The sequence below is a fragment of the Bradyrhizobium sp. HKCCYLRH3097 genome (assembly GCF_051167875.1).
Classification (GTDB): Bacteria; Pseudomonadota; Alphaproteobacteria; order Rhizobiales; family Xanthobacteraceae; genus Bradyrhizobium.
This window is the reverse complement of sequence record NZ_JBNPTX010000009.1, coordinates 229200-283942: the sequence shown is the minus strand read 5'-3', so window position 1 is coordinate 283942 and position 54743 is coordinate 229200. Positions and strand designations below refer to the sequence as shown.

48 protein-coding genes, 1 tRNA gene and 1 pseudogene (1 of these 50 only partly in view) are annotated in these 54743 nt (G+C 65.5%); 23 read left to right on the top strand and 27 right to left on the bottom strand.

From position 1 onward, the window contains the following. The 3 genes from ACQR0U_RS22470 to ACQR0U_RS22460 all read right to left on the bottom strand — a co-directional run. Positions 1 to 842, bottom strand: an 842-nt coding sequence (locus ACQR0U_RS22470; RefSeq protein WP_434872254.1) for a hypothetical protein, incomplete at its 3' end; no start/stop codon positions are given. A gap of 490 nt (positions 843 to 1332) precedes the next feature. Then, positions 1333 to 2691 carry a cytochrome c3 family protein gene (locus ACQR0U_RS22465; RefSeq protein ID WP_434843821.1) on the bottom strand — a complete coding sequence of 453 codons (1359 nt, stop codon included), beginning with the start codon at positions 2689 to 2691 and terminating at the stop codon, positions 1333 to 1335. Positions 2692 to 2703: 12 nt separating this feature from the next. Beyond that, positions 2704 to 3582 (bottom strand): pyridine nucleotide-disulfide oxidoreductase, encoded by an 879-nt coding sequence (locus ACQR0U_RS22460; RefSeq protein WP_316165079.1) that lies wholly within the window; start codon positions 3580 to 3582, stop codon positions 2704 to 2706. Positions 3583 to 3940: 358 nt separating this feature from the next. On the opposite strand from ACQR0U_RS22460, the gene ACQR0U_RS22455 reads away from it, so the two are divergent. From ACQR0U_RS22455 to ACQR0U_RS22420, 8 genes are all read left to right on the top strand, one after another. Then, positions 3941 to 5242, top strand: a complete 1302-nt coding sequence (locus ACQR0U_RS22455) for an NAD(P)-binding domain-containing protein (RefSeq protein ID WP_316186337.1) — start codon at positions 3941 to 3943, stop codon at positions 5240 to 5242. 85 nt (positions 5243 to 5327) lie between these two features. Beyond that, the gene (locus tag ACQR0U_RS22450) at positions 5328 to 6731 is read left to right on the top strand and encodes an ankyrin repeat domain-containing protein (RefSeq protein WP_434842246.1); all 1404 of its coding nucleotides are present in this window, start codon (positions 5328 to 5330) and stop codon (positions 6729 to 6731) included. Positions 6732 to 7030: 299 nt separating this feature from the next. Then, positions 7031 to 9019: a heme lyase CcmF/NrfE family subunit gene (locus ACQR0U_RS22445; RefSeq protein WP_315717736.1), complete on the top strand. Its 1989-nt coding sequence runs from the start codon at positions 7031 to 7033 to the stop codon at positions 9017 to 9019. Between the two features lie 8 nt (positions 9020 to 9027). Next, on the top strand, positions 9028 to 9564 hold the full coding sequence (locus tag ACQR0U_RS22440; RefSeq protein ID WP_434843822.1) for a DsbE family thiol:disulfide interchange protein: 537 nt from the start codon (positions 9028 to 9030) through the stop codon (positions 9562 to 9564). Continuing rightward, entirely contained in the window at positions 9561 to 10073 is a 513-nt protein-coding gene (locus ACQR0U_RS22435) for a cytochrome c-type biogenesis protein (RefSeq protein WP_434843823.1), read from the top strand. The genes ACQR0U_RS22440 and ACQR0U_RS22435 overlap by 4 nt, the downstream gene beginning before the upstream one ends. Further along, positions 10070 to 11389, top strand: a complete 1320-nt coding sequence (gene ccmI / locus ACQR0U_RS22430; RefSeq protein WP_316165074.1) for a c-type cytochrome biogenesis protein CcmI — start codon at positions 10070 to 10072, stop codon at positions 11387 to 11389. The genes ACQR0U_RS22435 and ccmI overlap by 4 nt, the downstream gene beginning before the upstream one ends. 63 nt (positions 11390 to 11452) lie before the next feature. Beyond that, entirely contained in the window at positions 11453 to 12106 is a 654-nt protein-coding gene (locus tag ACQR0U_RS22425) for a response regulator transcription factor (RefSeq protein ID WP_315717732.1), read from the top strand. Positions 12107 to 12110: 4 nt separating this feature from the next. Further along, positions 12111 to 13484 (top strand): HAMP domain-containing sensor histidine kinase, encoded by a 1374-nt coding sequence (locus tag ACQR0U_RS22420; RefSeq protein ID WP_316170824.1) that lies wholly within the window; start codon positions 12111 to 12113, stop codon positions 13482 to 13484. Positions 13485 to 13664: 180 nt separating this feature from the next. On the opposite strand, the gene ACQR0U_RS22415 is transcribed toward ACQR0U_RS22420, so the two are convergent. Beyond that, positions 13665 to 14156, bottom strand: coding sequence for a c-type cytochrome (locus tag ACQR0U_RS22415; RefSeq protein WP_316175944.1), 492 nt, complete (start codon positions 14154 to 14156; stop codon positions 13665 to 13667). Positions 14157 to 14249: 93 nt separating this feature from the next. Here ACQR0U_RS22415 and ACQR0U_RS22410 point away from each other — a divergent pair, with 93 nt between their 5' ends. Further along, the gene (locus ACQR0U_RS22410; protein ID WP_316165071.1) at positions 14250 to 15422 is read left to right on the top strand and encodes an FIST N-terminal domain-containing protein; all 1173 of its coding nucleotides are present in this window, start codon (positions 14250 to 14252) and stop codon (positions 15420 to 15422) included. Beyond that, on the top strand, positions 15419 to 16771 hold the full coding sequence (locus ACQR0U_RS22405) for a hybrid sensor histidine kinase/response regulator (RefSeq protein WP_434843824.1): 1353 nt from the start codon (positions 15419 to 15421) through the stop codon (positions 16769 to 16771). The genes ACQR0U_RS22410 and ACQR0U_RS22405 overlap by 4 nt, the downstream gene beginning before the upstream one ends. On the opposite strand, the gene ACQR0U_RS22400 is transcribed toward ACQR0U_RS22405, so the two are convergent. The 6 genes from ACQR0U_RS22400 to ACQR0U_RS22375 form a co-directional block, all read right to left on the bottom strand. Then, a complete protein-coding gene (locus ACQR0U_RS22400; protein ID WP_316165069.1) occupies positions 16725 to 17459 on the bottom strand; it encodes a response regulator transcription factor in 735 nt (244 codons plus the stop codon). The genes ACQR0U_RS22405 and ACQR0U_RS22400 overlap by 47 nt on opposite strands. Before the next feature lie 207 nt (positions 17460 to 17666). Next, entirely contained in the window at positions 17667 to 18356 is a 690-nt protein-coding gene (locus ACQR0U_RS22395; RefSeq protein ID WP_434843825.1) for a response regulator, read from the bottom strand. Between the two features lie 69 nt (positions 18357 to 18425). Continuing rightward, positions 18426 to 19637, bottom strand: coding sequence for a c-type cytochrome (locus ACQR0U_RS22390; RefSeq protein ID WP_434843826.1), 1212 nt, complete (start codon positions 19635 to 19637; stop codon positions 18426 to 18428). 142 nt (positions 19638 to 19779) lie between these two features. After that, complete coding sequence (locus tag ACQR0U_RS22385) at positions 19780 to 21471, bottom strand: PQQ-dependent methanol/ethanol family dehydrogenase (protein WP_434843895.1); 1692 nt, start codon at positions 21469 to 21471, stop codon at positions 19780 to 19782. Positions 21472 to 22596: 1125 nt separating this feature from the next. Then, a tRNA-Leu gene (locus tag ACQR0U_RS22380) sits at positions 22597 to 22681 on the bottom strand. A 136-nt stretch (positions 22682 to 22817) separates the two neighbouring features. Then, a complete protein-coding gene (locus tag ACQR0U_RS22375; protein WP_409997775.1) occupies positions 22818 to 23111 on the bottom strand; it encodes a FliM/FliN family flagellar motor switch protein in 294 nt (97 codons plus the stop codon). A 20-nt stretch (positions 23112 to 23131) separates the two neighbouring features. Between ACQR0U_RS22375 and lipB the strand changes: the two genes are divergently transcribed. Further along, positions 23132 to 23854 carry a lipoyl(octanoyl) transferase LipB gene (gene lipB / locus ACQR0U_RS22370; RefSeq protein ID WP_315754767.1) on the top strand — a complete coding sequence of 241 codons (723 nt, stop codon included), beginning with the start codon at positions 23132 to 23134 and terminating at the stop codon, positions 23852 to 23854. 2 nt (positions 23855 to 23856) lie between these two features. Here the strand turns inward: lipB and ACQR0U_RS22365 are convergent, their stop codons facing one another. Then, a complete protein-coding gene (locus ACQR0U_RS22365; protein WP_315717716.1) occupies positions 23857 to 24285 on the bottom strand; it encodes a tautomerase family protein in 429 nt (142 codons plus the stop codon). Positions 24286 to 24393: 108 nt separating this feature from the next. Here ACQR0U_RS22365 and ACQR0U_RS22360 point away from each other — a divergent pair, with 108 nt between their 5' ends. Then, entirely contained in the window at positions 24394 to 25251 is an 858-nt protein-coding gene (locus ACQR0U_RS22360) for a LysR family transcriptional regulator (protein ID WP_315717715.1), read from the top strand. 59 nt (positions 25252 to 25310) lie between these two features. Continuing rightward, positions 25311 to 26357, top strand: a complete 1047-nt coding sequence (locus ACQR0U_RS22355; RefSeq protein WP_434843827.1) for an AraC family transcriptional regulator — start codon at positions 25311 to 25313, stop codon at positions 26355 to 26357. A 16-nt stretch (positions 26358 to 26373) separates the two neighbouring features. Here ACQR0U_RS22355 and ACQR0U_RS22350 read toward each other — a convergent pair whose 3' ends face one another. From ACQR0U_RS22350 to ACQR0U_RS22340, 3 genes are read right to left on the bottom strand one after another with little or no spacing between them, the layout of a single operon-like run. Next, a complete protein-coding gene (locus ACQR0U_RS22350; RefSeq protein ID WP_434843828.1) occupies positions 26374 to 27810 on the bottom strand; it encodes a TIGR01777 family oxidoreductase in 1437 nt (478 codons plus the stop codon). Further along, positions 27807 to 28466, bottom strand: coding sequence for a DUF4166 domain-containing protein (locus ACQR0U_RS22345; RefSeq protein WP_316165058.1), 660 nt, complete (start codon positions 28464 to 28466; stop codon positions 27807 to 27809). The genes ACQR0U_RS22350 and ACQR0U_RS22345 overlap by 4 nt, the downstream gene beginning before the upstream one ends. A 16-nt stretch (positions 28467 to 28482) precedes the next feature. Then, the gene (locus tag ACQR0U_RS22340) at positions 28483 to 29043 is read right to left on the bottom strand and encodes a GbsR/MarR family transcriptional regulator (RefSeq protein ID WP_315717711.1); all 561 of its coding nucleotides are present in this window, start codon (positions 29041 to 29043) and stop codon (positions 28483 to 28485) included. Positions 29044 to 29191: 148 nt separating this feature from the next. On the opposite strand from ACQR0U_RS22340, the gene ACQR0U_RS22335 reads away from it, so the two are divergent. Continuing rightward, positions 29192 to 30001 (top strand): class I SAM-dependent methyltransferase, encoded by an 810-nt coding sequence (locus ACQR0U_RS22335; protein WP_315717710.1) that lies wholly within the window; start codon positions 29192 to 29194, stop codon positions 29999 to 30001. A 24-nt stretch (positions 30002 to 30025) separates the two neighbouring features. On the opposite strand, the gene ACQR0U_RS22330 is transcribed toward ACQR0U_RS22335, so the two are convergent. From ACQR0U_RS22330 to ACQR0U_RS22310, 5 genes are all read right to left on the bottom strand, one after another. Beyond that, the gene (locus ACQR0U_RS22330; RefSeq protein ID WP_315717709.1) at positions 30026 to 30328 is read right to left on the bottom strand and encodes an acylphosphatase; all 303 of its coding nucleotides are present in this window, start codon (positions 30326 to 30328) and stop codon (positions 30026 to 30028) included. Further along, positions 30325 to 31191, bottom strand: coding sequence for an isocitrate lyase/PEP mutase family protein (locus tag ACQR0U_RS22325; RefSeq protein WP_434843829.1), 867 nt, complete (start codon positions 31189 to 31191; stop codon positions 30325 to 30327). Before ACQR0U_RS22325 ends, ACQR0U_RS22330 begins: the two co-directional genes overlap by 4 nt. Positions 31192 to 31372: 181 nt before the next feature. Further along, positions 31373 to 33388, bottom strand: coding sequence for an acetyl/propionyl/methylcrotonyl-CoA carboxylase subunit alpha (locus tag ACQR0U_RS22320; protein ID WP_315827872.1), 2016 nt, complete (start codon positions 33386 to 33388; stop codon positions 31373 to 31375). Between the two features lie 156 nt (positions 33389 to 33544). Continuing rightward, complete coding sequence (locus ACQR0U_RS22315) at positions 33545 to 33772, bottom strand: hypothetical protein (RefSeq protein ID WP_315754780.1); 228 nt, start codon at positions 33770 to 33772, stop codon at positions 33545 to 33547. 68 nt (positions 33773 to 33840) lie between these two features. Beyond that, positions 33841 to 34968: a zinc-binding metallopeptidase family protein gene (locus tag ACQR0U_RS22310; protein WP_315754782.1), complete on the bottom strand. Its 1128-nt coding sequence runs from the start codon at positions 34966 to 34968 to the stop codon at positions 33841 to 33843. A 217-nt stretch (positions 34969 to 35185) separates the two neighbouring features. Here ACQR0U_RS22310 and ACQR0U_RS22305 point away from each other — a divergent pair, with 217 nt between their 5' ends. From ACQR0U_RS22305 to ACQR0U_RS22295, 3 genes are all read left to right on the top strand, one after another. Then, on the top strand, positions 35186 to 37651 hold the full coding sequence (locus ACQR0U_RS22305; RefSeq protein ID WP_315717704.1) for a PAS domain-containing hybrid sensor histidine kinase/response regulator: 2466 nt from the start codon (positions 35186 to 35188) through the stop codon (positions 37649 to 37651). A 122-nt stretch (positions 37652 to 37773) separates the two neighbouring features. Next, a complete protein-coding gene (locus ACQR0U_RS22300) occupies positions 37774 to 39054 on the top strand; it encodes an MFS transporter (protein ID WP_434872253.1) in 1281 nt (426 codons plus the stop codon). A 22-nt stretch (positions 39055 to 39076) separates the two neighbouring features. After that, the gene (locus tag ACQR0U_RS22295; protein WP_434872252.1) at positions 39077 to 40327 is read left to right on the top strand and encodes an arsenic transporter; all 1251 of its coding nucleotides are present in this window, start codon (positions 39077 to 39079) and stop codon (positions 40325 to 40327) included. Between the two features lie 47 nt (positions 40328 to 40374). Here ACQR0U_RS22295 and ACQR0U_RS22290 read toward each other — a convergent pair whose 3' ends face one another. Further along, positions 40375 to 41499, bottom strand: coding sequence for an FAD-dependent oxidoreductase (locus ACQR0U_RS22290; protein WP_434872257.1), 1125 nt, complete (start codon positions 41497 to 41499; stop codon positions 40375 to 40377). A 72-nt stretch (positions 41500 to 41571) separates the two neighbouring features. Here ACQR0U_RS22290 and ACQR0U_RS22285 point away from each other — a divergent pair, with 72 nt between their 5' ends. Beyond that, positions 41572 to 42252, top strand: a complete 681-nt coding sequence (locus ACQR0U_RS22285) for a TetR/AcrR family transcriptional regulator (protein ID WP_316165047.1) — start codon at positions 41572 to 41574, stop codon at positions 42250 to 42252. A 184-nt stretch (positions 42253 to 42436) separates the two neighbouring features. On the opposite strand, the gene ACQR0U_RS22280 is transcribed toward ACQR0U_RS22285, so the two are convergent. Beyond that, on the bottom strand, positions 42437 to 42931 hold the full coding sequence (locus ACQR0U_RS22280) for a ferritin-like domain-containing protein (protein ID WP_315737676.1): 495 nt from the start codon (positions 42929 to 42931) through the stop codon (positions 42437 to 42439). Positions 42932 to 43135: 204 nt separating this feature from the next. Here ACQR0U_RS22280 and ACQR0U_RS22275 point away from each other — a divergent pair, with 204 nt between their 5' ends. Then, the gene (locus ACQR0U_RS22275; protein WP_434872251.1) at positions 43136 to 44992 is read left to right on the top strand and encodes an alkaline phosphatase family protein; all 1857 of its coding nucleotides are present in this window, start codon (positions 43136 to 43138) and stop codon (positions 44990 to 44992) included. Between the two features lie 329 nt (positions 44993 to 45321). Here ACQR0U_RS22275 and ACQR0U_RS22270 read toward each other — a convergent pair whose 3' ends face one another. Together ACQR0U_RS22270 and ACQR0U_RS22265 are read right to left on the bottom strand one after the other, a co-directional pair. Next, positions 45322 to 46050 (bottom strand): hypothetical protein, encoded by a 729-nt coding sequence (locus ACQR0U_RS22270; RefSeq protein WP_315827866.1) that lies wholly within the window; start codon positions 46048 to 46050, stop codon positions 45322 to 45324. Between the two features lie 196 nt (positions 46051 to 46246). Continuing rightward, complete coding sequence (locus ACQR0U_RS22265; protein WP_316170839.1) at positions 46247 to 46816, bottom strand: hypothetical protein; 570 nt, start codon at positions 46814 to 46816, stop codon at positions 46247 to 46249. 365 nt (positions 46817 to 47181) lie between these two features. Between ACQR0U_RS22265 and ACQR0U_RS22260 the strand changes: the two genes are divergently transcribed. After that, the gene (locus tag ACQR0U_RS22260) at positions 47182 to 47841 is read left to right on the top strand and encodes a peroxiredoxin (protein WP_315717694.1); all 660 of its coding nucleotides are present in this window, start codon (positions 47182 to 47184) and stop codon (positions 47839 to 47841) included. 108 nt (positions 47842 to 47949) lie between these two features. On the opposite strand, the gene ACQR0U_RS22255 is transcribed toward ACQR0U_RS22260, so the two are convergent. The 3 genes from ACQR0U_RS22255 to ACQR0U_RS22245 all read right to left on the bottom strand — a co-directional run bounded on the left by ACQR0U_RS22255 (position 47950) and on the right by ACQR0U_RS22245 (position 51078). Then, on the bottom strand, positions 47950 to 48351 hold the full coding sequence (locus ACQR0U_RS22255; protein ID WP_315717693.1) for a DUF2177 family protein: 402 nt from the start codon (positions 48349 to 48351) through the stop codon (positions 47950 to 47952). Between the two features lie 72 nt (positions 48352 to 48423). Next, positions 48424 to 50391 carry a DEAD/DEAH box helicase gene (locus ACQR0U_RS22250; protein ID WP_316186248.1) on the bottom strand — a complete coding sequence of 656 codons (1968 nt, stop codon included), beginning with the start codon at positions 50389 to 50391 and terminating at the stop codon, positions 48424 to 48426. A gap of 180 nt (positions 50392 to 50571) precedes the next feature. After that, positions 50572 to 51078: a Spy/CpxP family protein refolding chaperone gene (locus ACQR0U_RS22245; protein ID WP_316175958.1), complete on the bottom strand. Its 507-nt coding sequence runs from the start codon at positions 51076 to 51078 to the stop codon at positions 50572 to 50574. Here ACQR0U_RS22245 and ACQR0U_RS22240 point away from each other — a divergent pair. Together ACQR0U_RS22240 and ACQR0U_RS22235 are read left to right on the top strand one after the other, a co-directional pair. Next, positions 51077 to 51700 carry a DUF6789 family protein gene (locus tag ACQR0U_RS22240; RefSeq protein WP_316170841.1) on the top strand — a complete coding sequence of 208 codons (624 nt, stop codon included), beginning with the start codon at positions 51077 to 51079 and terminating at the stop codon, positions 51698 to 51700. The genes ACQR0U_RS22245 and ACQR0U_RS22240 overlap by 2 nt on opposite strands. A 548-nt stretch (positions 51701 to 52248) precedes the next feature. Next, a pseudogene (locus ACQR0U_RS22235) lies at positions 52249 to 52392 on the top strand (C4-dicarboxylate ABC transporter permease); the annotation flags it as partial. A gap of 9 nt (positions 52393 to 52401) precedes the next feature. On the opposite strand, the gene ACQR0U_RS22230 reads toward ACQR0U_RS22235, so the two are convergent. Further along, the gene (locus ACQR0U_RS22230; protein ID WP_315717688.1) at positions 52402 to 54105 is read right to left on the bottom strand and encodes a methyl-accepting chemotaxis protein; all 1704 of its coding nucleotides are present in this window, start codon (positions 54103 to 54105) and stop codon (positions 52402 to 52404) included. Positions 54106 to 54231: 126 nt separating this feature from the next. Here ACQR0U_RS22230 and ACQR0U_RS22225 point away from each other — a divergent pair, with 126 nt between their 5' ends. Further along, positions 54232 to 54743 carry the start of a cryptochrome/photolyase family protein gene (locus ACQR0U_RS22225; RefSeq protein ID WP_315754802.1) on the top strand. Its footprint extends 934 nt past the window's final position, so only the first 512 of its 1446 coding nucleotides appear in the window; the start codon lies at positions 54232 to 54234; the stop codon falls past the right edge of the window.

The following is a 54743-nucleotide window of genomic DNA, read 5'->3' as shown; positions in this document are numbered from 1 at the left end:
CCCTGGCCGGTGAAGGAGCCGTTGTGACAGCTGTCGCAGCGCGCCGTCGCCACCGCGGCGTGGTTCATGGTGTAGGTGGCAAAGCTCGCCGCGGTGTTGCTGTGGCAGTTCGAGCACTGCAGCGTCCCGGTCGGGATGTGCGGCGGCGTCGTCATGCCCATCGCGGTCTTGCCGTTGTGGCAGGTCGCGCAGTTGGTGTCGGTCGCGGCGTGCTTGAATGCCGCGCCGCCGAAGCTCGCCGTGCTGGTGTGACAGGACTCGCACGGCAGATTGGTCTGGAGATGGTTGCTGGACTTGCCGCGCGCCGTCGTCCCGTTGTGGCAGTTGGCGCAACCGGCGACAATGCCGGCGTGGTCCATCTTCATTCTGATGCGAAAGCTCGCCGTCGACCTGTGGCACACATCGCATGGCGCCGTCGTCGTGATATGATTCTTCGACTTGCCCCGTGCCATCACGCCGTTATGGCAGGTCGAACATGACGCCTTCGCCTGGGTATGATCGATCGCCCGAACGTCCTTCCATGTCGAGGTCTGGTGGCAGCTCTCACATCGCCTCGTGGTCATCGGGTGGTTGACCGACATGCCCGCCGTCTGCGCGCCGTTGTGGCAGCTCGCGCACTGCGTCTGCGTGCCCTTGAACCGCCCGCCGACGTGACAGGACGAGCACTCCACCCCGACATGGCTTCCGGTCAGCGGAAAACCTGTCGAGGCATGGTCGAATGAGCTCTGCGCGGCAGCATGCCCTGCCAACACGAGAGCGAGCAGCATACAGGCGAGCAGCCACTGCACCATACGGTGCGAGGCTCGCGCCACCAGCCCCAGCTTGCTGTAGCAGCTGCTCAACTCCAACTCCGCTCTTCACTCTCGACTCGATCGCCAGCCGGACATCCGACGGAGACCGGCCGACCCCAATCCAGCCGAGACCGTTGAGCGTCCGCTGCTCGGCGGTCGCCCCGACAAATCCAAGACACCCTTGCGGATTTCCCCTACGGCCCGGCGGCACGTCTTCCCCAGCCACCGAATACTCGGAACGCTCCGTGCTCCCTTGATCGAGCGCTGCATCGATCGGGCGACGACGGAGTCATCGGCCAGATCACGCAGCCTTCGCTACGCCTACGACAGGGCTTCCAGAGACGCGCAAAGCTGGCCCAAAACTGGGCCAAGCTGAACTCAAGCTGAATGGAGGTTAAGGTTTCTGACGTCGCGCGCGCGCAATGGTCCCGCACGCTCATCACGCAAGCCATTGATCTGCATGCGAACTGATAGCTGCTGCGAGCCGATGTCAGCTCGACACGATCTCAGACGCCGTCTGCGGCCAACGCAGCCATTCGAATCAGTTCCTGATCTGAACGTTGCGCCATCCCGTTGCGACATGGCAGCGCTCGCACGTCTGACCGAAGGTGCCATTGTGCACGTCCGAGCTGCGATGACAGCTGAAGCAATCCATCGGCAACTTCAGATCCGGCGGCGACTTGGCCTTGTGACAGGCCTCGCACGTGATCTTCTGGTGGACACCGACCAGCGGGAATCGTGTCTGCCGCGCGTGATCGAAACGCCAAAGCCGCCACCCATTCGGATTGTGACAGCTGGCGCACCGCCCTCCAAGCTTCCCCTGGTGGAAATCCTTGTGGCAGCTTTCGCAGGCCATCGGCGTATTCTTGTAGGTCGGCGTCCGGTGGCACTCCTCGCAAGGCACCGACTTGTGCAGACCTATCAACGGAAAACGCGTAATCTCGTGATCGAAGGTGAGCTTCTTCCGCCAGCCCGCATCGCTGTGGCACGTCTCGCAGCGTTCGCCGAGCTTGCCCTGATGCGGATCCTGCTTGCGGTGACAGGACACGCATGACATCGCGAGTTTGTCCCGATAGAGATCACCCGTATGGCAGCTCTCACACTTCACCTTGGCATGAGCATTTCGCAGCGGGAAGCGGGTCTTGTCGTGATTGAAGCGGACCGTCTTCCATTTCTCCTGATCGTGACACGTCTCGCACTTGTCGCCGAAGCGGCCGCCATGGACGTCCTGAAGACGGTGGCATGAGCCGCACGACGTCTGCAGATCCTTGTATTGCTCGCCGGAGTGGCACGTCGCACAAGCGACCGACTTGTGGGCGCCCACGAGGGGAAACCGGGTCTTCGTGTGGTCGAACTCCTTGGTCGCGCGCCATTTCACTGCCGTGTGGCAGTTCTCGCAGCGTTCACCGAGCCGGCCGCGATGCGGATCGAGCGCCTTGTGACACTCGAAGCAGGTCGAGGGCGTGTTGCGGAACTTCACCTTCGCGACGTGACATCCCGCACAAGGCACGGTCTTGTGCGCATCGACCAGCCGGTAGTTCGTCATGTCGTGGTCGAAGGTTTCCTTGTCGAGTTGGACGATGTCGGTTCCACGCCCCTTGTGGTCGGTGTGACACTGCCTGCACTCCTGGCTCAGCGCCGCCTGGTCGCGTCCGTGCAGGCGCTCACGCTGCCTGCGATCGACGGCAATCTCCTTGTGGCAATCGAGGCAGAGGCCCGACTGTGCCTTCCGGGTATAGGCTTCGTGGCACTTTCCGCACTCGCTCTCGAGCTTGGCATGCTTCTCGGCCAGCGGGCCGGGCATGACCAGCTTTTCCAGCAACGTCTGTGCTCGAACTCCGGCCGATAGCATGGCAACGCCGGCCAGGACGGCGACAACGACCGCAACACGCCACCGCATCACGCAACTCCGTCAATAGTGATGGACGGCCCAGACATGAACGACGCCCGCCAGCAGCATGAGAAAAAACAGCGGCAGATGAAGCACATGCCACAGCGAAAACAATCGTTCGAAGAACGTCAGCTCAGCGGCCTTGCGCACTGCGGCGGCGTAACGCCGCACCACCTCCTCGATTCGCTTCTCGCGACGCCGTCGCTCGGACCACGACCATCGCGCGCGCTTGGCTTCGGCGCGAATGAGCCGGCGCGCTTCCGCAACCACATTGGCGCGCAGCCGTCTCGTCCGCGCTGCGATGACCGCGCCGGTCCGCAGGCTGCCCAGCGCAGTTCGCGGCACCTTGTTGTCGAGCCCCTTGCTGAAGGCAGCCAGCTCCCGCGACACGAACGAGACGGCCTGCATCTCCTCACCGAGCTCCGTTCGCATTGCCTCGGCCTCGGCGAGCAGCTCCTTGACACGCGCTCTCCCGCCATGGAGGCCCATATGGATCTTGCCATAGATGTAACGGCCGATCACGCCGCTGATCGCCACGATCAGCATGGTGAAGAATGCCACGTTGCTGTTGAGCGCCCCCAGTTGGAAATTCGCATGGAATAGGATGAGCACGGGACCAATGACGCCGAGCAGCATGTGGGTCCTGAACCAGAACGGCACCGAGCCGATGCCGCGCAGCGACTTGAAGCGCTTACGCATCGAATAGGCCAGCAGCGACAGCATGGCGACGCTGCCGTAGATCCCGAGCCAGTATCCGGTGCCGGAGCCCGGCGTAATATACTCCTCCTCCTTCTGCAGCCACCCGACGGCAATCGCTCCGAGGACGATGACCGTGATGACGACCGGAATGGTTCCTCGAAGAGGATTGCCGCTCGCGCGAGCGACCGCTGCTCTGCTCATGACCTCGACGTATCCTGTGAATCCCGAATGCCGGATCGGCGGAAGCCAGACCCGTTCGCGGAGCCCCGGATCTCAGTCGAGAGAGAACTTAGTGATAACCACTTGCAACAACCCTCTCCGTCTTCCGACACCGACGTCATTAGTCCGAAATCAGTGCGAGCCATATTTCCGCCGACGGCATCTGTTCAACGAATGATCCAATCCTGGTCTCCAAGACGTCAGATCATTCTGGAATTTCTATGTCGGCATCTCTTGAGAGGAATTTGCATCTAGCACCGCATTCGACCTTTTCACGCGGAGTTCGCGGTCGGCGACTCTCTATCTTCCGCTGTTAGTTCGTAAGAAAGAGAGAGACGACATGGCGATCGATCTCCTGATTGTCTACGCCGCGCCAATGCTCGGCGTCTGGGCCACTTACATGGCCGTGCGCAAGCGGAAGGAAATAAAGAGCGTCGCGAAGCTCTCGGCCGCCAAGGACGCCGGTCTTCTCGAGCCGGCATCGCTCCATCCCATCATCGATCCTGCCTTGTGCATCGGCTGTGGCTCATGCGTCAGGGCGTGTCCGGAGGGCGACATTCTCGGCCTGATCGGCGGCAAGGCGTCGCTGGTCGAGCCTTCGCATTGCATCGGACACGGCGCCTGCAAGGCGGTGTGCCCCGTGAACGCCATCACGCTGGTGTTCGGCACCGAAACGCGCGGCATCGACATTCCGAACGTGGACGAGGCGTTCCAGACCAACGTGCCCGGCATCTTCATCGCCGGAGAGCTCGGCGGGATGGGGCTGGTCCGCAACGCCATCGAGCAGGGACGCCAGGCGATCGACTCCGTCCGCAAGGTCAAGAACATCGGCAAGTCCGATATGCTCGACGTCGTGGTCGTCGGCTGCGGTCCGGCCGGACTCTCCGCCAGTCTCGCCTGCCTGCAGCATCGGCTGCGCTTCGTCACGCTCGAGCAGGACTCGCTCGGCGGCACCGTCGCGCACTTTCCCCGCGGCAAGCTGGTGATGACGGCACCTTTCACGCTGCCGCTCGCGGGCAAGTTCAACTTCAGAGAGCTCAGCAAGGAGCAGTTGATCGCCTTCTTCATGAGCATCGTGCGCAAATCCCGCCTCAAGGTGAACGTCGGCGAACGCGTCGAGGCCGTCACGCGAGTCGGAGAAGGCTTCGACGTCAGGACGAACCGCGGCAGCTACAGAACGCATGCCGTGCTCCTGGCGATCGGGCGCCGCGGAACGCCGCGCAAGCTGGAGGCTCCAGGCGAAGAGCAGACCAAGGTCGTCTATCGACTGGTCGACCCCGAGCAGTATCGCGGCCAGCACGTGCTCGTCGTCGGCGGCGGCGACGCTGCATTGGAAGCCGCATGCTCCATCGCCGATGAGCCGGGAACGACGGTGACTCTGTCGCATCGCAGCGAGTCGTTCGGTCGCGCCAAGCTGAAGAACCGTCAACGGACGGAAGCAGCCGCCCAATCGGGCCGGCTCCGCGTCATCTACAATTCGTCAGTCAAACGGATCGGCGATGACGACGTCGAGATCGTTGCCAATGGCAGCACGAGCACGATCCCAAACGATGCCGTCATCGTGTGCGTCGGCGGCATTCTGCCCACCGCATTCCTGAAGAGCATGGGTATCGAGGTCGAGACGAAATATGGCACGGCTTAAGTCCTCTCACGTCATCATCCCCCTGATCTGTCTCGTCGGCTCGACCGTGCCGTCGGTCGCCCCGGCCGGCGAAACGCCGGCCGGCGTGAGCTCCGAAGCATCCGCGAGCCAGGCGGCCGATGCCGCGATCCGCGCCGGACATCCCGAGGACGCACTGAAGCTGCTCGAGCGCGCCGCCAGCGCCGGCAATCCGGAGGCGCAGTACCGACTTGCATCACTTTACCGCGCCGGTCTCGGCACCAGAGCAGACGACACGCTGGCGTTCAAATGGATGGAGGCAAGCGCAAGGAAGGGACACGTCAAGGCGCAGTATAATGTCGCAGCGATGTGGCTTGCGGGCCGTGGAACGCCGGCCGATCCCGACCGGGCGCGGGACTGGCTACGCAAGTCGGCGGCGGCCGGCTATCAGCCCGCCGAGCAGTTGCTGGCCGACATGGTCAACCGAAATGCGCGCCCGCGCGCCGGGGAGCCGGCGCGCGAAGCTGCGCGCAGGCCGCCCCCGACGCTCGATGCGCAGGCCGCCATGCGAAACGGCCATCCGGCCATCATCGACGCCGCGCTGCGCGGCCAGTTCGATCCGATGCGCCAGCTCATCGCTGCGAAGGCTGACGTCAACGCGGTCAACGAGGACGGCGATACGCCTCTGGCGATCGCCGCGGCCGCCGGGCATCTTCGGCTGGTGGAGCTCCTGCTCGCCTCGGGAGCCAATCCGAACACCAGCAATCGGCGCGGCGACACGCCATTGATGCTGGCAGCGGACAAGGATCATGGAGACATCATCAGACTGCTGCTGACCAAGGCGGCCGACCCCTCTGCAGCGCGTGCAGATGGCGCGACCGCACTACTGATGGCGCTCAGCCGCTGCAACGGCGCCGCTATCGCCGCGCTCCTCGACGGCGCCTCCGGCAGGCTGCCCGCGTTGGCAGACGGCCGGACCCCACTCATGATCGCGGTCGCGTCGTGCCCAAATGGCCCGCTCGATCGGCAACTCGTTCAGAGATCCGACCTCAACGCCGCCGATGGGCAGGGCCGCACCGCACTCTGGCACGCGGCCGGCAATGGCAATACGCACGCGATCGGACAACTGATCCGCGCAGGTGCGGACGTCAACCGCGCGGACACCGACGACAAGACGCCGTTGCTGAATGCCATCGAGGGCCGCAGCGCCGCGGCCTCGCTGCTTCTGTTGGACCATGGGGCCGACCCGAAACGCGCGACAAGAGGCGGAAATACCGCTCTCATCCTCGCCGCGCGCGCCGGGCTTGCGGATGTCGTCAGTGAGCTTCTCAGGCGTAAGGCCGACCCGAACATGCGCAACGGCCAGGGCATGAGCGCGCTGATGATGGCGGCCCATGAGGGGAATATCGGCATTGCGCACAGCCTTCTCGCCGCCGGTGCCGAAAAGCAGTTGAGGAACAAGCGCCGCGAACGTGCCACCGACATCGCCGCTGCCAGCGGTCACGGCGATATCGCCAAGCTTCTGGAATAGCGGACGATTTCGTTTCGCCACCCTGCCTATCATGCGGTCGACGTCGCGTTCGCTGCTCGACGGCGCGGCAGATGATTCGCACGCTATATCTCAACGAATATAACACTAAGTACCAAGACGCCCCGATGATACCGTTCTCCGGCCGTGAGTGCGAATGAGTTGCAGTTACACTACGATGCACGTCGATGGATCATCATCATTCCGTACGAATGATGCCTCATTCGGCGCATTGATTGTCGGCGCATCACAGACACTTGATAGTTAGCTGCAGGAATATCCGCTGCAGTCGGAGATACCACATGACAGCGGAGGTCGGATCGTTTGCGCTCATTCTCGCGCTCCTCGTATCGCTGGTGCAGTCGATCGTTCCGTTCGCAGCGCTGCGCCGCCAATCCGCGATGATCGCCGGCTTCGTTCGTCACGCTGCCTTGACTCAGTTTCTGTTCGTCGCGATCGCATTCGCATGCCTGACGTCGCTGTTCGTCCACTCCGACTTTTCAGTCCAGGTCGTCGCAGCGAATTCGCACACGCTGAAGCCGCTGCTCTACAAGGTCTCCGGAGTCTGGGGAAACCATGAGGGATCCATGCTGCTGTGGGTCCTGATCCTCTCCTTGTTCGGCGCGGCAGTTGCATTGTTCGGAACGAACCTTCCGGAGCGGCTGCAGAGCAACGTTCTCGGCGTGCACGGCATGATCGGCCTCGGCTTTCTGGCGTTCATCGTCTCGACGTCGAATCCGTTCGCGCGGCTGGTCGATGCTCCCCTCGAAGGCAACGGACTGAATCCGATTTTGCAGGATCCTGGCCTCGCCTTTCATCCACCGTTTCTGTATCTGGGTTACGTCGGCTTCTCGATGGCGTTCTCGTTCTCGGTCGCCGCGCTGATCGAGGGAAAGGTCGATGCCAGCTGGGCCCGCTGGGTCCGACCGTGGGTGCTCGCGGCCTGGTGCTTTCTCACGATTGGAATCACGCTGGGCAGCGCATGGGCGTACTACACGCTCGGCTGGGGCGGCTGGTGGTTCTGGGACCCCGTCGAGAACGCCTCCTTCATGCCGTGGCTTGCGGGGACTGCGCTCCTGCATTCCGCCCTGGTGGTCGAACGACGGAGCGCCCTCCAGAGCTGGACGATCCTGCTGGGGATCGTGACCTTCTCATTGAGCCTGATCGGGACTTTCCTGGTGAGGTCCGGCGTGCTCACCAGCGTTCATGCCTTCGCACAGGACCCGTCGCGTGGCGCATTCATCCTGGCGCTCATCCTGGTGGCGACCGGCGGGGCGTTGACGCTGTATGCGATCAGGGCCCCAAGCCTGAAGCACGGTGCGCTGTTCGCAGCCGTCAGCCGCGAGAGCGGCCTCGTCCTCAACAATGTGCTGCTCACGGCAGCCGTGGCCACCGTGTTTCTCGGCACGTTCTACCCGCTCCTCGTCGACATGCTCGGAAACGACAAGATCTCCGTCGGTCCTCCCTACTACAACTTGACGTTCGTTCCGATCATGGTTCCGCTGCTGCTTGCCATGGTGATCGGCCCGGTTCTGAAATGGAAGCGCGATCTCCTCGTTGCGGCCCTGCAACGACTCCGCCTGGCCGGGGGACTTGCGGCATTCATTGCCGTCGCGATCCTCGTCGCGACGTTCGGACAGCGTTTCCTGGTTGCGTTCTTCTTCGGCATCGCCGTCTGGCTCGTGATCGGCTCGCTGATGGTGCTGGCTCATCGCGTCCGCCTCGGCATGACGACTCCCTTGGCGACCTCGCTCAACCTCGCGCGCACCACCCCGCTCGCGGTCTACGGCCTGGTGCTGGCCCATGCGGGAATGGGCGTCACCGTCGCAGGCATTACCGGGATGACCGCGTGGGCCAGCGAGAAGGTGCAGATGCTGCGGCCGGGCCAGAGCCTGCAGCTCGCGGGCTACGACATCAAGCTGCGCTCGATCGGAAAATTTCCAGGCCCCAACTACGAAGCCGAGCGTGGCACGTTCGACATCACGCGGAACGGCAAGCCGTTCACGCAGCTTTCCAGCGAGCGCCGCTTCTATCCCGTCAGACAGCAGCAGACGACCGCCGCCGGCATTCGAACCAACCTGATCTGGAACGTCTACGTGACGCTCGGTGATCCCGACGACAAGGGCGCGTGGGCGGTGCGCTGCTACTATCACCCTCTGGTGCCGCTGGTCTGGATCGGCGCACTGATGATGGCTTTCGGCGGCTTCATCTCGCTGGCCGACCGGAGATTTCGTGTCGGTGCTCCGCGACGGGCGATGCGGGCCGTACCGACTGCCGTTCCTGCTGAATAGGACGAGATATGCCGCGCCTCCCCTATCTCATACCTCTCGTGGCTTTCGCCGCACTGGCCGCTGGACTGGCTTTCAGCCTGACCAACGATCCGCAGCGAATGCCCTCGACCCTGATCGACAAGCCGACGCCGCGTTTCCAGCTCGCGTCGCTCGACGGCAAGGGCGGCGGTCTTGCCAGTACCGACCTGCAGGGCGACGTGGTCCTGCTCAACGTTTTCGCATCCTGGTGCCCCGGATGCCGCGTCGAGCATCCCATGCTGCTCAAGCTCGCAGAGAGCTCCGCGATCCCGATCTATGGGCTGAACTGGAAGGACGATCGGAACGACGGCAAACGTTGGCTTGCCAAGCATGGCAGTCCCTATGCCCGTGTCGGCTCCGATGAGTCCGGCCGGGCCGGCATCGATCTTGGCGTGACCGGCGTTCCCGAAACCTTCGTGATCGATCGGGCCGGCCGCATCCGCTTCCGCTATCCCGGCCCGCTGACCGAAGGTGTATGGCGTGACGATTTCGAACCTCTGCTGAAGGCACTCAGGAGCGAGTCATGAACTGCCGGCTGATCAAGCGCGCGGCCGAAGCGCTGCTCGTCAGCTCGCTCGTGCTGACGGCGACATGGTCGCCATCTCGTGCGGTGCTTCCCGACGAAATGTTGCGCGACGAGGGACTGGAGGCCCGCGCGCGCGCGCTGGGCCAGGAACTGCGCTGCGTCGTTTGTCAAAATCAGAGCATTGACGACTCCAACGCTCCATTGGCGCATGATCTGAGGGTGCTGCTGCGCGATCGCCTGCAGGCCGGCGACAGCGACCGGCAGGCGGTGGACTTCCTGGTCGCACGCTACGGCAACTTCGTCCTGCTCAAGCCTCCCTTGCAGTGGAATACCATCGCGCTGTGGATCGGTCCCCTGCTCGCCCTGCTCACGGCCATCGTCGGCTTCGGCCGCTACGTGCGCCGGGCGGCAGCCAATGCGAGTGCGCCCGAGGCGGAGCACGTCGCTCCGCTCAGCGCCGACGAACTCGAAGCCATCGAGGCGATCCTCGATCGACGGAGCCTTTCATGATGCTGTGGCTGATCCTGACGGCGATGATTTCCGTGGCCGCCGTGCTCATATCGACGCCATTCATCCGCAGCTACGAGCGGAGACGGTTGGCTTCGGCTCAGGGACTTGCCGTCCACCACGACCAGCTCCGCGAGATCGAGAACGAAACCGCACGCGGCCTGATCGACAAGTCGGATGGCGAGAACGCGGCCAGCGAGATCAAGCGGCGCATTCTCGCCGCAGCCGCCGCCGAACAGCCATCGGCGCCCTCCCTCACCAGCTCCGAACGAAAATTTGCGCTCAGTGTCGTCACGCTGACGGTGGTGTTCGGCTCCGTCGGTCTGTATGCGGTCGTCGGAAATCCGGATGTCCCCGCGGCCGGACCGGGCCAGACCGCCAGCAGCACCACGGCGAGGTCGGTTGGCGAGGCGCGATCCGACGCCGGCACCCAGGCCATTGCCTCGTTGGAGCAGATGACCGGCCAGGACGGTCGCGACCGACCGCAGCAGAGCAGCGGACTGCCGCCGGTCGAAGAGATGATCCAGCGTGTCCAGACCAGACTGGAGCGGAATCCCAAGGATGCCGACGGATGGCGGCTGCTGGGCTGGTCGCTGTTCAACATCGAGCGCTTTGCAGAGGCGGCACAGGCCTATGCGCGCGCAATGGAGCTGCGGCCAGGCTCGGCAGAATACCGCAGCGCACGCGGCGAAGCGCTGGTGCGGGCCGCGGACGGCACCGTCACGTCCGCAGCCCGCGCGGACTTCGACGAAGCACTCAAACTGGATCCCAAGGACGCGCGCGCCCGCTTCTTCATCGGCGTCGTGAAAGAACAGGAGGGAGACAAACGGGGTGCGATGGCCGACTGGACGGCGATCGTATCGGAGGCCGATCCGAACGAGCCGTGGCTGCCCGATCTCAAGCAGCGGCTCGGCGCGCTTCGTCGCGAGCTCGGAGAGGATGACGGCTCGCCATCGCCTGCCCGACCGAACCTGTCCGCCGAGCGCATGCAGGAACTCCTGCGCTCCGGCAAGACCTCCGCGACCGAGCCGGCGGAGCCGCGCGGCCCCCGCGCCGAGGACATTCGCAAGGCGGAAAGCATGTCCACACAGGACCGCAACCTCATGATCCGGGGCATGGTGGATGGCCTTGCGAGCCGACTCGAGCAATCACCGCGCGATGCAGAAGGCTGGATCAAGTTGATCCGCTCGCGGGTGGTACTGGGCGATGTCGAGGCGGCGAAACAGTCGCTGCAACGCGCACTGTCGGTCTTTGCGGAGGACGTCCCGGAGCGCACGCGCATCGCTGACGCAGCCAGAGAGCTCGGGATCAATCCATAGCGTTCGAGGCCCGATCAGCGTGTCCGCATCGTCGGAACCCGTTCGGCAACCGGAGGAATGGCAATGCGCATTCTGCTCATAGAGGACGAGCCCATCTACGCGGAGCGCATCAGGGAAAGCCTGGCCGATGCCGGTTTCGAGGCGGATCTCGCCACCGATGGCAAGCAGGGCTGGATGCTGGGCAACAGCCAGCCCTATGATGCCGCGGTCCTCGACCTCGGACTGCCGTGCATTTCGGGCCTCGACGTGCTGCAACGCTGGCGTCATACCGGGCACACGCTGCCGGTGCTGATCCTGTCCGCCCGCAGCGGCTGGGTCGAGCGTGTCAATGGCCTGAACGCAGGCGCGGACGACTATCTCGAAAAGCCCTTCAAGGCGCAGGAGCTCGTTGCGCGGGTCAAATCGCTGCTCCGTCGGGTCTCCAGCAGACCGGACGCCGTGCTCCGCCTCCGGCAGATCGAGTTCAACGCGGCGGCCGGCCTGGTCAAGAAGGACGGGGAGATCGTCGACCTGACTGCACTCGAGTTGCGCGTCCTCGAACTCCTCATGCGCCGCGCCGATCATATCGTGTCGCAGACCGAACTGCTGGAGCACATCTATCCGAGCAGCGACCATCGCGACTCCAATACGGTCGAAGTCTACATTGCCCGGCTCAGGAGAAAGCTGGGGCGTGACTGCATTCGCACCGTCAGAGGCATGGGATATCGCTTCGGGTAGAGCAATGTTCAGCCGCAACTTCCGAGCCCGGATGCTCGCGGTCGCCGCGATCTGGATTTCCATCGTCTTGTTCGCCAGCGGGCTCGGGCTCTCGATCGTCATTCGCCGTGTCGTCGAGGCCCACTTCGATCATGACCTGCTGGATCACGCCCGCGAGCTCGCCGATCTCGTGGAACTCGACGCCACGCAGCGGCTGTTCATCGCCCGCGATCTGAGCGATCCGCGTTTCTCCCCTGCCCGTTCCGGAATGTATTGGCAGGTCATCCTGCAGAACGGCGAAAGCGCGCGCTCGCCGTCGTTGCAGGATGACCTTTTCCTTTCATTCACGCCCGACCAGAGTCGCGAGGGTTCCCTGCCCTCCTCCACGGCGCTTAGTGTGGAGGGACCGACCGGGCCGATGCGCATGGTCCGAAACATCAGCGAGCCGTCTCGCCTCGGGCAACCCGTCGAAATCCGTGTCGGTGCAGACGAGCGACTGATTAGTGACGAGATGCAGCACCTCAATCTGACGCTGATAGCGACGCTTGGTATCATGGCCCTCGCCATGGTTGGCACCGCCTACGCTCAGGTCGCTTACGGCCTGCGGCCGCTCCAGCGCATGAGTCGCGCCATCGTGGACGTGCGTAGCGGCAAGACCTCAAGGCTGCCTGAGGACCTGCCGGAGGAAATCATGCCGCTCGTCACCGAGCTGAACGGAATGATTGCGGCAAATCTCAACATGGTCGATCGCGCTCGCGTACTCGCAGGAAGTTTTGCACACGCGCTGAAGACACCTCTGGCAATTCTCGACGAGGAGGCAGCACGGCTGAAAGCGTCCGGTCAGGAGATCCACGCTCAGATTCTGTCGGAGCAGTGCTCGCGAATGGCGCTGCTCATCGACTACCAGACGGCGCGCGCAAAGGCCTCCACGATCGCGAATGCAGGTGCGTTTGCGGTCGTCGCAGACGTCTTGAGGAGCGTCATCAATACCTACTCGCGATTCAGCCCAGGGCACGACCGGCGGTTCGAAGTCGAAGGAGCAGCGGACGTCGTCGTTGCCTGCGACACCAACGATCTGACCGAACTCATCGGCAACCTGCTCGACAATGCGGCAAAATGGGCACGTGACCGCGTCGTGATTTCGATCGAGGATCTCGACAGCACCGTCTTGATCACGGTTGAGGACGACGGGCCCGGCATTCCAGTGGAACACCGAATGCGCGTGTTCGACGTGGGCACGAGACTTGACGACGCGAAGCCCGGCACTGGGCTCGGTCTGGCGATCGCCCGCGACCTGACCAGCCTCTATGATGGCCGACTGTGGATCGAGGATTCGAGAATTGGGGGCGTCGCCCTGAAGCTTTCGCTTCGAAAGAAGGGTGATCCAAGCTCATCGTGACATGCCTGGTACCCGCAGCCTCAAAACCGCTTGCAGAAAACGCTGGCCCGACACCCAACCCGCTCATAGCGATGATGCCCTGGGCCAGCGCGCCAACGATGCCAGTCGGAATCGGCGAACGGCTCTTTTCCAACGGCGCGGCCTGCAGCGTCGGCAAAATCGCCAGCTTCCCCGGCTACGCTATTTCAGAGTCGAGAGATAGGCGACGACGTCGGCCCGCTCCTTCGCGTCCGCCAATCCTTTGAAATACATCTTGACGCCGTGAACGTCCCCGCGAGGATCGGCGATATAGGCATCCAGTGCCGTCGCGGTCCAGGGCGCATTGTTCTTTTTCATGCTCTCCGAATAGGCGTAGTCCGGCACAGCCGCTGGCTGCCGTCCAACGATGTTCCAGAGGCTCGGGCCGACCTTGTTGACGCCGATCTCAGCAGAGTGGCAGTTCTGGCAGATGCGCTGGAAGATGCTTTTCCCGGCGGCCGGATTTCCGTCGAGCGCGCGGGCGCTCGGTGCCAGGCAGGCGAGAACGGCGACAAGAGCGATGCGGCGGAGCATGCGAAATCTTTCCCTTTTCGATCCGGAGCGGGCGCGGGCCAGCCCCCCGGGACAGGCCGGTGAGCAGATCCGCGCGGATGATCGGACGACAGCCCGGCCCAAGTCCTTGTCCTGGATCAAGCCGCGCGGTTGCCGTTGCTGCTCAATTGGCCTAATCTTCTAAAAAAACGAACGATCACCAACAACCCAAAGTGTCGTTCTGGGAGGTGCCCGATGGGAGACGCCGATCCTCGGCCCCCGCGTCCGTCTGGCGTGAATGCTGCAAAGTCCAAGGCTGCGACGGAGGCCGCTGCGGCGGCCGACATCTGCGGCCAGTTGCCGGCCGACGGGTTGGCGATGGTGCTGATCTTCCTGTCGCCCCACTACGATCCAAACGAGTTCATGGTGGAGGTGACGACCCGTCTTGCGGACGTCCCCGTATACGGCTGTACGACGGCCGGAGAGCTGTCGCCCGATGGCTGGGACGACAACAGCGTCGTCGCTCTCGGATTTGCCGCCGAGGATTTCACGGTATTCGCACAGCCCATCTTCGGGTTGTCGGGCTTTCGCGTCGATGAAGGACGTCGCCTCGGCAACCAGATGAGGCAGGACCTCTCGCAGCACGCTGGTCGCGACGACGACGGCGTGTTCGGGCTCGTCCTGATCGACGGCATGTGCCAGCGCGAAGAGGCGATCATGTCGGCGATCTACGCCTCGCTCGACAACATTCCCCTGGTTGGCGGGTCGGCCGGCGATGGTCTGCGGTTCGAGCGCACCTGGGTCTTTCACGACGGCAAGGCCCACACGGACATGGCCGTGCTGATCCTGATCAGGACGTCATTGCCGTTCCGGCTGTTCAAATGCGACAATTTCGAGCCGACCTCGACCAAGATGGTGGTGACGGAGGCCGATCTCGAGCAGCGTATCGTCAAGCAGCTCAATGCCGAGCCGGCGGCGGAGGAATATTGTCGCGCGATCGGAATAGCCGATTCCGAGCTCGACCCGTTCCTGTTTGCGGCCCATCCGGTCCTGGTGCGCGTGGGAGGCTCCTATTTCGCGCGCTCGATTCAGCGCGTCAGCCCTGACGGCTCGCTCCGGTTCTTCTGCGCGATCGACGAAGGAATGGTGCTGACGGCGGCGAGGTCACGCAACTCCGTGGCGGCCGCCCGCGAGATGCTGGCCGAGGTCCGCGACGAGATCGGCGAGGTCTCGATCTTCATCGGTTTCGAGTGCATCCTCAGGCGTCTTGACGCAGAGCAGCATCAGTTTGCGCGGGAAATGTCCGATCTCTATCGCGACAACCGGATCGTCGGATTCCATACCTATGGCGAGCAGTACGGTTCAATGCACGTCAATCAGACGCTGACCGGGGTCGCGATCGGCAAACGTGGAGCGGCGCAGCCATGACCGCCGCGGGGTCTCCGGAAGACCTGCAGCGCGAGGCGGCCAAGCTCAGGAAGATCAACGCCGCGCTGATGTCCCGGGTCGAACGCTCGATGGACCAGCAGTTCAATGCGTTCTCGCTGTTCGAAACGGCGATCGCCCTCGATCAGCAGGTGCGCGAGCGGACGCGCCAGCTGCGTGATGCGCTGCGTTCGATCGAAACCGCCAACAAGGACCTCTTTCGGGCCAAGCAGCAGGCTGAAGCGGCCAGCTCCCTGAAATCCTCGGTTCTCATCTCCGTTACGCATGATCTGCTTCAGCCGCTCAACGCCGCGCGGCTCACGCTCTCGACCTTGGCGGACGAAGTCTCGTCCGATCGCGGAACGGCCATGGTCGGCCAGGTCGACCATTCGCTGGCCATGCTCGAGGATCTGCTGCGGTCCCTGCTGGAGATTGCCAAGCTCGATGCCGGAGCCCTGCGCCCCGATGTCAGGCCCGTTCTGCTTTCGACCCTGTTCGAGCCGCTCGAACGCGAATTCGCCCCGATCGCGGCCAAACGCGGGTTGTCCCTGCGCATTTGTCCGTGCTCGATCGCCGTGGTCTCGGATGCCATGATGCTGCGGCGCATCTTGCAGAACCTCCTCGCCAACTCTCTGCGCTACACGCGGCGAGGCGGCGTCGTCATGGGATGCCGGCCGGGGCCGGGAGCAGGCCGGGTTCGCATCGAGGTCCACGACACCGGTCCGGGCATTCCCAAACCGCAACAAGAAGCGATCTTTCTCGAATTCCAGCGCGGTCAGCCGAGCGCCGAGGATCAAGCCGGCTTCGGGCTGGGCCTGTCGATCGTCCGTCGCTTCGCCAAGGCATTGGACCATGAGGTCGGGCTGGCTTCGCGGGTTGGACATGGGTCCACATTCAAGCTCGAGCTCGACCGCGCCGACCCGGCAGCCGTACTGCCGGATCCGCATCCTGCGGATCACGTCGACCACGACTATGGCGGGCTCGAAGGCGCCAAGATCCTGCTGATCGAAAACGACCTGGCCACCGCCGAGGCCATGGTCAGTCTGTTGGAAAAATGGGGCTGCGACGTCGTGGCGACGGCGTCGTCAAATGACGCTTTGCAGCGTTTGAGTGCGCTCGGGGCGGTCCCCGAGACGATCATCGCGGATCTCCACCTGGATGGCGACGAGAGCGGGCTTGCCGCCATCCGGGACATCAGGCAATTCCTCGGCCGAGATGTCGCGGCCATGATCGTGACCGCCGACTATTCCGAGGACGCAGCCAGGGAAGCAAGCCAAGACGGGCTCGAGATCTTGACCAAGCCGGTCAGGCCTGCGGAGCTTCGCGCGCTGTTGTCGTTCTTGCTGTCATGAGCGCCTCAGCGCCGTTTGCCCGAGCCGGCGTGCGCGGCTCGCCGATGAGGTTCACGAAGTCGATCTTTTCCATCTCGATGATGGCCTTGGTCCTGCTCATGACGCGAAGCTTTCGCAGGATCTCCGAGACGTGGACCTTCACCGTCGTCTCGCAGATCCCGAGCTCATAGGCGATCTGCTTGTTCTGCAGCCCGCGGCGGATCAGGTCGAGCACGCGCAGTTGCTGCGGCGTCAGCTCGTGAAGACGCTTCAGGAGGTCCTGAGCAGGAAGTCGGCCACGGCGCGCGCTGGCGCAGAGGGAGCCGCCTTCAACATGGACCTCGCCCCGCAGCACGGCCTTGATCGCATCGGCAAGTTGCTGCTTCGAAGTCGATTTCGAGATGTAGCCGGAGACACCCAGCGCGAGAACATGGGCGACGAGGTCCGGGTCCCGATGCGCGGAAACCACCAGGATCGGTGTGCGCGGCGCGGTCTTGCGGATGCGGATGACGCCGGAGAGTCCGGTCGTTCCGGGTGTCGAGAGGTCGAGCAGGATCAGGTCGAATCTCGGCGGAGATGAAAGAAGCCCGACGGCCATGTCGACGGACGTCGCCTCGCGCATCTCGGCATCAGCCAGAGCGGCGCGGATCGCGCTCTCCAGCGCCTCCCGAAACAGCGGATGGTCCTCGACGATGAGCAATCGAGCCACGTGCCTGCCTCCCCCGGCCGGATCGAAGATCCGGATCATTCAGTGTCGCGGATCCGACATTCAACCAGCGTGCGGGCTGCGTCTTCGAAGGAACGTCAGAACCGGAGCATCAGCGATACCGCGTTGGTTGGCATCAATCAACGATCAAGACGCCATCGACGTCGCTACGCCTGCCGTGGCCGTGGAGTCGTGCGGCGCAACAATTCGCTACGGGTGCTTTCGACTCGAAGCGGTGCGCGATCCCTGCCGGTCGGCCGGCACGTTCAGCGCGATCTTGCCGATCTCGATGACGGCCTTGTTGCGGCTGAACAGACGGAGTTTTCTCAGGATCTCGGTGATGTGCGCCTTGACGGTCGACTCCGCAAGCTGAAGCTCGCTGGCGATTTCCCGGTTCTGATAGCCACGCCTGATCAGGTCGAGGACGCGAAGCTGTTGTGGCGTCAGCTCCTCGAGACGCGCCTGCAGCGCGCGAGATGACCCCTTCCCGTGGCGCTCGACGACGGGCACGAAGTCTTTCGGGACCGAGATCGAGCCGCTGAGCACGCGCTCGATCGCCGACGTCAGCTCACGCTTCGAGGTCGACTTCGGCAGATAGCCGGCCGCGCCGAGCGAAAGCGCCTCGCGCACGACGTTCTGGTCCTCTTCACTCGAGACGATCGCGACCGGAAGCCGCGGATACGCGGCGCGAAGCCGCTGGAATCCCGAGAAGCCCATGGCATCGGGCAGCGTCAGGTCGAGCAGCGCCAGGTCGATGTCGGGTTTCATTGCGAGGGTGGTGAGCGCATCGGCAATCGACAGCACCTCGAAGATCTCAGCGTCGGGATGCGCCAGACGCACCGCGTTGCCGAGCGCTTCGCGAAACAGCGGATGATCGTCGATGATCAGAAAGCGCGTCATGTCCGACCTTCACTCGCCGCCAGCACGTGCCGGGTGATCCGGCAGATCGTGTCGGCCGGTGTCCCTCCTTCAATTTGCCGTTTCTGACGACTGCACGGTCAGCAGGAACGTATAGATGCTCTCGAACTGGTCGTCGGTAAAGACCTCCTTCCAGGCGGGCATGCCCTTGGAGGGACGGCCTTCATGCACGGTGGTCCAAAATTTGTCGCGCATGTCCTCGCCGTAGCGGGTCCGCAGCCGTCGCAGGTCGATGCGCCGTTCCGCCTGCACGGCGTCGGGTCCGTGACAATGCGCGCAGGTGCCGTTGAAGATCTCTTTGCCCAGCGTCACCGCCTCGGTCTTCGACTCGCTCGCAGTCGAGTCCGAAACCCTCATCACGGCGGCCTCGGCGACCGGCTGGCGGAGAAGCTGAGCAGGGTCAGTCGTCGACGCCAGCCTGATCGGGCGCGGCACGGCGCCGAGCCTGATCGACGGCTCGCCCGGCATCCCGTATTTGGCCGCCAGCTCGGCGATCCGCGGTGCGAGCTGCGGCAGGGCGGCGTCGATCTGATCGCGCAATTGCGTGGAGCTCTTGGCAAGGCCGATCGCGGCATCCCAGGACAGACCGTCGCCCTCGACCGGCTGGATCCGGAAGCTGCTCTGGTAGATCGTCTTGTTCAGCCAGCCTGCAACCGGCCCCCAGATGAAGGCGATGTCGACCTTGCCGTGGGCCAGCGCCGCCAAGCCTTCGTCCGGTGTCAGCACCGTCACCTTCTCGATGTCGTCGCGCTGGGCCAGCAGATTTTGCGGCGTGGTCTGATATTGCACCGCGACCCGCTTGCCTCGGAGGTCGTCGATGCCATGGACGACCAACGTTCCGCGGCTGACGAGCGCGTAGGTCTCGGTCGCGATCTTCTTCGAGAAGATCACTGCCGGTCCCATGAAGTCCGCTGACAGCGGCAGACCGATCATCGCGTCGCACTGCTTGCCCAGCAGCGTCACGCGCACGGTTCGCTTGCCGAAATAGGATTTGTACCAGTCATACGTCACGGGGCGGCCGAGCTCACGCGACAGCGCCTGGCCGACCTCGACATAGAATCCCGGCTGCGTTGGATTGTCGCTCGAAAACGGAAGATTGGTCGGATCCGCACAAAGCCGCAGCGGCTCCGCCTCGTTGGCCAGGCTCGCCGCCGACGCGGCCAGCACGGTGGAGGCCACCAAGGCGACGAGAGCCGTCGCGCTTGCTGCCAGTTCGGCGGCGGCCCGCCAATTCGAGCCAGTCTGACGGCGATTCAGGCGCATCCTCGATCCCTCAGGTCTTGTTTATCTGTTTGTACGGCTCGGTCTCGCGGCCGGGCCGTCTTCGTCCGCTTGATGCGGATTGGCTGAACGCCGCGCGTGTCCCCGCGGCCGGGGCCACGCGCAGCCGTCGCGAGCGTTGCGGTTATTGGACCGCGAACACGAACAGAGCGCCGCCCTCGGGAGCAGCGTTCGTCATCTTCTTGCCGATCTCGCCCAGGAACGCCGGGATCGAGGCGGTGCGGCCGACGACGACGGCGACGTACTGCTTGCCGTCGACCGAATAGGTCACCGGACCGGCGCCGATGCCGGAGCCGAGATTCCTCTTCCACAGGATCTTGCCGGTCTTGGCGTCGATGGCGCGGAAGTCGCCGTGAAGATTGCCGGAGAACACCAAGCCGCCGGCGGTGCTCAGCGTGCCGCCGTTGAACGGAAGGTCTTCCTGGATCGACCAGACCTTCTTGTTGTTCACGGGATCCCAGGCGATGAGTTCACCGAGGAACCCGCCGGGGCCTTCCTTGGTCGGGAATTCCGCACCGAGATAGAACACGCCGCGCTTGTACGAGACGTCGCTGACCGACCAGTCCATGCAGACATTGTTCGCCGGGATGTAGACCAGACCGGTGTCCGGATTGTACGACATCGGCTGCCAGTTCTTGCCGCCGATCAGGTTCGGGCAGACGTCCTTGACGGGATGTCCGGGGCCCGGCCGTTTGTCCGGATCCTCGACCGCGCGCAACGTCGAGGTGTCCCATTTCTGCGCCCAGTTGGCGAAGACGTATTTCTCGGCCGAGATCACCTTGCCGGTCTCGCGGTTGGCCACGAAGAAGAAGCCATTGCGATCGGCCTTCATCAGCGTCGGGACAGCCGCACCGCCAACCTTGAGATCGGCGAGAATAGCCTCGTTGACGCCGTCATAGTCCCAGGCATCGGCAGGCGTGGTCTGGATGTGCCACTTGATCTTGCCGGTGTTCGGATCGAGCGCCAGTGTGGACGCCGTATACAGATTGGTCAGCTTGCCGAAATCGCCATTGCCGGTCGAGCGCACGGCGGTGTTCCAGGGACCTGGATTGCTGGTGCCCCAATAGACCGTGTCGCTCTTCGGATCGTAGGAGCCGACCAGCCAGGCCGCGCCGCCACCATGCAGGCCGGTGTCACCCTTCCAGGTCTCGCTGCCGGGCTCGCCGGGCGCAGGCACCGTGTAGGTCTGCCAGACCATCTTGCCGGAGTTGATGTCGTAGGCCTGCAGCGAGCCGCGCACGCCGTACTCGCCGCCGCCGAATCCGGTGATGACCTTGTCGCGCACGACCAACGGCGGCGAGGTGATCACCGAGCCCTGCTTGTAGTCCACCACCTTGGACGTCCACAGCTCCTTGCCGGTGGCGGCATCGAGCGCGGTCAGCTTGCCGTCGAGCCGGCCGACGAACAGCTTGCCGTCGGCATAGGAGATACCGCGGCTGTTCACGTCGCAGCAGGCATATTGCAGCGTATCGTCCGGAATGTCCGGCTCATAGGTCCATTTGCGCGCGCCGGTCGCGGCATCCAGCGCATAGACGTATTTCGGGCCCCACGACGTCGAGACGTAGAGCGTGTTGCCGATCACGATCGGCGAGGCCTCGTTCGAGCGTAGCGAGGCCAGCGAGAACGAATAGACCAGCGACAGCTTGCCGGCGTTCTCGGTGTTGATCTCCTTGAGCGGGCTGAACCGGGTGTTGCCGTAGTCATGCCCGGCCATCGCCCAGGCGCCGGGCTCGCTGGCGGCCTTCAGCGCCGAGTCGTTGGCGCGGACGCCCAGCGTGCCGGCGACAAGGAAGGCAACCATCGAGATGCCAGCCAAGAATCTCCTGCTTGTGAAGTTCATCAGTTCCCTCCGCTTATGTCTTTGTTGTGGTCGTATGGCGCGTGCGCCAGCCCCAAGATGAGCAGTCGCGCTGCAAGCAACGGGGCGATTACAGCATCAGCTCCGCCCGGCTCTCATAGGCGGAAGGTAGTAGGCGCAGGGGATCGGGGTTGAACGCCGATTATCGCGCCCTTTCAGCGACTTACCGGAATTCCATGACCTGCGGGCGGAAGGATCGTTGTCGCCATGATGAACGAGGCGCGCTTCTACTGCGCGGTCTCGTGGCCGCCCGGCGTCCTCGCGGTCGCCACACCGAGGGAAGCCCTCGCTCTCGAGATGACGCCTTGAACAACCCGGACCGAACGGCGGCATCGTTTAGTTCGGCGAACGCATCGCGGCACGCCCCCGCTCATCTGGCGATCATGGTTGAGCGATGACGCCACGCAGGCGCCGCAGGGTGGGCACGCGTCGCCTTCGGCGTCGCATTGCCGTCCCATGGCAGCGTCACGTGCGGCGGAGTCGGGGTGCACGGCGCGACAGACTCCGTCAGCGTCATCAAGCTGATTTGGCCCCGTCCAGACCTTCTGAAGAAAATAATCTTGTTGCTATTTTTCCGAATACGTGTTTGTGTATCGCTATCCTGGACCCGCCGAGAGGGGCGCTTCGCGATCGTCACGAGACGTGAGGTCTGGGGATGCGGTGGCCGCAGGCGTGCTGCAGCGGGCTCACGGGCTCGCCGACGAACGGCAGGTTTGCGGACGTGAAGACGCGTGGTCCTGGCGCCCCGATGCTGGCGCCAAGTCGTCGGGCGATGATCCCGAGGGCGACGGTGGCTAAAGAGCCGGACACCGGGGAGACCGCGACATAAGCGTGAAAACCATCGCGCGGGGAATGCCGGGATGTCTCGGCTGAACCTGTGGTTCCTGCCGCCTGCATTTTTTTCGCAGGCGGGCCATGGGTGCGGCCAGCGCCCGGCATTCCCCGCGCCCTCTCATTCTCGAGGGCGGAACGACCGGCACAACTCGGACGCCATCGCGCCGCGGGACCGTCGCCCGTCGCCCGAACGAAAGACGCGAGGCCGGAACAAACCGCAAACAGATTTGAAGTCTGGGGAGAGAGGGATGGTGCGCTCGGAGGGACTCGAACCCCCACGGTGTTACCCACTGCCACCTCAAGGCAGCGCGTCTACCAATTCCGCCACGAGCGCGAAGAAGAAGCCGGGGCCAGAGGAAGGGCGGCACCGGATCAGTGGCGCCCGTGTATCAAATCGATGTCGGGGGGACAAGGCCCGCTCTGCCCTAAAATACCGGATTGTGGACGGTTTTGGCGTGGGCCGGGGCGCGCTATCGCGACGTCGGCGTCGGCGAGCGCGGCAGCATCTGCTTGACCTCGACCGCGATGCGGTTGCGGTCGACCAGCACCACCCCATTTGCGATCGGCAGATTGTTGGCGAGCACCTTGACGTCGTCGGCCTCGGTGGCGTCCAGCTCGATGATGGCGCCGCGGGACAGGCGCAGAACCTGGTGGATGGGCATGGAGCAGGTGCCGAGAACGACCATCAGGTCGACTGTCACTTTATCGAGGGTTGACACTGCAGGACCACCGAAGTCACGACTGGATTTTCGTTGCCCAGACATCACCATGTTGTGGTTAGCCAATGGTTAACAGCCGCGAAACACTCGACCTGACCACCTTTGCTGGCCCCCCCGGCAACGCCGTGGCGTGGCGCATCTCCGATTCGCTGATCGACTACGCCCAGGCCACCGAGTTCATGGAGGCGCGGGCGGCCGCGATCGCCGCTCACGAGGCCGCGGAGATGGTCTGGCTGCTCGAGCACCCGCCGGTCTACACCTCCGGTACGTCGGGCAAGGCCGAAGACCTGCGCGATCCGCGCTTTCCGCTGGTGCCGACCGGGCGCGGCGGCCAGGTCACCTATCATGGGCCCGGCCAGCGGGTGGCCTATGTCATGCTCGACCTCAAGCGGCGCCGGCCGGATGTGCGAGCCTATGTCGCGGCGCTCGAGGAGACCATCATCCGCACCCTCGATGCCTTCAACGTGCGCGGCGAGCGGCGCGAGGATCGCGTCGGCGTCTGGGTCAAACGGCCCGACAAGGGCGAGGGCCATGAGGACAAGATCGCCGCGATCGGCGTGCGGCTGAAGCGCTGGGTCACCTTTCACGGCATCGCCATCAATGTCGAGCCGGACCTGTCGCACTTTCAGGCCATCGTGCCCTGCGGCGTGACCGATCCGCGCTACGGCGTCACCAGCCTGGTCGATCTCGGCCTGCCGGTGACGCTCGCCGATGTCGACATCGCGTTCCGGCAGGCGTTCGAGAGCGTCTTCGGCGCCGTCAGCGTCGCGCAGCCGGAGACGGCATGAGCTCACGCGGCGCCCTGCTGCGGCGGCACGTCGAGCTTCGCCGCGACATAGCGGCGCTCCTGGCTCAAGCCACCGAAGCCGTAGGCATCCGCCTTGACCTCGTCTACATGAAGGTAGGTCTCGTGATGCAGCGGGCCGATCAGCTCGGCCATGCGCGCGAACACTGCGGCCAGATAGGCGGCCTTCTCGTCCTTGGTGTTGGTGCCCTCGCTGACGTGAACGTCGATCCAGTAGCTGGCAAGCCCCTGCTCCGCCAGCGAGGCGCCGCCGGCGAACCAGTCCGCGGCATCCGCTTCCGAGACGATGACGGCGGTGACCTTGGGATCCTTGCGCAGGATCCGCGCCGTCAATTCGGTGACGGCGTCCGCGATGGCCTTTTTCAGCGACGGCGAGCGGCGCTGGCTGGCATAGACGATGTTGATCAACGGCATGGTTGGCTCCCGGTATCCAGCGCGTGGCTGCGCCTCGACAGCAAAGCTAGCCGCGCGCCTGTCATTTTGGTATCTTATCGGGATGGATATCAATGATAACGATCGCATATGACAGCCACGCTCGACATCGCGACCGTCCGCGCCTTTCTGCTGGTGAGCGAGCTGCACAGCTTCACCCGGGCGGCCGAGACGCTCGGCACCACGCAGGCTGCGGTCAGCCTGAAGCTGCAGCGCCTGGAAGCGCTGCTCGGAAAGCGGCTGGTCGAACGCTCGCCGCGCGCGGTCCGGCTCACCGCCGACGGCGCGGCCTTCGCCGAGAACGCCCGCGCGCTGGTTGCCGCACATGACCTCGCGCTGACCGGCGCTCCTCGTGCCCGGCCGCTGTTGTCGCTGGGGATCAGCGATCACGTCGCCGGCCCCGAGCTGGTGCCGATGCTCGAGCAGTTGCATGCTGCCATGGCGGACCTCGTCCTGTCGGTCAGCATCGGCTTCTCGCGCGACCTGCTCGACCGCTACGATGCCGGCAAGCTCGACGCCGTGATCGTCCGCCAGGAGGCGAGCCGCCGCGGTGGCGAGGCGTTGATCACGGACGAGTTCGGCTGGTTCGCAGCTCCCAGATTTCGTCTGCCGGCGGCCGGCACGCTGCCGCTCGCCACGCTCGCGCCGCCCTGTGGCGTGCGCAGCATCGCGGTCCGCGCGCTCGAGCGCGCCCGAATCAGCTTCAGCGAGACGTTCGTCGGCGGCGGAGTGACGGCCGTTGCGGCCGCCGCGCGGGCCGGTCTTGCGATTGCGCCGCTGGCCCGCCGGATCGCGCCCAGCGGACTGATCGATGTCGGAACGGATCTCGGCCTGCCCAAGCTCGGCCGCTCCAAGGTGATGCTGCATGCGAAGGCGGGCGATGCGGCCAAGCGCGCAGCCTTGCGCACGCTGGCCGCAGCATTCCGAAGCGCCGCGATCTCGAAGTAATTGACGCCCGCGGAGCCTGATGTAGCATGGATGAATAATCGGAGTTCAGGAGCAGCGGCTTGAACCGTCTCTTGACCGCAGCTGACCTCGTCAGCGCCCCAGCAAAGCCGAGCCCGGCCTCGACCGGCGCGACCGGCCTCGAACCATTGCATCGCCACGCGCTGATCCGAACCTCGAACGCCGACGTGCTGCGCGACCTCGCGGGGCGCCGGCTCGGCGCCGAGCGCGTCGACTTCAGGAACGCCGAGCGCTTCGAGGCGATCGTCAACCTGATCGAGCTCGAGACCATCGGCCTCGCGTTCGGCACCACGACCTGCGACATGGTCTGCGACCATCGCGCCGCCGATTTCATGAGAGTGCAGATCGCCCTGAAGGGACGCGCGGTCAGTTGCGCCCGCGGCGAGGCGACCGACGTCAATGAGCATCAGTTCGCAGTCGCGCCGGCCGGCGTGCCATGGCAGATGGCGTGCCAGGGTGGCCATCGGCGACTGACTCTGCGGCTCGATCCGCAGGCGCTGCGACGGCGCCTGACGGCGCTGGTCGGCGTGCAGCCGCGCGCCGACTTTACGATCGACCCTGCCATTCCGGCCGCCGATCCGCAGGCCCGCAACCTGATGCGGCTGCTGGATTTCCTGACGACCCAGCTCAACGAGCAGGATGCGGCGTTCCCCGCCGCGGTCTATCGCGAGCTGGAGGATGCGGTGCATGTCGCCTTCCTCTGCGCCAGCCGTCATCGTTTCCGCGACACGCTCCTGGATCCCTCCCCGATGCCGGATTTCGGCCTGGTCAAGCGGCTCGAGGACTACATCGAGGCGAACTGGCGCGAGCCGATCACGATCGAGCACCTGGCGCGCGAAGCCGGCGTCAGCGCCCGCTCGATCTTCCGTCTGTTCGAGCGCGTGCGCGGCTATTCGCCGATGGCCTTTGCCAAATCGGTGCGCCTGCGGCGCGCCCGCGAGATGCTGCGCTCCGGCGATCCCGACATCACGGTGGCAGCGGCCGCTGCCGCCTGCAACTTTGCCAATGCCGGACACTTCGCCCGCTACTACCGCGCCACGTTCGGCGAGCTGCCATCGGCGACGATGGCACGCGCCGAGCAACCGTGACGCTTTTTTCGACCGCTCACAGGATGGCTTCGAGCGCGCTACGCAGGCTCTGATGCCGGAACACGAAGCCGCTCGACAGCGCCTTGTTCGGCACCACGCGCTGGCCGCCGAGCAAAAGCTCCTCGGCGAAGTCGCCGCCGATCCGGCGCAGCAGGCCGGCGGGGACGCGCAGCAGCGCCGGACGCCGCAGGCAGCGCGCGAGTTCGGCGGTGAAGGCGAGATTGCGCACCGGCAGCGGCGCCGTCGCATTGACCGGCCCGGTGATGGCGTCGGTCGCGATCACATGCGCGATCAGCCGAACGAGATCGTCGCGCTCGATCCAGGACATCCATTGCAGACCGGAGCCGAATGGCCCGCCGAGGCCGAATTCGAACGGCGTCAGCATCCGCGCCAGGAAGCCACCGTCGCGGCCGACCACGAGCCCGATCCTCAGCAGTGCGACGCGGACGCCGTGCGCTTCGGCACCGCGAGCCGCTTGCTCCCAGGCGTCGCAGAGGTCATGGCTGAAGCAGGCATGCGACTTGGCGGATTCGGTCAGCGGCTGGTCCTGCCACAGGCCGTACCAGCCGATCGCCGAACCGTTGACCAAGACCTTCGGCTTGCGGTCGAGCCGCGCAATCAGGGATAAGACGGCTTCCGTCGTAGCCAGCCGGGACTGCAGGATCGTCGCGCGCCTGGCCGCGGTCCACGGCGCATTGCCGATCGGTTCACCGGCAAGATTGACGATCGCGTCGACACGGGTGTCGGACGCGAGCTGATCGAGATTGGTGATCAAGGTCAGCGGCGCCGGCAACATGGCGGCCTTGGCCGGGTCGCGGACCAGGGCGACGACGTGATGGCCGGCCGCGGTGAGACCGGCCGTCAGCCGCGCGCCGATGAAGCCGGTCGCGCCGGTGATGAGGATGGTCTGCGCCGGCGGCAGCGCCGCGACCAGCCCGGCCGCATCCGGCTGCGACATTCGCGCAAGGCGCCGTGCCGCGGTGAAGTCGCGCAGGCCGCACAGGGCAGCGCCAACCGCGGCGGCAGCCGCAATCCAGCTCAGCAGGCCGGCAAAGGCCGGCACGATCGCCGAGGGCTGCATCGCCCAGCCGATCAGCAGCGGCACCAGCAGCATGAGGATCGCGCCGTAGTTGATGGCGAGCAGCGTATGATTCACGCGTTCGCTCGGCGGCAGCTTGCGCGTCAGATCCTCCTCGACGAAATCGGTCAAGGTGATGCCGATCTCGGCCACGAGCACCGCGAGCACGAGGATTGCGAACAATCCATGCACCTCGCACCAGCCGATGACGGCGAACAGCAGCGCATAGAGCATATTGCGGACGCCGTGCAGCTTGAGCTCGCCCAGCTGCGACGGGCGCCAGGCCAGGCGCTCGGTGAACTCATGGTGATAGACGGTGTCGAACACGCCCATCACGATCTGAAGCGCAATCAGGGACCAGAGCAGCGGCGTCATGGTGCGGACTCCCGGAATACGGCGCTCTGGCGGATGATGCGCCCGAAGCGCGGATGGATGATCTCGAGCGAGAAGCGAAAGACGCCGCTGCCGAGATCGGAATGGGTGACGGTGAGGTCGCCGGGCGTGAGCCATGCCGGCAGCGCCCAGCGCCGCCCCGCGAAGTCGAACGTGTAGCCGGCGCTATGGAAATGAAGCGCGCCATCGGCGACGCCGACGCGCAGGCTCATGCTAAGGCCCCAGCCGAGATATTCCTCGAGCCCCGTCGGACCGGCGAAGCGCTTGGCGGAATGGATCACCTGCGGGAAGCCATGCGGGCGTCCGCAGATGCGCGTCCAGATCTGGCCGCCTCTCGCCGCGTCCTCCGTCACCGCGACGATCATCGGCACACCGATGTCTGCGTGCGTCGGCAGCGGCCCGCCGATCAGCCGCGCCAGATGCGCGAACCAGAAGCCGGCACGACTGATCTCGGCCTGATCGACCTCGCCGACATAGACGACGGTCGCGCCGTCGGCGAGTTTCTTGGAGAAGCGGCGCCAGATCGACACCGGCAGCCGCCCCCAATCCTCGGCGGACAACAGCGCACGAAACCTGTGATCGTCATGAAGCCGGGCGTTGGAGGGCGTTGAAAGTCCGAGATGTCCCATGGTCACCATGACGCCCTCCGCTCATCTACGACCTTGATCTTCCCGACGGCAGCAGATTTGCGATCTTCTCGCCGAGCTTGATCAGCGCGACGAGACGCGGCCGCGGCACCTTCAGCATCTGCACGTACCAGCGGTCGACCAGCTCGGTGAACGCCAGCATGTCTTTCAGCCGCCTGGCTGCGACCGTGCTGATCGCGGGATCGCCGGTCGCTTCCGCGACGCAGGCGCGCAGCGCAGCGATCGCGGGATCGATCTCGCGCTCCTTGCGGCCGGCCGCGATCCGCTGTGCGACCTCCCAGATGTCGGTCTCGGCCTCGAAATGATCGCGGCGGTCGCCGAGGATCGGCACGCGCCGGATCAAGCCCCAGGCGAGCAGCTCCTTCAGCGAGTTCGAGACATTGGAGCGGGCCATGCCGAGCGTGTCGGCGATGTCCTCCGCCGTCATCGGCTTCTCGGCGAGGTACAGCAGCCCGTGGATCTGGCTCACCGAGCGGTTCACGCCCCACCGGTCGCCCATGTCGCCCCAGTTGAGGATGAAACGCTCGACGGCGGGCGGAAGTTTTCGATGACCTGTAATTTCTGTCATGACAGAAATATCTGACGTACGAGGATGAATGTCAAGAGACCCGCTCTTGAACCGGGCTGGGGGCTGGCCCGACGGATGTTACGGCGCCCATTTTGCGCCTGCCGACCGCCCGGTTCCCCGCCTGCCCCCTCTGCAACAGGAGCAAGCCATGACGGCATCCGACAAGGCGTTCACTGGATCGATCCCACAGATCTACGATCAACTGATGGTCCCCTTGATCTTCGTGCCCTATGCGCTGGACCTCGCGCGGCGCATCGCGGCGTACCTGCCGCGCGACGTGCTGGAGACGGCGGCGGGCACCGGCGTGGTTACGCGGGCCCTGCATGCTCAACTGCCGCCGGAGGTCCGGATCACCGCCACCGACCTCAACGAGCCGATGCTCGCGCAGGCGAAGACCCATCTCGCCGCTGCGGACCGCATCGCATTTCATCAAGCCGATGCGCTGGCCCTGCCCTTTGCCGACGCGAGCTTCGATGCCGTCGCATGTCAGTTCGGCGCGATGTTCTTCCCCGATCGCGTCAAGGGCTATGCGGAGGCCCGCCGCGTGCTCAGGCCCGGCGGACGTTTCGTCTTCAACGTCTGGGACCGGATCGAGGAGAATGAAATCCCTCACGTCGTTCACGAGACGTTGCAGCAGGTCTTCCCCGAAAGCCCGCCGCAGTTCTTCACCCGGACTCCGCACGGCTATTTCGATGCCGGGCGGATCGAGGCCGATCTGACCGCAGCGGGCTTCACCGACATCGCGATCGAGACGGTGACGCATCGCAGCCGCGCGGCGTCGCCTCAGGACCCGGCCACGGCATTTTGCCAGGGCACACCGATGCGCGGCGAGATCGAAGCACGCGGCACGCCCGGCCTCGCCGCCGTGACGCAGGCGACCGCGGACGCGCTGGCGCGCCGGTTCGGCAACGGACCGATCGAGGGCCGCATCCAGGCGCTGGTGATCTCGGCGGGGTGAGCGGCGGGCTCGCGCGCCGTGTCGTTAGAGCGTCGGCAACACGGAGAACGCCTCGCCCGGCCGGCGCGGTTTGAGCTGATCGGCCGTCGCCGGGTTTTCCATCACGGCATCGACATGCGCTGCTGGCGGTCCCTCGCGGCAGGCTGCCAACACGGCGGCAACGTCGTCCGAGGGACCCGCGAACAACGCCTCGACACTGCCATCGGTGCGGTTGCGGACCCAGCCTTCGAGGCCGTTCAGGATGGCCTGGTCCTCGACCCAGGCACGATAACCCACTCCCTGGACGCGGCCGCGCACCAAGACGTGGACGATGGCGCGATCGATCATGATCCGAGCCCCAGAAAATCGCGCAGGCGCTTCTTCACATCCGCCTCGCGCATCACGCGTGCCGTCAGCTCCGCCGACGGCAGCCCCTTGAGCTGCTTCGGCGAGGCGCCGTCGCGGAGCGCCTTCAGCGTCTCATACACCGCCTGCGTCGCCGCGGCGATCGGCGCATGGCCCTGTAGCGCGACGCGGACACGGCGCGAGGCGAGATAGCCGAGATCGGACATCTCCTCCGGCGCGCCGCCGAGCACGATCGGCAGCGTCGTCGCCGCCGCGACCGCATCGAGTTGGTCGCGCGCGGTAATGCCGGTGAAGAACAGGCCGTCGACGCCGCAGGCCTCATACGCCCTGGCTCGCGCGATCGCGTCGTCGAGCGAGGTTATGGAAACGGCGCCCGTCCGTCCCAGGATGACCAGCGCGGGATCGTCGCGGCGATCGAGCGCGGCCTTCACCTTGCCGACCCCTTCGGCAAGCGAGATCAGTTGCGGCTTCGCTTCGCCGAAAGCCTGCGGCAGCAGGGTATCCTCGATGGTGAGACCCGCGGCACCGGCCGCTTCCAGTTCCTGCACCGTGCGGCGCACGTTCATCGCGTTGCCGTAGCCGTGATCGGCATCGACCAGCACCGGCAGCGCGGCAGCGCGCGACATTCGCCGCATCTGCTCGGCCAACTCCGTCAGCGTGATCAGCGCGATGTCGGGGTCGCCGAGCACGGCGAGCGAAGCAGCCGAGCCGCCGAACATGCCGAGCTCGAAGCCGAGGTCCTCGGCGATCCGGATCGAAATCGCGTCGTATACCGATCCCGGATGGATGCAGCGATCGCCGGCGAGGATCGCACGGAGCGCCTCTCGACGTGCACGGAAAGTCATCCTCGCCTCCTCTCTCCCGTCATTGCGAGGAGCCAACGGGTCCGCACAAAGCGCGGCCCGATGACAGGCTCCGCGACCAGGCAATCCGGAGTCGTCTCCCGAGCCCCGGATTGCTTCCGCCTTCGCCTACAGGCTTCGGCGGACAAAGTCGCTTCGTTCGCAACGACGTCGACTTCTGAGCTTACGCAAACTCCAGGATCAGCGCGTCCACCGCGAGCGTAGCGCCGGCTGTCGCGTGGATCTTCTTCACCGTACCGTCCTGCTCGGCGCGCAGCACGTTTTGCATCTTCATGGCTTCGACCACGGCGAGCGTCTCGCCGGCCTTGACCTCCTGCCCTTCGGTCACGGCGATCGAGACCACGAGGCCGGGCATCGGGCACAGGAGCTTCTTGCCGCTATCACCTGCGGTGACGACCGGCATCAGCCGCGCCGCGGTCGCCTCGGCTTCCGTGTAGACGTAGACCGGCGCTTCGACGCCCTGATGCGCGAGCCGCACACCGTTCGCAATGAGGCGCGTCTGCACGGCGATGGCCGCGCCATCGATGGTGCCGTGCCAGACCGCATCGCCCGGTTTCCAGTCCGACACCAACTGATGCGCCGGACCGACCTTGCCGTCGGCCCCGACGAAGCGGACCGTGATCGCGCCGTTCTCCCTGGTGATGTCGAGCAGGATCTCGTCACGCCCGAGCCACACCGCGCGGCGGCCCTGTCGCTTCACAGGCCGGCCGATCATCTGCTGCGAGATCTGCCGCTTGCGCTCGCCGAGCACGTGGTCGATCGCAGCACCCACCGCCGCCAGCCGGCGCGCGATCTCGCCTTCCGGCGCACGCGCGGCAAAGCCCTTGGGAAACTCCTCGGCGATGAAGCCGGTCGACAGCCGGCCCTCGCGCCAGCGCGGATGGTTCATCAGCGCCGACAGGAACGGGATGTTGTGGCGGATGCCATCGACATAGAACGCATCGAGCGCGGTCGACTGCGCCTCGATCGCGGCAGCCCGCGACTCCGCATGGGTGACGAGCTTGGCGATCATCGGATCGTAATAGATCGAGATCTCGCCGCCCTCCTGCACGCCGGTGTCGTTGCGCACGGTGATGCCGTCAGCCTTGCTCTCGGCCGGCGGGCGATACTTCACGAGGCGGCCGATCGACGGCAGGAAGCTGCGGAACGGATCTTCCGCATAGACGCGCGATTCCACCGCCCAGCCGGTCAGCGTCACGTCCTTCTGCGCAAGCGAAAGCTTCTCGCCGGCGGCGACGCGGATCATCTGCTCGACGAGATCGATACCGGTGACGAGCTCGGTCACGGGATGCTCGACCTGCAGGCGGGTGTTCATCTCGAGGAAGTAGAAGCTCTTGTCCTGGCCGGCGACGAACTCGACGGTGCCGGCGGAGTCGTAGTTCACGGCCTTGGCGAGCGCGACCGCCTGCTCGCCCATCTTGCGCCGCGTCTCCTCATCGAGCAGCGGCGACGGCGCCTCCTCGATGACCTTCTGGTTGCGGCGCTGGATCGAGCATTCGCGCTCGCCGAGATAGATCACGTTGCCATGCTTGTCGCCGAGCACCTGGATCTCGATGTGGCGGGGATCGACGATGAACTTCTCGATGAAGACGCGATCGTCGCCGAACGAAGCCTTGGCCTCGGCCTTGGCGAGATTGAAACCCTCGGCGACCTCGGCGGTCGAACGCGCGATGCGCATGCCCTTGCCGCCGCCGCCGGCGGAGGCCTTGATCATCACGGGGTAGCCGATCTCGTCGGCGATGCGCACGGCGTGCTTGTCGTCCTCGATGACGCCGAGGAAGCCGGGCACGGTCGAGACCTTGGCCTTGGCGGCCGCCTTCTTGGATTCGATCTTGTCGCCCATGGCGGCGATGGCGCCGGGATTGGGGCCGATGAAGACAGTGCCGGCCTCGGCCAATGCCCGCGGGAAAGCCTCGCGCTCGGACAGGAAGCCGTAGCCCGGATGCACCGCCTCGGCGCCGGTCTTGCGGCAGGCCTCGACGATGCGGTCGATCAGGAGATAGCTCTCGGCGGCGGCGGGCGGGCCGATCAGCACGGCGTCATCGGCCATCTCGACATGAAGCGCATCGCGGTCGGCTTCCGAATAGACCGCAACGGTTCGGATTCCCATGCGGCGGGCGGTCTTGATGACCCGGCAGGCGATCTCGCCGCGGTTCGCGATCAGAATGGTTTTGAACATTTCTTGCTTGATACCTTTGGGCGGGCTCCCCGCTCGTGGCACAGGCGTAACACCGCGAGCTTGACCGGTTCGTCTATACCAAAATCGCCCGCGCGCAACCCGCCTCTCGTTCCGCCCCTGCCGTCCGGCGAGGCATGCCAGCCGTGTCCCCTGCCGTCAGCCGGAATAGCTGTGGAAACGTCCGCGGGCATAGGCGTGCGACACCGCCTTCATCAGCTCGCCGACCTCGGTCTCGAGGAAATCGTTCGCAACGATCAGGGCACGAATGGCCGCCCGCGGATCGCCTTCGCAGGCAGCGATGGCCTCGTCCACGGCGGCCTCCAGCGCGAGGTCTTCGCTGTCCGCGGCTTGAGCATTGGTCTTGGATTGCGATCTGGGCTGCATGCGCGATGACGGTCCTCGCTCCGGTCACGCCTTCATGTTCACTTTATGTTCTCAAGAGTCAAGGCGGATCACGCCGCCCCGATCTCTTCCTGCTGCGGCTCGGCCTGTGGCTTTTCGGGAGCCAGAGCGACAGACTCTTGCTGTGCACCCTGCCGCACCAGGCGGTGGATGAAGCCCAGCTTGCCGATGACCGGCGGCGTCAGGATGAAAGGATAGAGATCCCGCGCGCCCATCGCTCGCGCGACGCTGTTCATCGCAAAGGTGAACGGCAGCCAGGCGTTGACGATGGTGTCGAAGTCCTCCGCGACGTACGGATCGAAGGTGACGCGCGCCGTCAGCCCGCCGATCTGGTCGGCGGGCGGATCGATCTCGATACCGAACTCGGAGGCCATCTCCAGCGTATCGACGATGTGGAGGTAGTGCGCCCAGGTCTCGGCAAAATCCTCCCACGGATGTGTGGTGGCGTAGGCCGAAACGAAATTGTCCTGCCAGTCCACCGGCGGCCCCTGATCGTAATGCCGCCTCAGCGCCGCGCCGTAGTCCTGGGTATCGTCGCCGAACATGGCCCGGCATTCCTCGAGCCTGCCGGCATCGCGCACCAGCACGTCCCAGAAGTAGTGCCCGACCTCGTGGCGAAAATGACCGAGCAAGGTCCGGTACGGCTCGCCCATTTCGAGCCGGCGCCGCTCGCGCTCGAAATCGTCGGCCTCGGCCAGAGCGATGGTGATGAGGCCGTTGTCGTGGCCGGTCAGGACCTTCTGCTGACCGGCGGGGTCATCGGCAAGGAAGTTGAAGATCAACCCGTGCCCGGGATCCTCGATCCGTGTCTTCACAGGGAGTTTCCAGCGGATCAGCGAATAGAACAGCCGGTGCTTGGCCACCTCCAGCTCTCGCCATCCGGCGAGTTGCGCGGGATCAGACAGATTGGGAATCGTACCGTTGTGCCGGCAGGCGCGGCAGAAGCCCGAAGTCTCGCCGATCTCGAGCAGCCAGTTGCAGGCGTCGTGCTCGGCATTGGCGCAGAAGAAGCGCCCCGTCCCGTGGTCGGCGAGCGTCCGAAAGCCCTCCTCCGCCGGCTCGATCGCCGACAGGATCTGGCGCTCCGGCATGAAGGCGAGCTGATGGCCGCAGCGCCCGCAGCTGCGATTCTCGAAATACAGGATGTTCTTGCAGGCCTGACAGACGAAGAGCTTCACAGCGTGGACCTTCGTGTTGCGGTGTTCAGGGCCTGACGACGCACGACAGTAACAGTCCGTTCCGGGAGCACGGAACTTTTTATCTGCCCTCACGTTCACGTCATGCCGGCGTTTGCCCGCCATAATCTCTGGTCAGTTTGCTTTCCTTGGTCCCAATGTCGCCACGCTTCCGAACACCCGCGATGGAATGCTGCTCGCCACATCAGTGCAGGTCAGCATGAACAGCGCGGATGCGCCCAGAGACGAAGTGAGGCCGGAGGCTGCCGCCGATGCGCTGCGCCAGCATATCGAGGAGATAGCGCGCGATCGCGATGAGGCCTATCGCGCGCTGCAGGAACGCGAGGCGGAGCTCGCGCGCATCCAGCGGATCGCCCGGGTCGGCGGCGTCGAGGTCGACCTGCGCGAAGGCTACCGCAACCGCCGCTCCCCCGAATACCTGATCATTCACGGCCTGCCGCCGGAGGCTGTCCACGAGACTCACGAAGACTGGGTCAGACGCGTGCATCCCGACGACCGCGTCAAGGCCGAGCAGGACTTCATTGCTGCAGTCAAGAGTAAGCAGGAGGACTACACCACCGAATACCGCATCATCCGTCCCAGCGACGGCGAGATCCGCTGGGTCCGCGTCATCGCCCGCATCGAGCGTGACTGGAACGGCCGCGCGATCCGTCTGGTCGGCGCGCATATCGATGTCACCGACCAGATGCTGGCGCAAGCCAAGCTGCGCGAGAGCGAGGAACGCTTCCGGCTGATCGCCGACAGCGCGCCGGTGCCGATCTGGGTGACGAAGCTCGACCGCACCCGCTCCTTCGTCAATCGCGCCTATATCGATTTCCTCGGCATGTCCCCTGACGAGGCGCTGGCCTTCGACTGGCGCAAGGTGCTGCATCCCGAGGACCTTCCGCGCATCCTCGAGCAGCAGCAGTCGGGAGAGCGCTCGCTGAAGCCGTTCTTCCTCGAGGCACGCTACCGGCGCGCCGACGGGGAATGGCGCTGGCTGCGATCGGAATCGCAGCCGCGCTGGGATGCGAACGGCAAACATGTCGGTTTCATCGGCGTAGCTCACGACGTCACGGCCGCCAAGCAGGCCGAGATCGAGCTGCGCCGCATCAACGAGACCCTCGAAGAGCGGATCAGGGAGCGCACCGCCCAGCTCGAGGCCAATGAAGCGCGCATGCGCGCGATCTTCGACACCAGCAATCAGTATCAGGCCATCCTCGACGTCGAGGGCCGCGTGATGCATGCCAACCGCATCGCGGTCGCCGGCATGCGCGCCGGTGAAGTGAACGTCATCGGCCAGCCGCTCTGGGATGCGCCCTGGTTCACCCATACGCCGGGCGTGACCGAGATGCTGCGCAAGGCGTTCGCCCGCGTTCTCGCCGGCGAGAGCTTTCGGACCGAGATGCGGCTCGACTTCGCCAGCGGCCAGCGGCATTTCGAGCTTTCGATGCGGCCGCTGTTCGACCAGCATGATGTCGTGACCGGCGCGGTCGCCGAGGCGATCGACGTGACCGAGCGCATCCAGGGTGAGGAGCTGTTGCGGCAGTCGCAGAAGATGGAGGCGATCGGCCAGCTCACCGGCGGCGTCGCACACGACTTCAACAACCTGCTCACCATCATCCGCTCGGCCACCGACTTCCTGCGCCGCCGCGATCTTCCCGAGGAGCGGCGCCGGCGCTATGTCGATGCGATCTCGGAGACGGTGGAGCGCGCCTCGAAGCTGACCGCGCAGCTCCTGGCCTTCGCGCGGCGACAACCCTTGGCGCCGCAGGTGTTCAATGTTGGCGAGCAGGTCGAGAGCGTCGTGCAACTGATCCGTCCTCTCGTCGGCAGCCGCATCCAGATCGAGCTCGCGGTCACGGACAGCGGGCTGTTCACCCTCGCCGACGTCGCGCAATTCCAGACCGCGCTCATCAATCTCGCCGTCAATGCGCGCGACGCCATGAACGGTGAAGGACATCTGAAGATCGGCGTGCAGCGGACCGAGAGCATCCCGGCCTTGCGTGGCCAGAGCACCCGGCCCGGTGCCTTCATCGCGATTTCGGTCGCCGACACCGGGGGCGGCATCGCGCCTCAACATCTCAACGCAATCTTCGAACCCTTCTTCACCACCAAGGAGGTCGGCAAGGGCACGGGTCTCGGCCTCAGCCAGGCGTTCGGCTTCGCCAAGCAGTCCGAAGGCGACATCGCGGTCGACAGCCGCATCGGCGACGGCGCGACCTTCACGATCTATCTGCCGCAGGCCACGGCTCCGCAATCCGGCACGGAAGCCGGCTCCGCGCGCATCGAGCCGGCGACCATCGGGCGCGGCTACCGCGTGCTCGTGGTCGAGGACAATGACGAGGTGGGGCAGTTCTCGACCGAGCTGCTCGAGGATCTCGGCTATGTGACGCGCCGCGTCGCCAATGCCGCCGATGCGCTGGCAATCCTGGCGAACGACGAATTCGCGGTCGACCTCGTGTTCTCCGACGTCATCATGCCCGGCATCAACGGCCTGGAGCTCGCCGGCATCATCCGCGACCGCTATCCCGGCCTGCCGGTGGTGCTGACATCCGGCTACAGCCACGTGCTCGCGGAGAACGCCCATCACGGCTTCGAGCTGATCAAGAAGCCCTATTCGGTGGAGTCGCTGTCGCGCATCCTGCGCAAGGCGATGGCCGAGAAGGCGCCGCTGCCGCGCTGAGTAGGTAGTGCGCGCTTCGCGCGCCCCGGAATGCCACGTGGACGGAGTGGGTCACACCGAGGGCCCTGCGGAACCAAATGGCGTACACCGCTGTTGCGATGGATCACGCGCAACGAGGCGGCATGGCGGACTTCGATAGCGGCAAGGACCTGGCCCGCGCCGGCCATGCACTCGACACCACCAATTTCTTCCTGGCCGATGTGCGTGACGGGCTCGGCCCTTATCTCGCGATCTATCTCCTGACCGAGCAGAAATGGGACGAGGCCTCGATCGGCGTCGTGATGTCGCTCGCAACGATCGCGGGCATCGTCGCGCAGACGCCCGCCGGCGCGCTGGTCGACGCCACCAGGGCAAAACGGCTGGTCATGATATCAGCCGCGATCGTCGTCACGGCCGCTTCGCTGCTGTTACCTCTCATGACCAGCTTCTGGCCGGTCGCGATCTCGCAGAGCATCGCCTATGCCGCCGGCGTGATCTTCGCGCCGGCGATCGCGGCGGTGTCGCTCGGGATCGTCGGCGCCAAAGCCTTCACCGCGCGGGTCGGCCGCAACGAGACCTTCAACCATGCCGGCAACACGGTCGGCGCCGTCATCGCCGGCGCTGCCGCCTACGCGCTCGGACCGTCGGCGGTGTTCTATCTGATGGCGGTGACGTCGGCCGGTAGCCTCATCAGCGTGCTCGCCATCCCCGAGCGCGCCATCGACCATGACGTCGCGCGCGGACTGGCGCATCAGGCGGAGGGCAATCGCCCGAAGCGGGGCGAGCAGCCCTCGGGCCTCAGCATTCTCCTGACCTGCCGTCCGCTGCTGATCTTCGCGGTCTGCGTCGCGCTGTTTCACCTCGCCAACGCCGCCATGCTGCCGCTGGTCGGCCAGAAGCTGGCGCTGCAGGACAAGAATCTCGGCACCAGCCTGATGTCGGCCTGCATCGCCGCGGCCCAGCTCGTGATGGTACCGATGGCGCTGCTGGTCGGCGTCCGCGCCGACCGCTGGGGCCACAAGCGCTTCTTCCTGACGGCGCTGCTGATCCTGCCGCTGCGCGCGGTGCTCTATACGCTATCGGACGACAAGGCGTGGCTGGTCGGCGTGCAGCTGCTGGACGGCGTCGGCGCCGGCATCTTCGGCGCGATCATGCCGGTGATCGTCGCGGACCTGACGCGCGGTACCGGACGCTTCAACATCGCCCAGGGCGCTGTGATCACAGTGCAGAGCATTGGCGCGGCGCTGTCGACCGCGCTGGCGGGCCTGGTCGTCGTCCATAGCGGCTACAACGCCGCATTCCTGGTGCTCGGCGCGGCGGCCGCGCTCGCCGTGATCGTATGCTGGCTGCTGCTTCCCGAGACCGGTGGAGCAGAGGCCGCGCACCCGAATGCGGCGCCCTCGCCCGCTATCCCCGCCGAATGATTTGCTCTATCGATCCCTGATCATGTCCCTGCACGATACCTGGCTCGCCTACGCCATCATCATTCCCGCCACCGCTGGCGTCATCATCCGCCCCTTCCGGCTGCCCGAGGCCGTGTGGGCCGTCGCCGGCGCGATCCTGCTGGTCGCGCTCGGCCTGCTGCCCGTCGCTGAAGCGCTCACCGGCATCCGCAAGGGCGTCGACGTCTATCTGTTCCTGATCGGCATGATGCTGATTGCCGAGCTGGCGCGCCGCGAGGGCCTGTTCGACTATCTGGCGGCCTATGCGGTGGAGCATGCGCGCGGCTCGCCGCAGCTCCTGTTCCTGCTGGTCTATGCGGTCGGCACCCTGGTCACCGTGCTGCTCTCCAACGATGCCACCGCGATCGTGCTGACGCCGGCCGTCTATGCCGCCACCCGCGCCGCCGGCGCCTCGCCGCTGCCCTATCTGTACGTCTGCGCCTTCATCGCCAATGCCGCGAGCTTCGTGCTGCCGATCTCCAATCCGGCCAATCTGGTCGTGTTCGGCGAACGCATGCCGCATCTCACCGAATGGCTGCGCCAGTTCACCCTGCCCTCGATGGCCGCGATCGCCCTGACCTATGTCGCGCTGTGGCTGACCCAGCGCCGCGCGCTCCGTGAGGAGACGCTGCGCACCGATGTCGAGAAGCCGCACCTGAGCCGCGAGGGCCGGCTCGCCGCGTTCGGGATCGGCGCCATCGCAGCGGTGCTTCTGACTGCCTCGGCGCTCGACGTGCAACTCGGCCTGCCGACCTTCGTCTGTGGCGTCGTCACGGCGACCGCGATCCTGCTGGTCAGCCGGCAATCGCCTTGGCCGACCATCAAAGGTGTGTCCTGGGGCGTGCTGCCCCTGGTCGCCGGCCTGTTCGTGATGGTCGAGGGTCTGAATCGCGCCGGAGCGATCGGCCAGCTCAGCGCCTGGCTGCATCAGGGCGTGGCCGGCTCGCCCGTCGGTACGGCCTGGGCGGCCGGCCTGATCACTGCGGTGGCCGACAACATTGCCAACAATCTTCCGGTGGGACTGGTCGCCGGCTCGGTCGCCGCCAGCGACCACCTGCCGCATGAGGTCATCCGCGCGATTTTGATCGGCGTCGATCTCGGCCCCAACATCTCGGTGACCGGCTCGCTCGCCACCATCCTGTGGCTGACCGCCTTGCGGCGCGAAAAGATCGAAGTGTCAGCTTGGCAGTTTCTCAAGGTTGGACTTGTGGCAACGCCGCCAGCGCTGATCGCGGCGCTGGCCGCAGCGATCTGACATCGATGTGATGGCGGTGGGCACGGTGACGAAGGCGGGAGCCCGCCCTACCTCTCCAGGGCACCGTTGAAGAAGTCGACGAGCCCGAATGGTGCGCTGTCGCCGAGGCAGAGCTTGAGGATTTGATGCGCGCCTGCGGCCGCCGACGAGCTGCGCGGGAATAGCGCTGCTTCGTAGATGGCGAGTGCCGCTTCGATGTCGCCGGGGTGGGCAGCGATCGCCTTGCCGAGCTCGGCGCCGTCGAACATCGCCAGGTTCGCGCCCTCGCCCGCCGGCGGCGCCAGGTGCGCGGCATCACCGAGAAGCGTCACCCCAGGCACACGGTCCCACCGATGGTCGTTCGGAAGCGTGTGGATCATGCGCGGGACCGGCGGGGTTTCGCCGTCGGTGATCAGCGCGGTGAGCGCAGGCGCCCATCCGTCGAACTCGGCCGCAATTCGCGCCGTCGCGGCGGCAGCGTCCATGAAGTCGATGCCGGCGATCCACTCGGCGGAGCGGTTCAGCGCGACGTAGGCGTGAAGAACCTGTCCTGCCTCACGGTGCGCGCAGATCCCCTGTCCCGGAGCGAGCGCGAACAATGCGCCGCCGCCGACCGCCTCGGCCGCCGCGGTGTGCCGCTCGTCGGCGTCATGCAGGTAGGTCTCAATGAACGTCGTGCCGACATATTCCGGCTTGGCGGCCGACAACAGCGGCCGAACCTTCGACCAGGCGCCGTCGGCGCCGACCAGGAGGCTCGTGACCACGCTCGACCCGTCCGCGAATCTCAGTTCATGCCTGTGGTCGCCGAGAGGCAGGGCGCCGGTCAGCTTCTTGCCCCACCGGATCGTCTCATCTGGAAGGGAATCGAGAAGAAGCCGCCGCAGATCGCCGCGCAACACCTCGGGGCGTCGACCGTCATCGGCCTGTGCGAGCAGCACCGTGCCATGTGGGTCGAGCACGCGCGAAGCCGCGCCGCCGTCATGGATGATCGCACGGAACGCGTCGATGAGGCCGGCGTCTGCGAGGGCACGTTGCCCGTCGTGCTCGTGAATATCGAGCTGGCCGCCTTGCGTCCGAGCTTCCGCGGACGGCTCCGCCTCATAGATCGTCGCCGGGACGCCGTGGACATGGAGGACGCGTGCGAGCGTGAGGCCACCGAGGCCCGCACCGACGATCGTGACGGGTGTCGTCATCATCTGCCTTTCAACCGGCCTGGAACACCGTTCCACAAAACCGGATTGGAACAACGTTCCAATCATGTCAAGATGATGGTCATGGCGACCAGATCAATACGGACGGAACGGCGCGCGGACGCGCTCTCGAAGGAGAAGATCGTCGAGGCGGCGATCGAGATCCTGGACGCCGGCGGCGAAAGCGCTCTGACCTTCCGCGCGCTCGCGGCTCGGCTGGCAACCGGGAGCGGGGCGATCTACTGGCACGTCGCCAACAAGAGCGACTTGCTCGCAGCGGCCACCGATGACGTCATTGCCCGCGTCATGACCGGCGTCGGCGGCGATGCCGAGCCGCGACAGGCAATCCGTGCCGTTGCGCTCGGGGTGTTCGATGCGATCGACGCCCACCCGTGGGTCGGCGCCCAGCTTTTCCGTGAACCGTGGCGGTCCGCGATGCTGCAGATCGTGGAAAGCGTCGGCGGACGGCTCCAGACGCTCGGTGTCCCCGAAAGAGCCCTGTTCGATGCCGCGTCTGCGCTGGTGAACTACATCCTCGGCGTGGCCGGGCAGAACGCCGCGAACGCCCGCCTGCTGCCGCGCGAGACGGACCGCGCGGCGTTCCTCGGATCGGTCGCCGCGCAATGGGCGCAGCTCGATTCCGCCAAGTACCCGTTCGCCCATCGCGTGGCGACGGACCTGCGCGAGCACGACGACCGCGAGCAGTTTCTTGCCGGCATCGACCTCATCCTGGCCGGGATCGGAACCATCCGATAGGCAGCGACCGACTTGCAGCCCCTGCTTCGTCAGAACGCAGGGAAAGACGCAACCGGCGGGAGAAGATCGAGGTCGGCACCTTGGCAGGCTCCAACCAGCCTCCAAAGGTGCGACTCGTGACGACGCCGCCGGCGCTGGTGGCACGCCGGCGGCGGCGTTGTGGTCACGACGATCGACCTGACGATCAGGCCGCAGCTTCGTAGTTGACCGCGGTCTCAGCGATCTTGGTCAGCGTCTCGTCGGTCTTCCGCTCTTCATTCAGCGTCTGGTCGAGCAGCTTGGCGGCTTTCGGCAGGTTGAGCTTGAGGGCCCAGGCCTTCAGGGTGCCATAGCGCGACATCTCGTAGTGCTCGACCGCCTGCGCTGCAGCAAGAAGGCCGGCGTCGAGCGCCTGTGTCCCCTTGTACTCGTCCATGATCTCCTTGCCCTCGTCGATGATGCCCTCGATCGCATCGCACTTCTTGCCGCGGGCGGGCTTGCCGATCAGCTCGAAAATCTGCTCGAGCCGCTCGATCTGGCCTTCGGTCTCGTCGTGGTGCTTCTCGAACGCCGCCGCCAGCTTCTCCGACTGCGCCGCCTTGGCCATTTTCGGCAGCGTCTTCAGGATCTGCTTCTCGGCGTAGTAGATGTCCTTGAGGGTATCGAGGAAGAGCTCGTTGAGGTCTTTGTCGGCAGGCATGGTGTGCTCCTGTTGATTGTGAGCCGACAACCAGAAAGCCATACCCTAGTTCCTGCCACCGACGAGCCCGCCGCAAGAAAATCCTGTCCTGAGCGCTGCCGGCGGCCTCCGAGCCTCTTGTAACAAAACTGTCACCCGGCAAAACTAAAGCTCTTCCCTGCGGCGAGACGCCGCGATTCCGCCGAATGCCTTCAGGAGTTTTCAATGCGCCGCCCGCTCGTGCTGCTGTGCGCCGGACTGACCTTGCTGTCGTCCGGAGCCGCATTTGCGCAGAACGCCACCCCCCATAATCTCATCCTGTTCATTCCCGACGGCCTGCGTGCGCTCAAGGTGACGCCGGAGACCGCCCCGGCCATGGCCGCCGTCCGCGACAAGGGCGTCAACTTCAAGAATTCGCACTCGCTGTTTCCGACCTTCACGATGGCCAACGGCTCGGCCATGGCGACCGGCCACTATCTCGGCGACACCGGCACATTCTCGAACACGATCTTCACGGGCTACACCTCGGCGCCGGCCGGCGATACCGTCGTGCCCTTCATCGAGAACGACGCCGTGCTCGGCGACATCGACGAGCATTTCAACGGCGACTACCTCAACGAGGACACGATCCTGAAGCTTGCCCGCAAGGCCGGTTATTCGACCGCCGCGATCGGCAAGCTCGGCCCGACCTATCTGTTCGACCACACCAGCTGCCCTTGCAAGCCCGGCGCGACCTCCTCGATCGTGATCGACGACTCCACCGGCAACAAGAATGGCGTGCCGGTGACCGACGAGGTCAAGGACGCCATGACCAAGGCCGGCCTGCCGCTGGCGACGCCGTCGCGCGGCGACAACGGAAAGGCGGGCGACGCCAAGACGCCAGGCACGACCTCGGCCAACGTCGCGCAGCAGGCCTACATGGTCGACGTCGCCACCAAGGCGGTGCTGCCGATGTTCAAGGCCCGCAACAAGCCGTTCGTTCTGGTGTTCTGGTCGCGCGACCCGGACGGCAGCCAGCACAATCACGGCGACAGCCTCAACACCATCACGCCGGGCATCAACGGCCCGACCTCGATGGCCGGCATCAGGAATGCCGACGACAATCTGGCGGCGCTGCGCAAGGCGCTCGACGATCTCGGGCTTGCCGCCTCGACCAACATCATGGTCCAGGCCGACCACGGCTTCTCGACCATCTCCAAGGAGAGCAAGACGAGCCCGTCGGCCAAGGTCGGCTACGACGACACGCCGAAGGATTTCCTGCCGATGGGCTTCCTGGCGATCGACCTCGCCAAGGCGCTCGATCTGCCGCTGTTCGATCCCAACGACAAGAACGCGGCCGTATCTGAGGGCAAGCACCCGAAGGCCGGCAACGGCGTGCTCGGCAAGGATCCTGCCAAGCCCGACCTCGTCGTCGCCACGAATGGCGGCTCCGACCTGATCTATCTGCCCAACAACGACAGGAAGCTCGCCCGCCGTACCGTCAAGGCGCTGCTGGCGCAGGACTACGTCTCCGGCATCTTCGTCGACGACAAGCTCGGCGAGATTCCCGGCACGCTGCCGCTGTCGCGGATCAACCTGCAGGGCAAGGCGGTGACGCCGCACCCGGCGATCGTGGTCAATTTCCGCTCCTACGTCGCGCCGGACTGCGACCAGCCGTCCAACTGCCAGGTCGAGGTCGCCGACACCGTGCTGCGCCAGGGCCAGGGCATGCATGGCTCGTTCGGCCGCGGCGACACCTACAACTTCATGGCGGCCATCGGACCCGACTTCAAGGCCGGCTTCGTCGATCCCCTGCCCGTCAGCAATGCCGATGTCGGCATCACCGCGGCGAAGCTGCTCGACCTCAAGGTCGCACCGAAGGGCAAGCTGATCGGCCGCATCATGACCGAGGCGATGCCGAACGGCACAACGCCCAAGGCGACGTCGGACGTCATCAAGTCGGACCCGGCCGCCGGCGGCCTGCGGACCGTGCTGAAGCTGCAGCGCGTCGGCACCCAGCGCTATTTCGACGTCGCCGGCTTCCCCGGCCGCACCGTGGGCCTGGACGAGGAAGCGCCGAAGCAGAAGGCGGCGGCGAAGTAGTCAGGCGTTGCGACGCCCGTCCAAGACCAAAAGACTTAGTGCCCCGTGAAAGCGGGGCATTCTTGTTTGCTAGGTCAAAGGCTCCTTCCGCCTTGCAAATTCGCATTGGCACTAGACGACCGTTTCCAAAGTCCTGGCCATATTGATATGGACGTGCAGACCCCCGCTGTCATCGTCCGCGAAGGCGGACGATCCAGTACGCCGTGACGTCTCGGTTCAATATCTTCTGCCGCGGACTACTGGATGCTCCACCTTCGCGGAGCATGACAGCCGTGGAGACGGCGAGAGCTCAACCCAGCAACCACCGTCGGTTCTAAGGAAACACTCGTCTAGCCAGACGCACGGACAGCTATCGTGGTCCGCATGCGCTGCAGTCTGAGCGCAACGAACGAGAAGCCGATCATCAGTCCCGCTGCGAGCGCGCCGGCCGCAGCAAATAGGAAGTACTCCGGAATCATGAGCATCTCGATTGCATAATCATAGTGCTGGCGACTCGCAGTTGCCGTGATGATGTCCCATTCGCGATGCACGGCCGCGACAAAGCTGCCGAGATAGCCGCCCGCGGCCCCGGTCCAGACAAACGCGATCGTGTTGAGCCGATAGAGCCACGCCAGACAAATGGCGACAGACATGATCGCAATCACGATCGCGATGTAGGGCTGCCATTCGAACCCGGATGTCCACTCGAGCATGAGGTATGTCGCCAGGGCAGCAGCAGCGAGCGACAGCAACATTAGCACCACCGAGTGCAAACTCCGCAAACGATCGATGAGACCTCGATCGTTCGAGGTCTGTAAGCCCCAGCGCGCCAGAATAAGCCTCACCTGTGCGGCGCAAATCCCTCCTAAGATTTCCAGCACAAGATCGCCAGAGAACGCGAAGTCCCGCGCGACCGCGAACCAGGCTCCCTTGAGATTCCACAACAGCCATAGTTGGAACAGGATCGGCGCGAACGCGCTCAGGAGCACCCGCGGAACGTAACGCCTGTTCCAGATGTAGGGCAGCGCACATACGAAGCCAAAAAGCCAAGCTTCGAGGCTTCGGATCACGATCTCCACGATATCCCCCGATCTGCGCAATCACGGCAGGTGCACCGGCGCCAGCGGAGTATTTCAATGCCACCGGTCCGCCTCGTCAAGCAGCGGGTCTGCGCCTACAGGAGCCGACGCACGCCACGCATACGCCGAAAAGAAAAGAGCGCGATGATGTCATCGCGCTCCTCGAACTCGGTCTCGTGGATGAGGCGTGCTGCGCCTACATCCCGATGTCGATCATCGACGGCAGTTGCGCCAGCGGCAGCACGGTGACGCCGACGAGCGTCGCGACCATGGCTCTCAGGACGCGGTTGCCCTGGCGCTTGCCGCGCATCTGCTTGGCGACCCATTCCAGCACGTCGGTGCGGACGCCGCGCGCATTGGCCGGCGCCCAGCTCGCGATGTCGGTCTCGGCGGCCAGCGCGACGCTGCGCGGCGGCACCGGCAGGCCGGATGCGGAGGCGGTGTGATGCGCAATCGCCTTGGCGAGCAGGTCCTCGAACCGGCCGTCATCATTGCGCTCGGTCGCGGCCTGGTCGATCGCGAACAGGGCCTCGGCTTCGGCACGGCTCACCGGTGCATCGTTCACCGCAGCGGCGGTCAGGATGCGCGCGCACCAGGCCGCGTCATCGGCATCGAGCACCCGGGAGAAATGCACGCGTCCCGCGGTGGTCGGACCCTCACCGGTGATCACGCCGTCGCGCACGATGCCGAGCGCGAAAGCAGCGGTCTCACAGGAGGACGGTTCGAGACCATCGATGCCGATGGTTTTTGGTGCAGAGGTAGCCATGTTCTCTTCTCAGTTGCTGTGTTGACCCACCTTGTCGGCGCGCGTCTGAACGAGTGGTTAACGGTTCGAAACGCTGCTGTGGGTTTTTGTATCGGTTGCCGATTTGCCGCAGTGACCTCGATCACGGTTCAATGCCGAGGGCCGTCAGGGGGCGGCGTGTTGCGACCGCCAGATGGCGAAATCTGGGCAACCGGTCGTCTCACGGATGTTTCGTCGCAGCCCGGGAACTCAAAAGAAGTTGTTGGCTCCGTGAGTTCCAGAGAAATCTTTTTCTCTTTCTCGTGAGACAGTTCCCTTGAGGAGCAGTATTTCCTATAGTGTTTAGAAGAATTTATTTCCGCCACTGCAATGAATTGAGGACTGCCATGGCTCTCCAGATCGGCTCCACTGCCCCGGACTTCGAGGCGCAAACCACCGAAGGCAAGATCAAATTCCACGACTGGATCGGCGACAGCTGGGCCCTCTTGTTCTCGCATCCGAAGGATTTCACCCCGGTCTGCACCACCGAGCTCGGCGCGCTGGCGCGGCTGAAACCGGAGTTCGACAAGCGCGGCGTCAAGCTGATGGGCCTGTCGGTCGACCCGGTGGAGAACCACGCCAAGTGGTCCGAGGACATTCGCGAGACGCAGGGTGCCGCGCCGAACTACCCGATGATCGGCGACACCGACTACAACGTCTCCAAGCTCTACGACATGCTGCCGGCGGCGATCTCCGGGGATCCGTCCAAGCGCAGCGCGGCCGACAACCAGACCGTCCGCAACGTCTTCATCATCGGGCCCGACAAGAAGATCAAGCTGATCCTGGTCTACCCGATGACCACCGGGCGCAACTTCCAGGAAATTCTCCGCGTCATCGACTCGCTGCAGCTCACCTCCAAGCATCGCGTCGCCACCCCCGCCGACTGGAAGCAGGGTGAGGACGTCATCATCGCCGGCTCGGTGTCCGACGACGAGGCCAAGACGATCTATCCGAACGGCTGGAAGGCGCCGAAGCCGTATCTGCGCGTGGTGCCGCAGCCGAAGTGACGGCGGCAAACGACGTTTAACGACGTCATCCCGGGACGCCTCGCAGAGGCGGACCCGGGATCTCGATAGACTGGGCTCGAACTCTGAGCGCTTCGGGCCGACGCCACTTCAGCCCCGTGGCGTCGCCCAGTCCGCGATCAGCAGCCCGAGTGTCGCCGACACCGCAGTGACGAACACGCCCCAGCTGATGTCGACCGCCACCACCGCCCAGGTCCATTGCTTGAGCATCGCCAGCGACGTCAGCTCGAAGGTCGCGTAGCAGAACAGCCCAAACAGCGCGCCGTAGAGCAAGGTCGAGCGCCATGTCGCGTCGGCCGTCCCGCTGACGAAGATCAGCACGCCCACGACATAGAGCAGATAGAACAGCACCGCCGGCACGGGGCGGATCTCGCCCAGCATCTCGCCGACCTGCGACTGGAAGAAGCCCCTGGCGACGACGCTCAGGAACGGGATGTCGAAGCCGAGCAGCACGGCCAGTGTCGCGAAATACAGAACGGCGTACCGGCTCATGCGCGGCTCCTCCCTGGTAGCTCACCTGCCGATCACGCGGAGCGACGGCAGCCCCCGCCCGGGCCGGGCCGATCAGCCGCGGCGCTTGGCCTTGGCCTTCTTTCCACCCGGCGCCTTGGCCCGCGAGGGTCTGTCTGAATACGTCTGTCCGCCGTGGCTGGACTTGTCGCGATGCTGCTTTTTGTTCGCGAACGCCGGCTGTTGGCCGGGTTTCGCCGGCCCCTCGCGATGCGGCTTGCCACGCGGCTTGGCGTCCCTGCCCCCGCGCGGCTCATCGCGCTGCAGCGGATGGTAGGCCGTCTCGTCCGCCTCGCGCCGCGGCGGCCGCTTGCCGGCGCGCGGCTTGTCCGGCGAGGCCTGCCCCGAGGGCGCGCCCGCCAGCGGCTCGATCCGGATATTGTCCTCCTTGTCGGGACGGCGGATGTTCGCAGTGAAAGCGTCGGCGACGCGCGCGGCGATCTCGAACTCGGTCGTCGTGTCCTGGATCTTGATGGCGCCGATGTCGTGCTTGTCGATGCCGCCGCGGCGGCAGATCATCGGCAGCAGCCAGCGCGCTTCCGCATTCTTCCTGCGCCCGATCGCCGCCCGGAACCAGACGCTCGGCTCGCCCATGCCGTGGCGCGCCGACGGCTTTCCTGTCTTCGTTCGGGGCGCCGGCGGCCGCTCCTCGCCGCGCGCCGGCCTGGCGGTGTCGCGACCGCGATCCTCCCGCGCACGGCCGCGATCCTGACCCGGATCCAGAATGTCCTCGGGTGACGGCAGCCGCGCGCGATAGAGCCGCGCCAATGCGGCGGCGATGTCCTCGGCCGACCGCTCCGCCAGCAGCGCCTGCGCGAGCGCCAGATCCTCCGCCGTCGTCTCCTCGGTGAACACCTGGTCGTGGAGCATGCGCTCCTGATCGAGCTTGCGGATCTCATCAGCTTGCGGCGCCGCGCCCCACGCGGCCTCGATGCCGGCGAGGTTCAGCAGCGTTTCCGCCCGCCGCCGCCGCGCCGGCGGCACCAGCAGCACGCTCACGCCCTTGCGGCCGGCGCGGCCGGTGCGGCCCGAGCGATGCTGCATCACCTCGGGATCGTTCGGCAGCTCGGCGTGGACCACGAGGTCGAGCTTGGCGAGATCGATGCCGCGTGCTGCGACGTCGGTTGCCACGCACACCCGCGCGCGCCCGTCGCGCAGCGACTGCAGCGCCGTGGTTCGCTCGTTCTGGGTCAGCTCACCCGACAGCGCGACGACGGAAAAGCCGCGTTCCAGCAGCGCCGCCTGCAGATGGCGCACCTTCTCGCGGGTGTTGCAGAATACGATCGCGCTCGGCGACTCGTAGAAGCGCAGCACGTTGACGACCGCGTGCTCGACATCGTCGGCGGCGATGCGGATGGCGCGGTACTCGATGTCGGCATGCCCGCCTTCGTCGCCCTCGACCTCGATCCGGAACGCGTCGTCCTGATACTGCTTCGCCAGCGCCACGATGCCGCGCGGGAAGGTCGCCGAGAACAGCAGGGTCCGGCGCGTTTCCGGCGTGGTCTCGAGAATGAACTCGAGGTCCTCGCGAAAGCCGAGATTGAGCATCTCGTCGGCCTCGTCGAGGACCACGGCCTTCAATTCCGAGATGTCGAGACGCCCGCGCCGGAGATGGTCGCACAGCCGCCCGGGCGTGCCGACCACGATATGGGCGCCCGCCTCGAGCTCGCGCTGCTCGCGGCGCGGATCCATGCCGCCGACGCAGGAGACGACGCGCGCGCCGGCGTGCTGATAGAGCCATGCGAGCTCGCGCTGCACCTGCAAGGCAAGCTCGCGCGTCGGCGCCACGATCAGCGCCAGCGGCGCGGTCGCCCGCGCAAACCGCTCGGCCTCGCCGAGCAGGTTCTTCGCAAGCGCCAGCCCATAGGCCACGGTCTTGCCCGAGCCGGTCTGCGCCGAAACCAACAGGTCACGGTCGACGGCGTCATGTGCAAGCACGGCGAGCTGTACGGGCGTCGGAGTCTCATAATTGCGCTCGGCCAGGGCGCGGGCGAGCGGCGGATTCGTCGTGGGAAAGGACAAGTGACCGGAAACCTCGTTTCGATCCGGCTGCTTTACGCCATGCCGCGCCGGAACACGAGGGCCGTGAACGGTCAAATGCCGTCCTGCTCAGTGCGCCCAGCCTGCCCGGACGACACCGATGGTCGACGGCCGCGCGGCCGGGAAGGCGAGACGCGCGGCCACTGCCGCGCCAGGTCTCGGCTACTCGTCGCTCCACGGCCAATGCCAGTGATGCCAGCCCCAGTTGCGCGGACCGCTGGCGTCCATGGCCGCCTTCTGCTTGTCATCGAGCGAGTCGTACAGCGCCTGAAACGCCGGGCGGACGATCTTGATCGCCTGCTGCATCGTGTCGAGGCGCTGTTCCGCCAGTGCGAGGCGGTCGGTCGCCTTGACCGGCGGCGTCGCCGGGCAGTCCTTCGTGATCAGCTCCGCGGCCTTGGCCGATGCCGCCTTGAGATCATCGAGCCGCGCCCGCTGCGTGTCGTTCGGCTTGATGGCGGCCTCGATCTGCGACATCCGCCATTCGGCAAATCCGGCCATGCGGGGATTGCACAGGAAGCCGAAGCCCCGACCGCCCATCATCCCCGGCCCCATCATCATGCCGGGGCCCCACCCTGGTCCGCCCGCGCCCGGCTGGGCAACGCCCGGTGCGGCGGTGACGGTCACGATTGCGGCCGCGAAGACCAGCGCGCGTGGATCTAATCGCATGGCAGAACTCCTTGACGTGGCACCGATGAGTTTGCGCAAACTAAGCGCGCGGCGAGCTTTGATGCTTGAGCGAGATCAACGGATCACTGCAGAGCCATGGCGAATTGAGGAGATGACAACGATACGCAGCTATCGCTGGATATGGACATCGGCGGTCGCATCGGGCTGCGGGACGCTGGCGCATATCGGCCTGATGGAGCTCAAGAGCCGGCTTCACCTGTTGCCGCAGTTCGATCCCGCCACGGCGCTTCTCGACACGCTCTCGCCCCTGTTCGCCCGAGCGATGCATGATGGGGCGCCGCTGTGGTTGCTCTCGCAGCTCAACGGAGCCTTCCTGATCGGCCTGCTGTTCGGGCGCTTCTTCCACCGCCTGCCCGGCGGCAGCGGTGTCGCCAAAGGCTTCCTGCTCGGGCTTGCCGGCTGGTTGCTGCTCGGAATCGGGTTGTTTCCCGCCATCGGCCTTGGACCGTTCGCAACGTCGCTCGGCCTGGGCGCCGGCCCGGCGCTGTTTTCGCTGGCGATGGTCGAGGCGTATAGCGTCGTGCTGGGCGCCGTGTATGCGGCCCTGCAGAGACCGGATCAGAAGATCGAGCCTGGCCGCGGAGACAGCAATCACGCCTGACCGCCGCCGGGAGGTCGGCCGCCCCATTTCGAAAAGGCCGAATTTTTCTCTTTCGTTTTCTCGTAAATCGTGTATGATCCGCGTCGTCCTGCCCCATGCAGAGGGACGTACGCGTCGTCACGAACGTCGGTGCGGGATGCGGTGGCCGCGAACCATGCCGGACGCGCGTTTCGCGCAGACGACCGGCATGATCGCGGACGTGAAGTCGCAGCGTCCTGACACCCCGAAGCTGGTGTCACGTTCGCGACGGCGCTAACGCGCCGCGCGGATCATGGTGGCCAACACGCCCGGCGCACCAGGGAGACTGCGTATAAGCGTGAAGACATCGCGCAGGGAATGCCGGTTGATCGGCTTTGCCTGTGGTACCTGCCGCCTGCATTTTTTTCGCAGGCGGGCCATGGGTGAGGCCTTCACCCGGCATTCCCTGCGCCCTCTCGTTTTGCAGAGGGTGAGCATGCAGCAGAACTCGGGCTGATCATGCCGCGGGAATGCGAGGTCATGTCTTGAGACGCTTGCGCAGATCTCTGTTGTCGTCCCGGGCACCGTCCGTGATCCAGGGCCTGACGGAGGACGGTCTCGGCTACATCGCGCGCGTGACCGCCCCCTACCTCGTCATCATGATCGGCTTCGTGCTTCTGCTCACGCTGTTTCCGGGCATCGTGACCATCCTGCCACGATTGCGCTACGGGTGAGCAGCCGTGTCAGGCCGCGCGCATGCCGTCGAGGAACTTCTGCACCTCGGCCTTCAGCCGAAGGCTCTCGCCGGACAGCGCCTGGGCCGAGGCGAACATCCGGTTGGAGCTTTCGCCGGTCTCGCCTGCCCCGCGCGCCGCGCTGCGGATGTTCTCGACGACCTCTGCGGTGCCGGTTGCGGCCGAGCGGACGCTCTGGGTGATGTTCTGCGTAGCGGCGCGCTGCTGTTCGACGGCGGCGGAGATCGAGGCGGCGATCCCGTTGATGCGCTCGATGGTCGAGCCGATTGCCTTGATGGCGTCGACCGATTCCTGGGTCACGGTCTGCATGTTGGCGATCTGGCTGGAGATCTCCTCCGTCGCCTTGGCGGTCTGGCCGGCCAGGGTCTTGACCTCCTGAGCGACCACCGCGAAGCCGCGGCCGGCATCGCCAGCACGGGCGGCCTCGATGGTGGCGTTGAGCGCCAGCAGGTTGGTCTGCTCGGCGATCGAGGTGATCAGCTTGACGACGTCGCCGATGCGGTTGCCGGCGTCGGACAGCTCCTTGATGCGCTGGTCGGTCGCGGTCGCCTGGTTGACCGCCTCGGCGGCGATGGCGTTGGACTCCTGCACGCGGCGGATGATCTCGGCGATCGAGCCGGACAGCTCGTCCGAGGCAGCAGCCGCAGTGCGGACGTGCTCGGATGCGGTCTCCGACGCGCCGGCCGAGTGGCCGGACAGGTCGGCGGTGGTCCGCGCCGTCTGGGTGAGCTGGCGCGCCTCGCGCTCGAACTCGCCCGACGAGGTCAAGACGTTCTCGATGATGCCGCCGATGCTGGCCTGGAACGAATCGACGAAACGCTGCAGCTCGGCCTTGCGCTGCTCGACAGCCGCTGCGGCCGCAGCGGTCTGCTCCTCGCGCATCCGGCGCCGCTCGCTCGCGGCACTGCGGAACACGACAAGGCTGCGGGCGATTTCACCGATCTCGTCGCTGCGGTCATCGGACTTGATCGCAACGTCCTCGCGGCCCTCGGCGATGGCGGTGAGCGCGTCGGTCACCGCGGCGAGAGGCTTGGTGACGCGGCGAACCGCCAGCATGGTCAAGCCAAGCACCAGCAGCGCGGCGATCGCAGCGGCGACGACCATGGTCCGCATCGCCTGCGACAGCATGGCGTCGAGCTCGGCCATGGGCACGCCGACATAGAGAATGCCGATCACCTTTCCAGCCGGATTGGTGACAGGAAAATAAGCGGTCATGAACGACTTGCCGAACAGCGTCGCGGGGCCCTTGTAGGCCTCGCCGCGCCGCAGCAGCGCCTGCGCCGGATGATCCGCGGCAAGCTGGGTGCCCACGGCGCGGTCGCCATTCTCCTTCTTCACATTGGTCGAGCGGCGGACGAACTGGCCGCTGTCATCAACCACGAACAGCGTGGCGCTGCCGCCGACATAGGACACCGCGCGATCGACGATCGCGTGATCCTTGATCTCGGGAATCGCCGGAATCTCGATGCGCGTAACGACGCCGTTCTGCACGCTGACTTTCGCGTCGCCGAACGTTTCGGTGAACGTCAGCGCGAAGGTGCGCAGATTGCCTTCGATGTCGCGTTTGGCGCGATCCGTGAAATCGGAGGACAGCGACCAGTACGCCGCGCCGACCACGAGAGCTGTGTTCAGGGCGATCACGACAACGGCGCCAATCAGCGCCTTGGTGCCGAGCTTCAATTTGACGGACACGAGATAAACCTTCCAGGGGAACTGCAACTGAATCTCAAACTGCCCGTAGTTGGTTTCAAAGCGGTTATTTTCCGGAGCGTAGAATACCGGAACTCTCGATAAAAACGGCAACAAGATACCCTGATCATGTCCTCCTCCCCCATCATCGTATGGTTTCGCGAGAGCCTGCGGCTGTCTGACCACCCCGCGTTGCATGAAGCAGCGAAGTCGGGCACTCGGATCGTTTGTAGTTACGTCCACGATCAGGAAAGCCCTGGGTTGCGTCCGCTCGGCGGCGCGGCGCGCTGGTGGCTCGCGCAATCGTTGCGTGCACTCGAGGCCGAACTACATGCGCTCGGCGCCGAGCTCGTGATCCGGCGCGGCTCCGCGGCCAAGGTGCTCGGCGAGCTGGCGCGCCAAACCAGGGCCAGCGCGGTGTATTGGAACGATGTCGCGCAGGCCGGCCCCCGCGCCGTGGCTGCCGGCGTCGAAGCAGCACTCGCCGAGATCGGCGTCTCTTCACGCGTGTTTCCCGATGACCTTCTGGTCGATCCGGCCGAGTTGCGCGGCAAGGATGGGCGCGGCCCGCGCGTGTTCACACCGTTCTGGAAGCGTGTGCTCGCTCTGGGTGATCCGCCGAAGCCGCTGCCGCGGCCGGC

Excerpts from the sequence above, each read along its gene's own strand:
- ACQR0U_RS22465 (WP_434843821.1), bottom strand. The coding sequence starts at position 2,691 with ATGCGGTGGCGTGTTGCGGTCGTTGTCGCCGTCCTGGCCGGCGTTGCC.
- ACQR0U_RS22460 (WP_316165079.1), bottom strand. The coding sequence starts at position 3,582 with ATGAGCAGAGCAGCGGTCGCTCGCGCGAGCGGCAATCCTCTTCGAGGA.
- ACQR0U_RS22455 (WP_316186337.1), top strand. The coding sequence starts at position 3,941 with ATGGCGATCGATCTCCTGATTGTCTACGCCGCGCCAATGCTCGGCGTC.
- ACQR0U_RS22445 (WP_315717736.1), top strand. The coding sequence starts at position 7,031 with ATGACAGCGGAGGTCGGATCGTTTGCGCTCATTCTCGCGCTCCTCGTA.
- ACQR0U_RS22440 (WP_434843822.1), top strand. The coding sequence starts at position 9,028 with ATGCCGCGCCTCCCCTATCTCATACCTCTCGTGGCTTTCGCCGCACTG.
- ACQR0U_RS22435 (WP_434843823.1), top strand. The coding sequence starts at position 9,561 with ATGAACTGCCGGCTGATCAAGCGCGCGGCCGAAGCGCTGCTCGTCAGC.
- ccmI (WP_316165074.1), top strand. The coding sequence starts at position 10,070 with ATGATGCTGTGGCTGATCCTGACGGCGATGATTTCCGTGGCCGCCGTG.
- ACQR0U_RS22425 (WP_315717732.1), top strand. The coding sequence starts at position 11,453 with ATGCGCATTCTGCTCATAGAGGACGAGCCCATCTACGCGGAGCGCATC.
- ACQR0U_RS22420 (WP_316170824.1), top strand. The coding sequence starts at position 12,111 with ATGTTCAGCCGCAACTTCCGAGCCCGGATGCTCGCGGTCGCCGCGATC.
- ACQR0U_RS22410 (WP_316165071.1), top strand. The coding sequence starts at position 14,250 with ATGGGAGACGCCGATCCTCGGCCCCCGCGTCCGTCTGGCGTGAATGCT.
- ACQR0U_RS22405 (WP_434843824.1), top strand. The coding sequence starts at position 15,419 with ATGACCGCCGCGGGGTCTCCGGAAGACCTGCAGCGCGAGGCGGCCAAG.
- ACQR0U_RS22395 (WP_434843825.1), bottom strand. The coding sequence starts at position 18,356 with ATGACGCGCTTTCTGATCATCGACGATCATCCGCTGTTTCGCGAAGCG.
- ACQR0U_RS22390 (WP_434843826.1), bottom strand. The coding sequence starts at position 19,637 with ATGCGCCTGAATCGCCGTCAGACTGGCTCGAATTGGCGGGCCGCCGCC.
- ACQR0U_RS22375 (WP_409997775.1), bottom strand. The coding sequence starts at position 23,111 with ATGTCTGGGCAACGAAAATCCAGTCGTGACTTCGGTGGTCCTGCAGTG.
- lipB (WP_315754767.1), top strand. The coding sequence starts at position 23,132 with ATGGTTAACAGCCGCGAAACACTCGACCTGACCACCTTTGCTGGCCCC.
- ACQR0U_RS22365 (WP_315717716.1), bottom strand. The coding sequence starts at position 24,285 with ATGCCGTTGATCAACATCGTCTATGCCAGCCAGCGCCGCTCGCCGTCG.
- ACQR0U_RS22360 (WP_315717715.1), top strand. The coding sequence starts at position 24,394 with ATGACAGCCACGCTCGACATCGCGACCGTCCGCGCCTTTCTGCTGGTG.
- ACQR0U_RS22350 (WP_434843828.1), bottom strand. The coding sequence starts at position 27,810 with ATGACGCCGCTGCTCTGGTCCCTGATTGCGCTTCAGATCGTGATGGGC.
- ACQR0U_RS22345 (WP_316165058.1), bottom strand. The coding sequence starts at position 28,466 with ATGGTGACCATGGGACATCTCGGACTTTCAACGCCCTCCAACGCCCGG.
- ACQR0U_RS22340 (WP_315717711.1), bottom strand. The coding sequence starts at position 29,043 with ATGACAGAAATTACAGGTCATCGAAAACTTCCGCCCGCCGTCGAGCGT.
- ACQR0U_RS22335 (WP_315717710.1), top strand. The coding sequence starts at position 29,192 with ATGACGGCATCCGACAAGGCGTTCACTGGATCGATCCCACAGATCTAC.
- ACQR0U_RS22330 (WP_315717709.1), bottom strand. The coding sequence starts at position 30,328 with ATGATCGATCGCGCCATCGTCCACGTCTTGGTGCGCGGCCGCGTCCAG.
- ACQR0U_RS22325 (WP_434843829.1), bottom strand. The coding sequence starts at position 31,191 with ATGACTTTCCGTGCACGTCGAGAGGCGCTCCGTGCGATCCTCGCCGGC.
- ACQR0U_RS22320 (WP_315827872.1), bottom strand. The coding sequence starts at position 33,388 with ATGTTCAAAACCATTCTGATCGCGAACCGCGGCGAGATCGCCTGCCGG.
- ACQR0U_RS22315 (WP_315754780.1), bottom strand. The coding sequence starts at position 33,772 with ATGCAGCCCAGATCGCAATCCAAGACCAATGCTCAAGCCGCGGACAGC.
- ACQR0U_RS22305 (WP_315717704.1), top strand. The coding sequence starts at position 35,186 with ATGAACAGCGCGGATGCGCCCAGAGACGAAGTGAGGCCGGAGGCTGCC.
- ACQR0U_RS22300 (WP_434872253.1), top strand. The coding sequence starts at position 37,774 with ATGGCGGACTTCGATAGCGGCAAGGACCTGGCCCGCGCCGGCCATGCA.
- ACQR0U_RS22295 (WP_434872252.1), top strand. The coding sequence starts at position 39,077 with ATGTCCCTGCACGATACCTGGCTCGCCTACGCCATCATCATTCCCGCC.
- ACQR0U_RS22290 (WP_434872257.1), bottom strand. The coding sequence starts at position 41,499 with ATGACGACACCCGTCACGATCGTCGGTGCGGGCCTCGGTGGCCTCACG.
- ACQR0U_RS22285 (WP_316165047.1), top strand. The coding sequence starts at position 41,572 with ATGATGGTCATGGCGACCAGATCAATACGGACGGAACGGCGCGCGGAC.
- ACQR0U_RS22280 (WP_315737676.1), bottom strand. The coding sequence starts at position 42,931 with ATGCCTGCCGACAAAGACCTCAACGAGCTCTTCCTCGATACCCTCAAG.
- ACQR0U_RS22275 (WP_434872251.1), top strand. The coding sequence starts at position 43,136 with ATGCGCCGCCCGCTCGTGCTGCTGTGCGCCGGACTGACCTTGCTGTCG.
- ACQR0U_RS22265 (WP_316170839.1), bottom strand. The coding sequence starts at position 46,816 with ATGGCTACCTCTGCACCAAAAACCATCGGCATCGATGGTCTCGAACCG.
- ACQR0U_RS22260 (WP_315717694.1), top strand. The coding sequence starts at position 47,182 with ATGGCTCTCCAGATCGGCTCCACTGCCCCGGACTTCGAGGCGCAAACC.
- ACQR0U_RS22255 (WP_315717693.1), bottom strand. The coding sequence starts at position 48,351 with ATGAGCCGGTACGCCGTTCTGTATTTCGCGACACTGGCCGTGCTGCTC.
- ACQR0U_RS22240 (WP_316170841.1), top strand. The coding sequence starts at position 51,077 with ATGGCAGAACTCCTTGACGTGGCACCGATGAGTTTGCGCAAACTAAGC.
- ACQR0U_RS22245 (WP_316175958.1), bottom strand. The coding sequence starts at position 51,078 with ATGCGATTAGATCCACGCGCGCTGGTCTTCGCGGCCGCAATCGTGACC.